Source organism: Pseudomonas sp. DSV-1, assembly GCF_035830915.1.
Lineage (GTDB): Bacteria > Pseudomonadota > Gammaproteobacteria > Pseudomonadales > Pseudomonadaceae > Aquipseudomonas.
Genome location: NZ_JAYMYG010000001.1, coordinates 1,645,645 through 1,703,315 on the forward strand (window position 1 = coordinate 1,645,645; position 57,671 = coordinate 1,703,315).

Sequence of the window (57,671 nt, forward strand, 5' to 3'; positions counted from 1 at the left end):
GTTATCCGATGTATATATGCAGTTTGTGGGTGTTGTCCTTGCAAACTATGCGTTACCTCGCTGTGCTGCCGCGAAAACGGACAGAGAGTCGGGGAAAGAAGTAGCAAGTATTGTATTTTGGCTTGTTATCGCCTTGATGGCCGGGTTTTTTGTACTTTATTTCATAAAGGACATTGTTATTAGGTTGGTTTTTTCTGGCGAGTTTTTGGGTATGTCGGATTATTTCATTCCGCAAATGGCAGGCGATATATTCAGGACCGTTGCTGCGGGGATTTCCTATGCTCTCATGGCGCGGGGAATAATAAAAATTTCGATACTTTTTGAGTTGCTTCAGGGGCTTCTTTTAGTCGTTATTTTTTATTGTTTTATCGGTCAGTTTGCGGCTATGGCGCCTGCTTATGCTCATGTGGCCACCTATGGTTTACTTGCAGTGATTATGTCTGTGATTTTTTGGTTTGAACTCAGAAGAGAGGCCCAGTGAATATTTTATTGTTGTGCACGAAATTTTCCATGGATGAAAATGATCCTTGGCTGACTAACGAGCTAGCCGGATCATTGCAGCGTGCTGGCAATAAAGTATCAGTGGTTTGTCTGGACTGGTCGGGGAGTCTTGGTAGCAAAAAAAGCACGTTTTATATCACGTCGTCGGGCACTGAAGTATTTATCGAGAAACCGGTGGCTGTATTTTCTCGATTTCCTCTACTGTCCAAGCTGTTTAAGTGGGGGGGGTCATCTTGCGTAGCCTCCTTACTGGTTTCTAAGTTAGAAAAGAAAAATAGCTATGATTTAGTTATATGCTTCTCACCATTAGTAACTATGTCGCTTCCTGCCATTTGGTTGGCAGGGCTGATGAAGAAAAAGTCCTTGCTTATTCAGTGGGACTTTTTTCCTTATCATCAACGCCAGATTGGCATGATGCCGTCCGGTTTGATATTTAATGTGGCAAGGAAAGTGGAAGGTTTCCTTGTTAGTCGCTTCAAATATATAGGATGTATGTCTCCCGCTAACATTTCCTATTTGCGATCACACTATCCTATTCGTCAAGAACAGACGGTTTTTACGCTGCCTATTTGGGGCGCTGCTAGTCAATTACCTAAAAGTGATCGTTCTTTGGTGCGAGAGAAATACGGGCTTCCCAATGACCAACCGATTATTGTTTTTGGTGGACAGTTAGTGCAAGGAAGAGGTATCGAAGATATTTTGGAAACTGCCAGGCTGGCAAAAATTCAATCCTGCCCAGCTACTTTCTTGATTATAGGCAGTGGGTTATTAGAGTGCCTGGTGGATGATTATATTTCCCAAGAAAATTCCAACGTGGTAAGACTCGCACATGTGCCACGCCAAGAATATCTAGAAATTATTGCGACTTGCGACTTGTCCCTGGTGTGTACCGTGCGGGATGTCGATGTGCCGAGCTACCCATCAAAAACTATCGATTACTTGAGAGTTGGACTTCCAATAGTCGCTTCAGTGGAAAAAACAACAGACTATGGCGAACATATTGCCGCACTGGGTGTAGGTGTTTACACCGAGGCGGGTAAACCTGAAGAACTTTTGCGTGTAATTGATGAGTTGCTGAAAGATCCAGCACGTATGGCGGCGATGAAGGCCCAAGGTCCAATCTGCTTTAGGGAGAATTTTGAAGTCGATAGTGTTGTATCAAATGCTTTAAAAGTTATTTCTGCAAAATAATTGGCATAGTGGGTGTTGAATGCAGATTAACTTTGAAAGGATTCAGTATTTGCCTTTGATTTGCGGATTAGGGTATTTGTTCTTGACCGTAGCTCTTTTTTTTGAAGGCGTATTTGACTGGCCAGTGGACAACGGAAGTGTGCTGTTAGTTTTTTTGATTGTTAGTTTTTTTGCTATTGGTCTTGGTTTTTTTATCGGTGTAGTAAAGAAAGGTTCAGGCAGAGAATTGAGTTCCTGGAGGACTTTTTATCGAGTTGGTGCTATTGCCAGTATTGTATTGGTTTTCCCGGCAACATGGGTATACACGGGGAAATGGCCTTGGGAAATCTTCAGTGTTTTGAAAAATCAAGGGCTTGCTTATGAAGATATGTTGGTGGCACTTGAAGCTGATGAATCAGGTATTAGAGGCTATCTGGCGATAGTGAAGGCTATTTTTGCCCCTTTTGTGTTTTGCGTAATTCCCTTTGCAATTTTGAAATGGAAAGAACTCCAAAAGCTAGATGTTCTGTTACTGATTACTCATATTGGTGCCATTCTCGTTTTTTCGCTTATGCGTGGAACAGACCGCGAGACGGGGGACTTGTTGGTTTATGTGATGATGGCGTCGATTGTTGTTGTCGCTCGACTAGCCGTTAAATATGGCCGATTTCCATTCAAGATTTCTCGCGTTGTCGCTATCTTGTTCTTATTAAGTGCAGTTTTTATCTTTACGCTTACGCTCTTTATCGAGCGTAAGGAGTCAAGGATGGGAGGGGCAGAAAGCTTTTGTATTGCGAAAGGTGTTGTTTGTTCAGAACGCGACGCGAGAGAAACAGAGCTTTTTAAAGGAAGTGCATTCGCTTTCGAAATGCTTACAGCTTATGTTTCTCAGGGTTACTATGGTCTTTCCCTAGCGCTTAAGGAAGATTTTACTTCAACGTATGGCTTGGGGCACTCATCTTTTATTATGAGTGCGTACACAAAATACTTTGATGACTCGATATATAAGAGAAGTTATCTTTACAAGGTTAGTCAGGCTGGTTGGAATGACAAAGCTCAGTGGTCGAGCATGTTTCCATGGATTGCCAACGATGTTGGCTTTCCTTCGATTCCTGTATTAATGGTTGTCTTCGGGTTTTTCTGGGGTAGTTCTTGGAAGAGTGCTGTTGTATACAACAGCGATGTCGGTACTTTGGTTTTTTTATTTCTGTCCTTGGCTGTTTTTTATATGCCGGCAAATAACCAATTAACACAAGCGCTGGATTCATATTATGCGTTTTTGTTTTGGTTCTTTATCTGGTTGTTTACGTCCAAGAATAAAGGCATAGAAAATTAACAATTTTTGCAAGTGAGGTCATTATGTTTAAAGGTAGAACGCTTCTAATTACAGGCGGTACGGGATCTTTTGGAAATGCGGTACTTAAAAAGTTTTTATCTACCGATATTAGAGAAATCCGGATTTTCAGCCGTGATGAAAAAAAACAAGATGATATGCGCAAGCATTATAATAATGCCAAGTTAAAATTTTATATTGGCGATGTTCGCGATTATCAAAGTGTGCTTAATGCTACCCGGGGAGTTGATTATATATTCCATGCTGCGGCACTGAAACAAGTACCATCATGCGAGTTTCATCCGATGGAGGCAGTCAAGACAAACGTCATAGGCACTGACAATGTGCTGGAAGCTGCCATCCAGAATGAAGTTAAGCGTGTAGTTTGTCTTAGCACGGATAAAGCGGTGTATCCCATCAATGCCATGGGTATTTCCAAGGCTATGATGGAAAAAGTGATGGTTGCCAAGTCACGAAATGTCGATGAAAGCAAAACGGTCATTTGTGGTACGCGCTACGGGAATGTCATGGCCTCCCGAGGTTCAGTCATTCCGCTCTTTATTGAACAAGTTCGAGCGGGAAAGCCACTGTCAATTACCGATCCGAACATGACCCGCTTCATGATGACTTTGGCGGATGCAGTTGATCTTGTTTTGTACGCATTCGAGCACGGTAACAACGGTGACTTGTTTGTTCAGAAGGCACCGGCAGCAACGGTAGAAATCTTGGCTCGTGCTTTGGTTACTATGATGGGCTTGCCAGAGCATCCTATACAGGTCATTGGCACTCGCCATGGTGAAAAATTATTTGAAGCGCTTCTGAGTCGAGAGGAAATGGCGTGCGCTGAAGACCGTGGACAGTACTTCCGAGTGCCGCCAGATTTGCGTGACCTGAACTACAGCAAATATGTTGAGCAAGGCGAAGAAAAAATATCCAGAATGGAAGATTACAACTCTCACAATACCGAACGACTTGATGTGGATGGCATGCAGCGGTTGCTTTTAAAGCTATCATTCATGCAGGCCATCCAGCGTGGCGAACACGTCACGCCTGAGGAGTAAGCCGTGAAAGTTCTTATCACAGGGGCGAATGGTTTTGTTGCACAAAATTTATATGTCCAGCTGCGCGAACGCAAGGATATAGAGATTTTGCGATTCTCTCGTGAGGACAGTTTGTTGTCACTGCAGGAAATGCTCTTGCAAGCGGATTTTGTGTTTCATCTTGCAGGTGTTAACCGACCTGAAAATCCAAAAGATTATACATCTGGCAATGTGGACCTTACACAGGCCGTGTGTGATGGAATCGTTGCAAGCGGCAGGAAGATACCCGTTCTATATACTTCTTCAAGTCAGGCCGTATTACAGAATGACTACGGCATAAGTAAGTTGGCGGCTGAAAAAGCGCTTATGGATTTTTCCGCTAAGCGGAATATACCAGTGTATCTATTTCGCTTGCCTAATGTGTTCGGCAAGTGGGCTCGACCGAATTACAATTCTGCGGTAGCCACTTTTTGCCATAATATAGCGCGCAATCAACCCATTCAGATCAATAATCCTGATGCGGTTATTACACTGGTCTATATTGATGATGTCATTGCTCATTTCATTTCCGTTATGGATGGGGCAGTGCAGGTCACTCCGTTTGTCGCGGTCGAACCTACTTATTCGGTAACGGTCGGGCAGTTGGCAGAGCAGCTCGCTGCATTTCGCGATAGCCGCCATAACTTGATAACGGAGGCGGTAGGGACAGGGCTGACACGCGCACTTTATTCCACGTATCTCAGCTATATACCTCCTGAACGATTTACCTATGAGGTTCCAAAATATGGGGATGCTCGTGGCGTATTCGTTGAAATGCTGAAGACCCGTGACGCGGGTCAATTTTCTTATTTTACGGCTCACCCAGGGATCACGCGAGGCGGACATTACCATCACTCAAAGACTGAGAAGTTTTTGGTCATCAAGGGTAATGCCTGTTTTCGTTTTCGGCATGTTGTATCAGGCGAGTTTTACGAGTTGTTCACTTCGGGTGAGAAGCCAGAAATTGTTGAAACTGTTCCTGGCTGGACCCACGATATCACCAATATTGGCAGCGATGAAATGATGGTCATGCTTTGGGCTAATGAAATATTTGATCGTGAGCACCCTGATACCTACACAATGCCTGTTGGTATCAAAGCCTAATTTATATTTTAATCAGAGTCTGTCATGAAAAAATTGAAAGTAGTTACTGTTGTCGGTACACGTCCTGAAATTATACGCTTGTCAAGGGTGATGGCTGCATTGGACGCGAGCTGTGAACACATACTGGTTCATACAGGTCAAAACTACGATTATGAACTCAATCAGATTTTTTTTGATGACCTCGGCATCCGTAAGCCAGATTATTTTTTAAACGCAGCAGGTAGTACAGGTGCCGAAACTATCGGGAATGTCATCATTGCCGTTGATCGTGTTCTTGCTGAAGTAGAGCCTGAAGCATTACTCGTTTTGGGCGATACCAATAGTTGTATGGCTGTGATTCCAGCAAAGCGTCGCAAAATTCCTACGTTCCATATGGAAGCGGGTAATCGTTGTTTCGATATGCGCGTCCCTGAAGAAATCAATCGCCGCATAGTCGATCACACGGCAGATATCAACCTGACCTACAGCACGATTGCACGTGACTATTTGCTCCGTGAAGGTCTGTCGCCAGATATGGTAATAAAGACCGGAAGTCCAATGTTCGAAGTGCTCAACTACTATCGTTCAGGTATCGATGCCTCTGACGTACTTAAACGATTGGGACTTGAGGCAGGCAAATTTTTTGTTGTCAGTGCGCACCGCGAAGAAAATATCGACTCCGATAAAAATTTTTTGAAGCTGGTTGATGTCTTGAACACAGTTGCCGAGCATTATGGGTATCCGGTGATTGTGTCAACTCATCCACGGACGCAAAAACGTGTTGATGCCATGGGCGTTACATTTCACGAAAATGTGCGTTTGCTTAAACCGTTGGGTTTCAAAGACTACAACAAACTGCAACTTGACTCGAAAGCGGCTTTGTCCGACAGCGGCACTATTAATGAAGAGTCATCAATTCTCAATTTTCCGGCGCTGAACTTGCGTGAAGCTCATGAGCGCCCAGAGGGTATGGAAGAAGCCGCAGTCATGATGGTGGGCTTGGAGGTTGAGCGAGTGATGCAAGCACTGGAGTTGCTGGACAGCCAGCAGCGTGGCGCGGATCGGTCGTTTCGCCTGGTAGAGGATTACAGCATGCCAAATGTCGCCGACAAAATTGTTCGTATCATTCACAGCTATCGCGACTATGTCATGCGTGTGGTCTGGAAAAGGTATTAAGTTAATGGGAGTCCGTGTTTTACTGTTGACTCAATGGTTTGATCCCGAACCCACATTCAAAGGGCTTGTGTTTGCAAGGGCGTTGGTCAAACAAGGGTTTGAAGTCGAGGTGGTAACGGGATTTCCTAATTACCCAGGTGGCAAAATATACCCAGGATTTAAGCTTAAATTGTTTCAAAAGGAAATTATTGACGGCGTTAAAGTAACCAGGCTTCCTTTATATCCCAGCCATGGGCAAAGCGGGGTAGGTCGAGTTGCTAATTATGTGAGTTTCGCGGCAGCCAGTCTTTTTTATGGTGTTTTCTTCGCGAAACGGCCTAGTGTTATTTATGCGTACCATCCACCGTTGACAGTGGGTATCGCGGCCTCGATTATCCGTTTCTTTAGACGTGTGCCTGTACTGTACGATATTCAGGACATGTGGCCGGATACACTCAAGGCCACCGGCATGTTTTCCAATGAGAAACTGCTAGGTGTTGTGTCTCGAGTTTGTGATTGGGTGTATGGGCATGTCGATAAGCTGGTTGTGCTTTCTCCAGGGTTTAAAAAAACATTAATTCAACGGGGAGTTCCGGAAGAGAAGATTGAAGTTATTTATAATTGGTGTGCTGAAGAACAAATCACCACGAGTGCCGAGCCCAATTATTCTTTTTCTGATCACTCAAATTTCCGCATCCTCTTTGCTGGGAATATGGGCAAAGCTCAAGCATTGGATGTTGTTTTGGATGCGGCGTACACCTTGCAATCACGTAACAGGCCAGTTGAATTCATATTTCTCGGTGGGGGGATTGAAGTTGACGCACTAAAACGAATGGCTGTTGAAAAGTCACTCAAAAACGTTACCTTCTTACCTGCTGTTCCCATGGCTGAAGTCGGAGGGTATCTGAAAGCTGCAGATGCCCTCTTGGTGCACCTTAAAAAAGATCCGTTGTTCAAAATCACGATCCCTTCCAAAACGCAAGCTTACATGGCGGTTGGCAGACCATTATTAATGGCTGTCGATGGTGATGCTGCTGATCTTGTGAGGGAGAGTGGCTGTGGAGTGGTTGTCGAGTCCGAAAATGTAGACTCACTTGTCTCGGGTGTGGAAAAGCTGTTGGATTCCACTGCTGAAGAACTCGCGCTGATGTCTAAACAAGGGCGTGATTTTTATCGCAAACACTTATCGCTTGATCAAGGGATCTTGAAATTTTCGAGGGCTTTTAACCTTCTTGCGAAAAAATAGAACATTGTTCTTGATCGTCATATTGATGGCTGAGAGTTGGACAGGGTGCAGGTGAGGTTTATGGTTAAGCGTTTATTTGACGTTGTTGTTTCTTTGGTTGCATTGATTTTATTGTCCCCCGTCCTGCTGTTGGTTACCTGGTTAGTCAGGCGGAATCTTGGATCCCCGGTTCTTTTTCGTCAGGTACGTCCAGGTATGCATGGCAAACTGTTCGAAATGATTAAGTTCAGAACCATGCGGGATGCATTTGATCATTCAGGAAACCCGCTGCCTGATAGCGATCGAATGACAAGGTTGGGCAGTTTTTTACGTTCCAGCAGTCTTGATGAGTTGCCAGGGCTCTGGAACGTATTGAAAGGTGATATGAGTCTGGTGGGGCCCAGGCCTTTATTGGTTGAGTACCTCCCGCTTTATAGTCCTGAACAGGCACGACGTCATGATGTGAAGCCGGGTATTACTGGCTGGGCACAAGTTAATGGCCGTAATGCCATAAGCTGGGAGCAGAAGTTCCAATACGACATCTGGTATGTTGAAAACCGGTCATTTTGGTTGGATTGCAAGATCATTGCCTTGACTCTCAAAAAAGTGTTTGTGCGTGAAGGTATTAGCGCTGAGGGGGAGGTAACCATGTCAAAATTTTTGGGTGAAAAGCCTCCAGTAAAATTCGCAATTCTAGGGGCTGGAGGTCACTCGAGAGTGGTTGCCGATACAGCCGAATGCTGCGGCTGGACAGATATAGAGTTTTTTGATGACTGCTGGCCTTCGACTAAATTTTCGGGCCATTGGCCGGTTGTCGGCGATACTCAAACGCTCTTGGCACGCTTCAAGGAATTTGACGGCGTCATCGTTGCTATCGGTAATAATCAAGTTCGACGTTTAAAAATGGATGAACTCAGCAAGAGCGGTATTGTTTGTAACTCTTTGGTCCATCCATCGGCAACGATCAGTCGATACGCTACTCTTGGGGAGGGGGTCGTGGCTTTTGCAGGGGTTGTTGTTAATGCCGGTGTTAAGATTGGCGATGGAGTCATTCTGAGCACGGCCTGCAGTATTGATCATGATTGTGTTTTGGATGACTGTGTTCATGTAAGCCCTGGCGCGAGAATTGCGGGGGCTGTCCAGGTTGGACATATGAGCTGGATTGGAATTGGTGCCTGCGTCAGACAAGAAATCAGGATCGGTGCCAAGGTCACGGTGGGTGCCGGCGCCGTAGTGATTAATAATATTGCCGATGGTCTGACCGTTGTTGGTGTTCCTGCCAAAGCTTTGTCTAAACAATAATCGCCTGGATGTGTTCTTTTTTATCAGGCTTATGTCATCCCGGACGTGCTCGGGCTGACTTTCGCAATATTCAAATTATGGGAACTGAATTGTGTTGAATACCCCATTTTCTCCTTGGCCTTCTTTCACGGAAGAAGAAGCCGATGCCGCACGTGATGTCATCTTGTCAAACAAGGTCAACTACTGGACAGGTCAGGAAACGCGATCTTTTGAAAAAGAGTTCGCCGAGTGGTCGGGCACTGACTATGCCGTTGCCCTGGCTAATGGCACCGTGGCCCTTGATCTGGCGTTGAAAGCACTCGGAATTGGCGCCGGGGATGAGGTTATCGTAACGTCACGTACTTTCCTGGCGTCGGTTTCGAGCATTGTCAATGCTGGAGCGATCCCTGTTTTTGCTGACGTTGATCTGGACTCGCAGAACTTTTCAGCGCAAACCATCCAGGCGGTTTTGACTCCTCGCACTAAAGCTTTGATCTGTGTTCATTTGGCGGGATGGCCATGTGATATGGATCCGATCATGGCCTTGGCTAACGAGTATGGCCTGAAAGTGATCGAGGATTGTGCCCAGGCTCACGGTGCTCACTATAAAGGTCGTCCGGTCGGTTCTATTGGCCATATTGGTGCCTGGTCATTCTGTCAGGACAAGATTATGACCACTGGAGGCGAGGGCGGCATGGTCACCACCAATGATCGTCAGCTTTGGGCTGACATGTGGGCTTATAAAGACCATGGCAAGAGCTGGGAAGCCGTCTACGAGCGTGAGCACGCTCCAGGATTTCGCTGGCTGCATGAAAGTTTCGGTACCAATTGGCGGATGCTTGAAGTTCAGGCTGTCATCGGACGGATTCAGTTGCGTCGCATGCAGGACTGGCACCGCGCTCGCCTGAATAATGCCCAGTCCATCTGGAAAGCTGCCCGGCAGCTCCCGGCACTTCGCGTTCCCGTGTTGCCTGACGATGCGGTGCACGCAGCCTATAAATGTTATGTATTTGTTCGTCCTGATTGCCTCAAGTCTGATTGGTCCCGAGACCGGATTCTCAATGAAATTTCCGCGCGGGGAGTACCAGCTTTTGCTGGCTCATGCTCAGAGGTTTATCTGGAAAAAGCTTTCGACAATACTGACTGGCGTCCCGTGCAGCGTCTGGTTAATGCGAGAGAACTGGGTGAGACGAGTATGATGTTCATGGTTCATCCAACATTGACCGCGCAAGAAATCGCGTTGACCTGCAAAGTGATCAGCGAGGTTGTTCAGCTAGCTTCGTTGGTGTGAGGTGTAACCTTGCGGTGTTGGTTCGGAGTACCGGGCCGCAAAGTGCTGATGGTTTTTTAGAGCAGCAAAGGTGTCATGGGATTTATGGATAAAGTTCGAGCTTACTTACTCAGCCTTTCGCGGCGACAGAAACGCATTATTCAAGTCACAGCAGATGTGGTCCTCGTTTGGCTTGCTTTGTGGCTTGCGTTCGTTGTGCGTCTTGGCATCGACGAGATGATCAATCCGGTCAAATTGCACTTTTGGGTATTTGTAGTTGCACCAATAGTTTCCATCCCCTTTTTTATTCGCTTCGGCATGTATCGCGCCGTGATGCGATATTTTGGCAACGATGCCTTGATCGCAATTATCAAGGCCGTCAGCCTTTCTTCGTTGGTCTTGGCTGTTGTGATGTACTGGTACAGCACTCCCGCCAATGCCGTCCCGCGCTCGATCATATTTAATTATTGGTGGCTGAGCCTGGTAATGCTCGGTGGTTTGCGCCTGGCTATGCGTCAGTACTTTTTGGGTGACTGGTTCTCGGCTGCTCAACATGTGCCTTTCGCCAGTCGTGATGATGGCCTGACGCGCGTAGCCATTTACGGTGCCGGTGCAGCAGGTAATCAGCTGGTTGCTGCCTTGAGAATGGGGCGGGCCATGCGGCCTGTGGCGTTCATAGATGATGATGAGGGGATTGCTGATCGCATCATCTCCGGCTTGCAGGTATTCAAACCCAAGCACATTCAGCTGATGATTGATCGTACGGGAGCCCAGGAAGTGCTGTTGGCGGTTCCTTCATCGTCCCGCGGTCGGCGTCGTGAGATCCTGAGTTTGCTTGAGGGCTTTCCGCTCCATGTTCGCAGTGTTCCTGGCTTTATGGATCTGGCCAGTGGCCGGGTCAAGGTTGATGACATTCAGGAAGTCGACATAGCCGATTTGCTGGGGCGTGATCCGGTTCCGGCCCAGGGTGAGCTGCTGGAACACTGCATTAAAGGTCAGTGTGTCCTGGTGACGGGGGCAGGTGGTTCCATCGGCTCGGAGTTATGTCGCCAGATTCTGGCTCTTAGACCGACTACTTTGTTGCTGTACGAGCATAGCGAATTTAATCTTTACAGTATTTATGGCGAGCTGGAGCAGCGGGTTGGTCGCGAGTCCCTTTCGGTGAAGGTGCTACCGATTTTGGGTTCGGTGCGTAACCCCCATAAATTACTGGATGTGATGAAGACCTGGCATGTCGATACGGTCTATCACGCAGCGGCTTATAAGCATGTGCCCATGGTTGAGCACAATATCGCCGAAGGTGTACTCAATAATGTCATGGGTACGCTCAATACCGCCCAGGCGGCTCTGCAGTCTGGTGTCGCGAACTTTGTACTGATTTCAACTGACAAGGCTGTGCGACCGACGAATGTGATGGGTAGCACCAAGCGCTTGGCCGAAATGACGTTGCAGGCACTCAGTCGCGAGATTGCGCCTGTGCTATTTGACGATGCCGCTAATGTGTCACGGGTTAACAAGACCCGGTTCACTATGGTTCGTTTCGGTAATGTACTTGGCTCTTCCGGGTCTGTGATTCCGCTTTTCCATAAGCAGATAAAGGCCGGTGGTCCGCTGACAGTGACCCACCCCAAGATTACCCGCTATTTCATGACTATCCCTGAGGCCGCGCAGTTGGTCATTCAGGCCGGCTCGATGGGGCAAGGTGGCGATGTCTTTGTCCTGGACATGGGCGAGCCTGTGCGCATTGTCGAGTTGGCCGAAAAGATGATTCACCTCTCCGGTTTGAGTGTTCGCTCTGATAAAAACCTGCATGGCGACATAGAAATTGAGTTCACTGGCTTGCGGCCTGGCGAAAAGCTTTACGAAGAGTTGCTGATTGGTGACAACGTAGTCGCAACTCGTCATCCAATGATCATGTGCGCGAACGAGGACATGTTGCCTTGGGATGAGTTGAAAGAGCGTTTGTCTCAACTGCTTGATGCTGTTGATATGGATGACTATGTCCGGGTACGCCAGTTGTTGCGTGAGACCGTCAGTGGTTATGCGCCCGAGGGTGAAATCGTGGACTGGATCCATCAGCAGCGTCGCAGCGAGTTTTCCTGACTACATACTCTGCAATGCACTGATTTTTGACACTCGACCTCCATCGCCTACGTTTGGAATACAGCTCAGGAGAGCTGTATTCCACTTAACGATGTAATGGAGTGTCACTTATGCGTATCGCTTTTATCTCTTCGATTTTTTTGGCTTTGATGGTGGGTTTTTCGAGCGTGATTCATGCTGCCCCGTCGGTAGAGGCAACTGAGCCGGTTGTCGCTGCGCAAGTTGCATCAGATGCGCAAGTGGTGACGATCAATCTCAACACCGCGGATGAGGCGACGCTTCAACGTGAACTCTCTGGTGTTGGTGCTGTTAAAGCCAAGGCGATCGTGGCTTACCGCGAGGCTAACGGTGACTTCACGTCAGCCGATGAGTTGCTTGAGGTCAAAGGGATAGGCAAAGCCATCTTTGAAAAGAATCGGGATAAGGTTGCGGTCAAGTAACCCGGGCAGTTAAGCGAAGAAAGCCAGTCATTGACTGGCTTTTTTTATTTGTGGCGCACGTATTCAGGTGTGTGGCGTTGATTGCTTCAAGGCGCTACGCGTTATGTCGAGGATCTTGTCCTTTAACGCCGTGCTCTCAGCCCCGCGTGCTAGAACCAGTGCTCCGACCAGAGTCGCGAAAATGACAATGCTTTGGTCCTCTGCATCTGGCCCTTGCAGTGTGGCCTGGATCTGTTTGAGCCTTGCATCGATCACGTAGTCTGTGGTCGAGCTAGCCTGCCCCTGTTGTGCCATTTCTGCTGACATGGTTGGTAACGGGCAACCCTCGTGGGGGGAGGTCAGGTGCCACTCGGACAAATATGCATCAATGAATGCGTGCAGAGGTTGTGGCTGGCTGAACAGTTCGGCGCAAATTCCGTCAACCTGTCCAGCGGCGTGCTGCAATGCTTTTTCTACCAGGTCGTTTTTGGATGAGAAGTGAGCATAAAAACCGCCGTGGGTGAGGCCCAGGGATTTCATCAGTGGCTGCAGGCCCGTCGCACCAATGCCGTCTCGACGGAACAGGCCTGATGCTTCCTTAACGATGCGCTGATGGGTTTGGGCTTTATGATCTTGTGAGTAGCGCATGACACATGTCTCTTTATGCAATGGACCATCATAGCGTTGAGCTCAAAGGCGATGCATTGGATGTTCATGTAAGGGTGTGTAGCTTTTTGCCTTTGGAACCCGTTCCTTGTGATTCAGCTCCTGACCAAATCAGGTGTTTACCGGTCCTTGGATTCTTTGGCGTCCATTTCTGCGTTGCGTTCGGCTACGCGCTTACGTTGCTCATCGGTGAGTTCCACTTTGTTGGCAGTGTCACGCAGGGTCATCAGACCACCCACGATGGCACCGATGGCGACAATAAGTATTAACCAGGCATACCACGGCATCGCGTTCTCCTTGGTTCGAACTTCACTGGGCAGGGATTGCGCAGTGCATTACTGTTTATGTCTGTAGGAGTGTACTAGTTCCATTGTAGGTCGCTTATACGGTAGCGCGCGTTATTACCCCGGTAATGACTAAAATCATGAATTTACGATCATCGGGTGCCGGTTGGCGGCTGGTTCCGCTACAATGCGCGCCGATTTCGACCAGCCTGAGAACCCGCTAATGTCCGACTGCCAGACTCCTATTATCGTCGCCCTGGATTTCCCAACGCGTGACGCCGCACTGAAGCTGGCTGATCAGTTGGACCCCAAGTTGTGCCGCGTCAAGGTAGGCAAAGAGCTGTTCACCAGCTGCGCTTCGGAAATTGTCGGCACTCTGCGTGACAAGGGTTTCGAGGTATTCCTTGACCTCAAGTTTCACGACATTCCCAACACCACGGCAATGGCGGTCAAAGCTGCTGCTGAAATGGGCGTATGGATGGTTAACGTGCACTGTTCTGGCGGTTTGCGCATGATGGCTGCTTGTCGTGAAGTGCTCGACAAACGTACCGGTCCACAGCCGTTGCTGATTGGCGTAACTGTACTGACCAGCATGGAGCGCGAAGACCTCGCCGGTATAGGCCTGGATATTGAACCTCAAGAGCAGGTGTTGCGACTTGCAGCCCTGGCCGAGAAGGCCGGTATGGATGGCCTGGTATGTTCTGCCCTTGAGGCGCAAGCGCTGAAGGCCGCGCACCCGACTCTGCAGCTGGTGACCCCGGGGATCCGTCCTGCCGGCAGTGCTCAGGATGATCAGCGCCGTATTCTGACCCCGCGCCAGGCACTGGATGCCGGCTCTGATTACCTGGTGATCGGCCGTCCAATCAGCCAGGCGGCAGATCCAGCCAAAGCGCTGGCTGCAGTGGTCGCGGAACTGGCTTAAAGCAGTGTGCGGGAGTTGGCAAGCCAACTCCCGCAGCAACATGTCGCTTCAGAGCTTCAAAACCAGCTTGCCGAAGTTCTCCCCGCTAAACAGTTTCATCAGGCTTTCCGGAAAGCTTTCCAGCCCTTCGACAATATGTTCTTTGCTTGTTAGTTGGCCTTTGGCCAGCCACCCCGCCATTTCCTGTCCGGCAGCTACGTAGCGATCGGCATAGTCCATCACTACAAAGCCTTCCATGCGTGCACGATTGACCAGCAGTGACAAGTAGTTGGAAGGGCCTTTCACGGCCTCCTTGTTGTTGTACTGGCTAATTGCACCGCAAATGATGACACGAGCCTTGAAGTTCAGGCGGCTAAGCACTGCGTCGAGAATATCGCCGCCGACGTTGTCGAAAAATACATCAACGCCCTTAGGGCATTCTCGTTTAAGCCCCGCGACAACATCCTCATTTTTGTAGTCGATCGCGCCGTCAAAGCCCAATTCCTGGGTCAGCAACGCGCACTTTTCTTTCCCGCCAGCAATGCCCACTACGCGGCAGCCTTTAAGCTTGGCGATTTGACCGGCAATGCTGCCCACTGCGCCTGCTGCGCCAGAAATCACCACTGTGTCGCCCGCCTTGGGGGTACCTACTTCGAGCAGGGCGAAGTAGGCGGTCATGCCGGTCATGCCCAAGGCGGACAAGTACACAGGCAGTGGCGCAAGTGCGGGGTCTACTTTGTAGAACCCGCGCGGCTCACCCACGAAGTAATCCTGAACCCCCAAGGCGCCATTGACGTAATCACCGACGGCAAAGCCGGGGTGGGCGGAGGCGATGACTTTACCTACACCCAGTGCGCGCATGACTTCACCCAGAGCCACTGGCGGGATATAGGACTTGCCTTCGTTCATCCAGCCGCGCATGGCCGGGTCGAGGGACAGATACTCGTTCCTGACAAGGATCTGTCCTTCTTTAGGTTGTACGACCGCAACTTCCTGAAAAGTGAATGTATCGCGGGTCGCTGCACCGACTGGACGTTTGGCGAGCAGGAATTGGCGATTTGTCTGGTCAGTCATTGCAATAACCCCTTGGAAAATGATGTCTGTTGATAGACCTTCTTGAGCCTCAGGGCAAGTGAATCCCGGACCACGAATAGGTTTTTATCAGTTGTGGTGATGGTTATATGCAGGCCTGTATCACTCGGATAAATAAGTCGATGACTACACCAGAACCGTTCACAGTGCAGGCGTACCCCTCAGAGGACAACAACAATGGGCATGACGTTTGCCGGGCAAGTGGCAGTGGTTACGGGCGCTGGAGCAGGTATCGGCCGAGCCGCGGCCCTGGCATTTGCGGGCGAAGGCTTGAAAGTGGTGGTGGCCGATCTGGATGTGGCAGGGGGCGAATACACGGTCGAGCAGATAGAGGCGGCGGGTGGCAGTGCTGTTTTCGTAAGGTGTGATGTCACCGTGGAGGCGCAAGTCAGGCAGTTGATGGAGCAGGTCATCAGCGCCTACGGTCGGCTGGATTATGCCTTCAACAATGCGGGGATCGAGATCGAGCATGGTCGCCTGGCGGATGGCACGCTGGACGAATTCGACGCGATCATGGGAGTGAACGTCAAAGGTGTCTGGTTATGCATGAAATATCAGCTGCCATTGATGCTGGCTCAGGGCGGAGGGGCAATCGTCAACACGGCATCGGTAGCGGGGTTGGGGGCTGCGCCGAAGATGAGCATCTACTCGGCGTCCAAACATGCTGTGATCGGGCTGACGAAATCAGCGGCCATCGAATATGCGAAAAAGCATATTCGGGTGAACGCGGTGTGCCCGGCAGTGATTGATACCGATATGTTCCGGCGAGCCTATGAAGCCGATCCGCGCAAGGCCGAGTTTGCTGCCGCGATTCACCCGGTGGGGCGCATCGGCAAGGTTGAGGAGGTCGCCAGCGCCGTCTTGTACCTGTGCTCGGACGGCGCGGCGTTTACCACCGGCCATGCGTTGGCTGTCGATGGTGGGGCACTGGCGATCTGATCAGTCAGCGTGATTTAACGTTCAGGATTATCAGGGTCAGTACACCCGCGACGATTCCCCAAAAGGCCGAGCCGATCGAGAACAGGCTCATGCCCGATGCTGTGACCATGAAGGTCACCAGGGCCGCCTCGCGCTCTCTGGATTCACTCATGGCAATGGTCAAGCCATTGATGATCGAGCCGAACAGGGCCAGTGCAGCAATGGACAACACCAACTCCTTGGGCAAGGCTGCAAACAGCGCGGCAAGGGTGGCGCCAAAAACGCCGGCAATGCCATAGAAAATTCCGCACCACATGGCCGCGGTGTAGCGCTTTTTAGGGTCTTCGTGGGCATGGGGGCCGGTGCAGATAGCGGCACTGATCGCAGCCAGGTTGATCCCGTGGGAGCCAAAAGGGGCAAGCAGCAGTGAAGCCACGCCGGTGGTGGTGATCAGCGGCGAAGCGGGCACGCTGTAACCGTCGGCCCGCAGCACGGCGATGCCCGGCATGTTTTGCGACGTCATGGCGACGACAAACAGGGGAATACCGATGCTGATGGTTGCGGCCAGCGAGAATGAAGGTGTGGTCCATACCGGCACCGCCACTTCGAGGGCGAAACCGCTGAAGTCCAGTAGCCCGAGCAAACCCGAGATCAGAGTGCCAATCACCAGAGCCGCCAGTACCGCATAGCGGGGCGACAGGCGTTTGACGATCAGGTAAGTGAAAAACATGCCAATGACCAGGCCGGTACGGTGCTGGGCAGCGACGAAAATTTCGCTGCCGATCTTGAATAGGATTCCTGCCAGCAAGGCCGCAGCCAGAGACGAGGGGATACGTTTGACCAGGCGTTCAAAGCTGCCGGTCATGCCGCAGATGATCACCAGCACCGCACAAGTGATGTAGGCGCCGATGGCTTCGTGGTAGCTGACACCGCCCAGGCTGGTGATCAGCAGCGCAGCCCCCGGCGTTGACCAGGCGATGGTAATCGGTGTGCGGTAGCGCAAAGACAAGCCTATGCTGCAAATGGCCATGCCGATCGACAGCGCCCAAATCCATGACGAGATCTGCCCGCTGGTGAGTCCCGCTGCCTGACCTGCTTGAAACATGAGGACCAGGGAACTGGTGTAGCCAGTCATCATGGCGATAAACCCTGCGACTACAGCCGAGGGAGAGGTGTCTGCCAGAGGGTGCAAGCGTGGCTGAGTGGCGTCCGTCATGGAGCGGCATTCCTTGTTCTTGATAAGAGTTGGAGCAAGGCGCAAGCCTAAACGCAAATGTCACATTTCATTGCGATACAGACGGGGTCGTATATGACCGTACAGTCGTACTGGCACTCTGGCTTGTGTACAATGAGTCTTGCTTTTTGCATTAATTACCAGTCAGCGACGCCCGTTTACGTATTAGCGTAACTTCATCCGCCGCCGCTTCCCCACACGAGTAACCATGAACGAACAGTTGCAGCCTCTCAAGAAACAATCCCGCGCTGGCAAGGCCGGCCGCAGTGGAACCCAGGACGATATCGTCTATGCGCATATTTTTGAGGCGATCCTCGAACAGCGTCTGGCGCCTGGCACAAAGTTGAGTGAAGAGGCATTGGGCGAAATCTTCGGGGTGAGCCGCACCATTATTCGTCGTGCATTGTCGCGCCTGGCCCATGAAGGGGTTGTGCTGCTGCGTCCCAATCGTGGTGCGGTGGTAGCGAGCCCCAGCGTAGAAGAAGCGCGGCAGGTGTTTCTGGCGCGTCGACTGGTTGAAAAGGCCATTACCGAATTGGCGGTGGTCCACGCTACTGCCGAAGACTTGTCGCAACTGCGCAAAATGGTGCAGGACGAGCGCGACAGCTTTTCGCGAGGCGATCGTGGCGCGGGTATCCGGCTGTCAGGCGAGTTCCACTTGAAGTTGGCAGAAGCGGCTAAAAATGCGCCGCTGATCAGCTTTCAGCGCAGCCTCGTATCGCAAACCTCGTTGATCATTGCCCAGTACGAGAGTGGCAACCGCTCACATTGCTCCTACGACGAACACATGCAGTTGATCGATGCCATTGAAGCCCGTGATGCTTCCCAGGCCGTGCACCTGATGATGCACCACATGGATCACATCGACAGCAAGCTCAACCTTGACGAAGAAAGCGCCTCGGATGACCTGCACGCGGTGTTTTCGCACTTGCTGCAAACCAAGAGCAAAGGCCCCCGGCCTGCTGCCAAGCTCTAAGATTCGTTGCAATCGTGTGGCTACTTGTCTGCAAGGCGAGTCAAATCCCGTAGCAGCTGCTACAGGGGTTTGACTCTCTATGACCTGCAACCGTGTGCAGGCCAAGGTAGCCATTCATTCAGCGCTGATGCACCAGATTGCCCGCTGCATAGGTCTGTTGCACCGTGCGGTCGTCGCCCAGGGTCATCAATACAAACAACGTTTCAGCGATGTTTTTTGATTGCTTCAGGCGATAGCTCATCAGCGGCGTTGAGTTGTAGTCCAGTACCACGAAGTCGGCATCGCTACCCGGTTGCAGGTTGCCGATCCGGTCTTCCAGGCGCAGTGCCCGCGCGCCGCCCAGAGTGGCCAGATACAACGATTTGAACGGATCCAGACGAGCGCCTTGCAACTGCATGACCTTGTAGGCTTCGTTCAATGTGTTGAGCAACGAGAAGCTGGTACCCGCGCCAACATCCGTTCCCAGGCCCACATTGAGTTTGTGTTTCTCGGCCATCGGCAGGTTGAACAGGCCGCTGCCCAGAAACAGATTGGAAGTCGGGCAGAAAGCCACCGCAGAGCCTGTTTCGGCCAGGCGAGCACATTCCTCATCACATAGATGCACGCCGTGGGCAAACACCGAACGCTCCCCCAGCAGTTGGTAGTGGTCATACACATCCAGATAGCCTTTGCGCTCAGGGAAGAGCGACTTGACCCACTCGATTTCCTGAAGGTTCTCGCTGATATGGGTATGCAGATACACATCCGGGTATTCCCCCAGCAACTGGCCGGCCAGGGTTAATTGCTCCGGGGTGCTGGTCGGTGCAAAACGCGGGGTGACGGCGTAATGCAGGCGGCCTTTCCCATGCCAGCGTTCGATCAGCGCCTTGCTTTCGATGTAGCTGGTTTCGGCGGTGTCGGTCAGGTATTCGGGGGCGTTGCGGTCCATCATCACTTTGCCGGCGATCAGGCGCAGGTCCAGTCGCTGTGCCGCTTCAAACAAGGCGTCGACCGATTGCGGATGCACACTGCCAAACACCAGCGCCGTGGTGGTGCCATTGCGCAGCAGTTCCTTGAGGAAAATATCGGCAACTTCGTCAGCATGTGCCTTGTCGGCGAACTGGTTTTCGCACGGGAAGGTGTAGGTGTTGAGCCAGTCGAGCAATTGCTCGCCGTAGGCACCAATCATCCCGGTCTGCGGAAAGTGGATGTGCGTATCGATAAAGCCCGGTGTGATCAGGGCATCCTTGTACTCGGTGACTTCAATGTCGCCAGCCAGAGCCGTGAGCAGTTCGCTGGCAGGCCCGACCGCTTTGATCTGCCCGTTTTCCACCACCAGCAGACCGTCTTCGAAGTATTCATAGGAGGCCTCGATCCCGACGTCGGCGGGGTCGGCAATGCTGTGCAAAATGGCGGCGCGGTAGGCTTTACAGGTCATGATAATTCTCAGTGTGTGGCATGGCTGCGTCGTGAAGACGGCAGCAATTGTTTAATGGATTCGGATGACGCGCTGTCGGCACAGGCGGTGTGCTGGCCGAAGTGGGTGTTGTAGGTGGCGATGATTTCGCCTGCGATGGAAATTGCGATTTCGACAGGCAGTTTGCCTTTGACTTCGCTCAATCCCATCGGGCAGCGCATGCGCTGCAAATGTGATGCGCTGATACCCCGGTCACGAAGGCGGTGTTCGAACTTCACGCGTTTGGTTTTAGAGCCAATCAAGCCGAAGTAGGTAAAGTCGTTGCGTTTGAGCAGGGCGGCGCTGAGTTCCAGATCCAGGGCGTGATTATGCGTCATGACGATGCAGTAGCAACCCGCTGGCAGTGCTTGAATCTCGTCGACGGGCTCGTCGGTGACGATTTTTTCTACGCCTTGGGGGATGAGCGCCGGGAACTCCTGCTCCCGAGAGTCAATCCAGCGCACCCGGCAGGGCAGGCTGGCGAGCAGGGGCACCAGTGCCCGGGCCACATGACCTGCGCCAAATACGGCGATGTGTGCCTGTACCTGGCCCATGGGTTCGAACAGCAACACGGTCACTCCTCCGCAACACTGGCCCAGGCTGGCGCCCAGGCTGAAGCGTTGCAGATGGGTGTCTTGCTTGCCGCTGCCAAGCATCTGGCGGGCAATCTCCATCGCCTTGTATTCCAGATGACCGCCGCCAATGGTGTCGAATGTCTGGTGCGCGCAGATCACCATCTTTGAACCGGCATTGCGGGGTGTCGAGCCTTGCTCCTCAATGATGGTGACCAGCACGCAGGGCTCTCCCTGCTGCTGCAACTCGGCCAGGGCGCTGATCCAGTTATTCATGCTGATCTCCCGACAAAACCTTGCGCATTTGCTCACAGCCCCACAGGACCCGTTCCGGGGTAGCCGGGGCGTCAATGGCAGGTTGTACGCGATAGTCGGCCAAGCTCGCCACGGCGTCCTTGATTGCACACCAGGCCGCGATACCGAGCATGAACGGCGGCTCGCCGACTGCTTTGGAGTGGAATACGGTGTCTTCCGGGTTTTTTCGGTTTTCTACCAGCGTGACGCGCAGGTCCAGTGGCATATCCGCCACGGCAGGTATCTTGTAGCTGGCCGGGCCATTGGTCATCAATTTGCCTTTGGCGTTCCACACCAGTTCCTCCATGGTCAGCCACCCGGCGCCCTGAATATAGCCACCTTCCACCTGGCCGATGTCGATGGCCGGGTTCAGCGAAGCGCCAACGTCGTGCAGGATGTCCGTGCGCAACATTTTGTATTCGCCGGTGAGGGTGTCAACGATCACTTCGGCGCAGGCGGCACCAAAGGCAAAGTAGTAAAACGGCCGTCCCCGTGCCTGAGTGCGGTCATAGAAGATCTTTGGCGTTTTGTAGAAGCCTGTACTCGACAGCGACACCTGGCCGAAATAGGCCTGCTGAATCAAGGTTTCAAAGCTGATGACCTGTTCGCCAACGCGCACCTGGCCATTGTGGAAAATCACCTCCTGTTGCTCGACCTGATACTTGCCGGCGGCAAACTCCACCAGCCTTAGCTTGATGGTCTCGGCTGCATTTTGTGCGGCCTTGCCATTGAGGTCAGCCCCGCTTGAAGCCGCTGTAGGCGAGGTATTCGGGACCTTGTCCGTGTTGGTGGCAGTGATCTGCACCCGGCTGATATCCACCTGAAACACTTCGGCCACCACTTGCGCGACCTTGGTGTTCAACCCCTGGCCCATCTCGGTGCCGCCGTGGTTGAGATGGATGCTGCCATCGGTGTAGATGTGAACCAGTGCTCCTGCCTGATTGAGAAAGCTTGCGGTAAAGGATATGCCGAACTTGACCGGAGTCAGTGCCAAACCTTTCTTAAGGATGGGGCTATTGGCGTTGAACGCCTTGATTAACTCCCGGCGTTCGGCGTAGTGGCTGCTGGCTTCCAGGTCGGCGGTCATTTCTTCCAGCAGGTTGTGCTCCACGGTCTGGTAGTAGTGAGTCACATTGCGCTCGGTTTTGCCGTAGTAGTTGGCCTTGCGCACGGCCAGGGGATCCAGGCCCAAATGGCGGGCAATGCGGTCCATGACTTCTTCGATCGCGACCATGCCTTGCGGGCCGCCAAACCCGCGGTAGGCGGTGTTTGACGCGGTATTGGTCTTGCAGCGATAGCCATTGATCGTGGCATCGCCCAGGTAGTAAGCGTTATCGGCGTGGAACATGGCGCGGTCGACGATGGAGTTGGACAGGTCCGGTGAGCAGCCGCAGTTGCCCGCCAGATCCAGCTTGATGCCCTGCAGCCGACCACGGGCGTCAAAGCCGACGTCGTACTCGATATAAAACGGGTGGCGCTTGCCGGTCATCAGCATGTCCTCGACCCGTGGCAGGCGCATTTTGGTCGGCTGCCCGGTCAGGCGCGCCACCACTGCACACATGCACGCAGGGCCTGCAGCCTGCGTCTCCTTGCCGCCAAAGCCGCCGCCCATGCGCCGCATGTCGACGACGATTTTGTTCATCGAAACATCCAGTACTTCAGCCACCAGCTTTTGCACTTCGGTGGGGTTTTGCGTTGAGCAGTACACGATCATCCCGCCGTCTTCGGTGGGCATTACCGATGAGATCTGTGTTTCGAGATAGAAGTGTTCCTGTCCGCCGATATGCAAACTGCCCTGCAGGCGATTGTCGGCCCCCGCCAGCGCGCCGCTTGAGTCGCCGCGTTCATGGGTGTGGGTGTCGAGCACAAAGTGCTTGTTGCGTAGCGCCTGAACCACATCAAGCACTGGCTCCAGGTCTTGGTATTCGATAATGGCGGCCATTGCCGCTTTGCGTGCGGTGTCCAGGTCATGGGCGGCCACCGCCAGGACTGCCTGGCCTACATATTCCACCTTGTCGATGGCCAGCAACGGGTCGCCAGGCAGCAGCGGGCCGATGTCCTTGAGGCCGGGAATGTCCTCGTGGGTAATGACCAGACGCACACCTTCAAAGGCGTAGCAGGGCGCAGTGTCGACGCGGATGATTTTGGCGTGAGCCCGGTCTGACAGGCGTGCGTAGAGATGCAGCTGGTTGGGGAATTCGAGCCGGTCATCGATGTACTGCGCCTCACCCGAGACGTGCTTTTCGGCGCTGTCATGTTTGACGCTGCGACCTGCACCCGTTTTCAGGTCCTGTTGGAACAGGGCCGTCAATTCGGCCTGGGTTGGCTCGATCTTGTGATGGTTAGACATAAGCTGTTACCCGCGTCTCAAGCTGTGGTGCCTGCAGTTCGATGAAGTACTTGCGCAGCAGGTTTTGGGCACTCAGCAGGCGGTATTCCTTGCTGGCGCGAAAGTCTGACAACGGGGTGAAATCTGTTGCCAATGCCGTGCAGGCGCGTTCAATGGTGATCGAGTTCCAGTCTGCGCCGAGCAGTGCAGCTTCGCAGGCGCTGGCGCGTTTGGAGGTGGCGGCCATGCCTCCGAAAGCCACGCGAGCCCCGCTCACCACGCCGTTGTCGATACGCAGGTTGAATGCCGCACATACGGCGCTGATGTCATCGTCCAGACGCTTAGAGATCTTGTAGGCACGAAATGAATGGCTGGCGTCAGCACGGGGAATAATGATTTTTTCGATAAATTCCCCTTCCTGGCGCGCGGTTACCCGGTAGTCGATGAAGTAGTCCTCGATCGCCAGGGTGCGTCGGCTTTGGCCCTTGCGCAGTACCAGCTGCGCGCCCAGAGCGATCAGCAGCGGCGGTGAGTCACCAATCGGCGAGGCATTGCCGATATTGCCTCCCAGGGTTCCCTGGTTGCGGATTTGCAGCGAGGCGAAGCGCTGCAGCAGTTCGCCGAAGTCCGGGTACTCGGCCTTGAGCGTGCCGTAAGCGTCTGTCAGCGAAACGGCCGCGCCTATTTCAAGGCGATCATCGAAGCGCTCGATGAGCTTCATTTCGGCCACGTTGCCGACGTAAATCATGACCGGCAGCGGACGATGGAACTGCGTGACTTCCAGGGCCAGATCGGTGCCTCCAGCCAGCAGGCGTGCCTGGGGTTGGGACTCATACAGCTCGGCCAGATCACTGATGGTCAAGGGCAGCAGGCAGCGTTTGTCACCGCTGTTCAGTTCCCCGGTCTGTGTAGGGGAAATGGACTTGAGAAGGGTGATGGTTTCGTCTTGATACGCATCAAACTGGTCATGCTGTTGTGCGCCGCAGGCTTGTTCGGCGGCGGCCAGGATCGGCCGGTAACCGGTGCAGCGGCACAGGTTGCCCGCCAGTGCTTCGTGGGCCTGATGGCTATCAGGCTGGCCCGTGCTGTTTTTTTGCAGGGCGAACAGGGACATCACAAAACCCGGCGTGCAGAAACCGCACTGTGAACCGTGGCAGTCGACCATTACCCGCTGCACGCTGTGCAGTTGGCCTTTGTGCTTCAAGTCTTCGATGCTGATCAGTTGCTTGCCGTGCAACGCCGACACAAAGGTCAGGCACGAATTGAGACTGCGATAGCGCACACGCTCAAGGCCCTGGTCATTCGTGTGCAGTTCGCCTACCACCACTGTACAGGCGCCACAGTCGCCGCTCGCGCAACCTTCCTTGGTGCCGGATTTGTGCAGGTGTTCACGCAAATAATTGAGCACGGTTAAATTCGGGTCCAGCGTGTGCTCGGTGCGCAGCGTCTGGTTAAGTAGGAACTGGATCACGGAAGGCCTCGCATAATCATTATTGTTGTAACGCGGGATGTACTGAATTTAGCTAAAGCTGACCTGCGGGTCAAGAAATAGAGATCGGTCATCCCTGTGATTTGAATCCACGGGATTTATTTGCTTATTTCGTGCCATATTCGGCCCCTGATGCTCTGCGCGAGCACGCACCAAGTGCGTTACACTGCGCCGCCTGCACTGATCAAAGATTTTGAAGGTAAAACATGACGTTCAAGGCGCCGGACAGCCTCGCCGAGCAAATCGCTCACCACCTCGCCGAACGCATCATTCGCGGCGAGCTAAAGCCTGGGGAACGCATTCAAGAACAGAAAGTGACGCTGGCGCTCAATGTCAGCCGCGGCTCTGTGCGCGAAGCGTTGTTGATCCTTGAGCGCCGACATCTCATCGCCATCCTTCCGAGACGTGGCGCCCATGTGACCGAGCTCACCGCACACAATGTGCAGAGCCTGTGCACCTTGATGAGCGAGATGTACATCCTGCTCGGCAATGCCGTTGCCCAGCGCTGGGCCGTGCAGGCCGATCTGGGGCCGTTTCTGCAAATCCAGCAACGCCTGATTGCCAGCTACGAGCGTCAGGACATCAGCAGCTTCGTTGAAGACAGCTTCAATGTGATGCGTGCGGCGTACCCGTTTGCCGACAATCCCTACTTGCAGGAAACCGTCGAGAACCTGCACCCGGCCATGAGCCGCGCCTATTACCTGGCGCTGGATCAACGCAAGGCTGAGATGAGTGAGTATCTGGCGTTGTTTGCGCAGTTGCTCGAAGCCGTACTGGCTCGCGACCTTGTGCAAATTCGCGTGGTGCTGAGCAACTATGCCCAGCGCAGTTGTGCCCTGGTGCTGTCTGCCTTGACGGATGCCTGAGCGTGCGCCTGACGTGTATCAAGCTGGCGGGCTTCAAGTCTTTCGTTGATCCGACAACGGTGACCTTTCCCAGCAACATGGCTGCGGTTGTAGGTCCCAACGGCTGCGGAAAGTCGAACATCATCGATGCCGTACGCTGGGTCATGGGCGAAAGTTCGGCCAAGAACCTGCGTGGCGAGTCGATGACGGATGTCATCTTCAACGGTTCCACCACTCGCAAACCGGTGAGTCAGGCCAGCATCGAGCTGGTTTTTGACAACTCCGACGGCACGCTGCTGGGTGAGTATGCGGCCTACGCCGAAATTTCCATTCGGCGCAAAGTCACCCGTGACAGCCAGACGACCTATTACCTCAACGGCACCAAGTGCCGTCGTCGTGACATCACCGACATTTTCCTCGGAACGGGCCTGGGGCCGCGCAGCTACTCGATTATCGAGCAGGGCATGATCTCCAAGCTGATCGAGTCCAAGCCTGAAGATCTGCGCAACTTCATCGAGGAAGCGGCCGGCATCTCCAAGTACAAGGAGCGTCGCCGCGAGACCGAAAACCGTATTCGCCGCACCCACGAAAACCTCGCCCGTCTGACCGACCTGCGAGACGAGTTGGGTCGTCAGCTTGAGCGCCTGCATCGTCAGGCCCAGGCGGCTGAAAAGTATCAGGAGTACAAAGCCGAGGAGCGTCAGCTCAAGGCACAGCTGTCGGCCTTGCGTTGGCAGGCGCTGAACGAGCAGGTGGGGCAGCGCGAAGCGATCATCGGCAATCAGGAAGTCAGCTTTGAAGCCCTGGTGGCCGAGCAGCGCAATGCGGATGCCAGCATCGAACGCCTGCGTGACGGGCACCACGATCTGTCAGAGCGCTTCAATCTGGTGCAAGGGCGCTTCTATTCGGTAGGGGGGGACATTGCCCGTGTCGAGCAGAGCATTCAGCATGGTCAGCAGCGTTTGCGCCAATTGCAGGATGACCTGCGCGAAGCCGAGCGCTCGCGCCTGGAAACCGAATCCCATTTGGGTCACGACCGCACGATGCTTGCGACCCTGGGTGAAGAGCTGCACATGCTGGAGCCCGAGCAAGAGCTGACCAGCGCTGCCGCCGAAGAGGCCGCTGCTGCGCTGGAGGTGTCCGAGCACACCATGCACGGTTGGCAGGAGCAGTGGGACAGCTTCAATCAGCGCTCAGCCGAGCCCCAGCGCCAGTCCGAAGTCTTGCAGGCTCGCATCCAGCAGCTGGAAACCAGCATGGAGCGTGTGGCCGAGCGTCAGCGTCGGTTGGCTGAAGAGCGCGCCTTGCTGGCGGCAGACCCTGAAGATGCGGCGATCCTTGAGTTAAGTGAGCAACTGGCCATCAGCGAGTTGTCCCAGGAAACATTACACGCCAGCGAAGAACAACTGGTCGAGCGTCTGGAGCAAGTGCGCCACGACTTGCACCAGGCGACACAGAATCAACAGCAGGCTCAGGGCGAGTTGCAGCGACTCAACGGTCGCCTGGCTTCCCTTGAAGCCCTGCAACAGGCAGCGCTCGATCCGGGCACTGGCGCAGGTGAATGGCTGCGTCAGCAACAACTGGCTGAACAGCCGCGCCTGGCCGAGGGCTTGCGGGTTGAAGCAGGGTGGGAGCTGGCGGTCGAAACCGTGCTGGGTGCCGATTTGCAGGCCGTGTTGGTCGACGACTTCGCACGGCTGGATCTGGCCGGTTTTGCCCAGGGTGATTTGCGCTTGTTCAGTGGCGGGGCCCAGGCCTCTCATTTGGCGGGCAGTTTGCTGGAAAAGGTCGAGGCCGACTTTGATCTGGCGCCCTGGTTGGGTCAGGTAAAACCGGTCGAGACCCTTGAGCAGGCCTTGGCATTGCGTGCGCAATTGGTTGACGGCCAAAGCCTGATCAGCCGTGACGGCTATTGGGTTGGACGCAACTTTTTGCGGGTGCGCCGTGCCAGTGAGGCCGAAAGTGGCGTCTTGGCGCGTGGGCAGGAAATCCAGCGTCTGGGGCTTGAGCGCGAAGAGCGCGAAGCGACGCTTGCGACTCTGGAAGAACAGCTCCAGCGTCTGAGAGAGCAGCAACTCACCCAGGAAGACGCGCGCGAGCAGGTTCGTCGTCGCATGCAGGACGAGGCGCGTCAGCAGGGCGAGATCAAGGCCAGGCTGTCCGCCAGCAAAGCCAAGGTCGAACAATTGACCCTGCGCCGTCGTCGTCTGGATGAAGAGCTGGCCGAGCTGGGTGAGCAGCGCGCACTTGAGCATGAGCAGGTGGGCGAGGCGCGCCTGCTCTTGCAGGATGCACTGGATGCGATGGCCACCGACACTGAGCAGCGCGAGCTGCTGCTGGCCCAGCGCGACAGCCTGCGCGAGCGTCTTGATCGGGTGCGGCAGGATGCCCGGCAGCACAAGGATCACGCGCATCAGTTGGCGGTTCGTCTGGGCTCGCTGAAAGCGCAGCACGATTCGACTCGCCAGGCCCTTGAGCGACTGGAGCTGCAGGCCGAGCGCCTGGCTGAAAAGCGCGAGCAGCTCAGTCTCAATCTGGAGGAGGGCGAAGCGCCGCTTGAAGAGTTGCGTCTGAAACTCGAAGAGTTGCTCGACAAGCGCTTGAGCGTGGATGAAGAACTCAAGATTGCCCAGACCGCACTTGAAGATGCAGATCGCGAATTACGGGATGCTGAAAAGCGCCGAAATCAGGCTGAGCAACAATCGCAGCTGATTCGTGGCCAGCTGGAGCAGCAGCGCATGGAGTGGCAAGCCCTGAGTGTGCGGCGTACGGCGTTGCAGGATCAGTTACTGGCAGACGGCTATGATTTGCATGGGGTGCTTGCCACCCTGAACAGCGAGGTCAATGAGCAGCAGGCCGAAGAAGAGTTGGAGCGCATTGCGGCGCGAATCCAGCGCTTGGGCGCGATCAACCTGGCGGCCATCGATGAGTACCAGCAGCAATCGGAGCGCAAGCGCTATCTGGATGCCCAGGATGCCGATCTGGTCGAGGCGCTCGATACGCTGGAAAACGTAATCCGCAAAATCGACAAAGAGACCCGGAGCCGCTTTAAAGACACCTTTGATCAGATAAATGGTGGATTGCAGGCGCTTTTCCCAAAAGTTTTCGGTGGTGGCAGCGCTTATTTGGAACTGACGGGCGAAGATTTACTCGATACAGGGGTGACCATCATGGCGCGCCCGCCGGGCAAGAAGAACAGCACCATTCATTTGCTGTCCGGTGGCGAGAAGGCCCTGACGGCATTGGCATTGGTGTTTGCCATTTTCAAGCTCAATCCGGCGCCGTTTTGCATGCTCGACGAGGTCGATGCACCGCTTGATGACGCCAACGTAGGCCGCTATGCACGGTTGGTGAAAGAGATGTCGCAGACAGTGCAATTCATCTACATCACCCACAACAAAATCGCCATGGAGATGGCGGATCAGCTGATGGGTGTGACGATGCATGAGCCTGGTTGCTCACGTCTTGTAGCGGTAGATGTCGAGGAGGCGATGGCAATGGTCGACGCTTGAGCTATAAGCATGTAGGACGATTTTTTTCTTCTTGTAAGAGAAATATCAACTATTTGACCGATATGACTTACAAGTCGGGGGCTATATGGGCCTAGCTCAGTACGACAGACGGTGTAAAGTTATCTTTGGTCGTGTTAATTTAACGTCTAATTATTTTGTACGTGGGTAAAACGCCAGTCAGAACATAGAGTTGGCGCCACGTTTTAAAGGGCTTTAGGCTCTTCTTCATAGAATCATTTTTTAGGGGCACGGGATTACATGGAAATCGGTCTGCGCGAGTGGCTGATAGTCATCGGCATAGTGGTTATCGCCGGTATTCTTTTTGATGGCTGGCGCCGTATGCGTGGCGGCAAGGGAAAGCTCAAATTTCGTCTTGACCGCAGCTTTTCAAACGCCCCTGACGACGAAAGCAGCCCCGAGCTCCTGGGTCCTTCACGGGTTCTGGATACCCCCAATCATAAAGAGCCGCTGCTTGACGAGCACGACCTGCCATCCGTAAGCATGCCGGCGCGAGATAAAGGCACCAAGCGTGGCAAGCGTGGCGGCGAGCCGAGTCAGGGTGACCTGAACCTCAATCTTGACCTGGATGACGGTCCGAGCATCAGCGCCCGCGATGATGACTTTGCGCAAGAAACCAAGCCCCGTGGTCGTTCGGCTCCAGGCGTGTCGGCTGTTGAAGTCAAAGAGCAGCAACCGCAGCAGGCGGCTGAAGAAGTCCTGGTGATCAGCGTGATCAGCCGTGACCCTGCCGGGTTCAAGGGTCCTGCACTGTTGCAGAACATTCTTGAAAGCGGTTTGCGGTTTGGCGAAATGGATATCTTCCACCGTCACGAAAGCATGGCCGGCAATGGCGAAGTCCTGTTCTCCATGGCCAACGCGGTAAAGCCGGGCGTATTCGATCTGGATGATATTGATCTGTTCAGCACGCCTGCGGTGAGTTTCTTCCTTGGCTTGCCGGGTCCGCGTCATCCCAAGCAGGCTTTCGACGTGATGGTTGCGGCAGCACGCAAGCTGTCCCAGGAGCTCAATGGCGAGCTCAAAGACGATCAGCGCAGTGTGTTGACGGCTCAAACCATTGAGCACTACCGCCAACGCATCGTTGAATTCGAGCGTCGCGCCCTGACTCAAAAACGCTAAACATGTGGGGGCGGCTTGGCTGCTCCCGCACACATGCAGAATGAATACTACAAGGAGCAGCCAAGGCTGCTCTTTTGCTTTGTGAGAGAACACCCCATGACCGCCGCCAATACCCGCATTCTCGAGCTGCGCGCTGAACTGGATCAGCATAACTACCGTTACCACGTACTGGACGAGCCGAGCATTCCGGACGCCGAGTACGATCGCCTGTTTCGTGAGTTGAAAGCCCTGGAGGCCGAACATCCAGAGCTGGTCACCGCCGACTCGCCGACCCAGCGCGTGGGGAGTGCGGCGCTGTCCGCCTTTACTCAGGTGCGTCACGAAGTGCCCATGCTGAGTTTGGGTAACGCCTTCGATGAAACCGACATGCGCGAGTTTGATCGTCGTGTCAGTGAAGGTCTGGATTTGCCCGCCGGGGATCTGTTTGGCGGTGGCGCCGAAGTTGAATACAGCTGCGAGCCGAAGCTCGACGGGCTGGCGGTGAGCTTGCTGTACCAGGATGGCAATCTGGTGCGCGGCGCTACCCGAGGTGATGGCACCACGGGTGAAGATATCAGTGTCAATGTGCGCACCGTGCGCAATATTCCTTTAAAGCTGCATGGCAGCGGCTGGCCCGCAGTGTTGGAAGTGCGCGGCGAAGTGTTTATGTCCAAGGCCGGCTTTGAGCGTCTCAATGAGACTCAGCTCGCCGCTGGTGGCAAGACCTTCGCCAATCCGCGCAATGCGGCGGCGGGCAGCTTGCGTCAGCTGGATTCCAAGATCACCGCCAGCCGGCCGCTGGAATTTTGCTGCTACGGCCTGGGGCAGGTATCCGAGGAGTTCTCTGACACCCATATCGGCAATCTCAAGCAGTTGCAGCAATGGGGCATGCCCATCAGTCATGAGTTGAAACTGGCCCGCGGGATTGCCGAGTGCCTGGATTACTACCGTGATATTGGCGAGCGTCGAGCTGCGCTGCCTTACGAGATCGACGGGGTGGTGTTCAAGGTCAACAACCTGGCGTCACAACGTGAGTTGGGCTTCAGGGCGCGCGAGCCGCGTTGGGCCATCGCCCACAAGTTCCCGGCTATGGAGGAACTGACCGAGTTGCTGGATGTGGAGTTTCAGGTCGGGCGCACCGGTGCGGTAACGCCCGTGGCGCGCCTCAAGCCGGTCAAGGTGGCCGGTGTGACCGTATCCAATGCAACCCTGCACAACATGGATGAAGTGGCCCGTCTGGGGCTGATGATTGGCGACACGGTAATTATTCGCCGTGCAGGGGATGTGATTCCCCAAGTGGTGCAAGTTGTGCTGGAGCGTCGTCCTGAAGATGCCCGTGCGGTGCATATTCCTGAAAGCTGCCCGGTGTGTGGCTCCCATGTTGAACGCACGCAACTGATCAAGCGCAGCAAAGGCCGTGAAACCATCACCGAAGGCGCGGTGTATCGTTGTGTGGGACGTCTGGCCTGCGGTGCTCAGCTCAAGCAGGCGATCATTCATTTTGTCTCGCGCCGCGCAATGGACATAGAAGGCCTGGGCGAAAAAAGCGTCGAGCAGTTGGTGGACGAGGGGCTGGTGAGTTCGCCTGCCGATCTTTACACCCTGGCTTTCGAGCAGATAGTCGATCTTGAAGGCTTTGCCGAGTTGTCGAGCAAGAACCTGCTGCAGGCCATCGCCGACAGCAAGCGTCCGACATTGGCTCGCTTTATCTACGCGCTGGGTATTCCTGATGTGGGTGAAGAAACTGCCAAGGTGCTGGCGCGCTCCCTGGCCTCTCTGGAGCGGGTACAGCGTGCCCTGCCGCAAGTGCTCACCTATTTGCCTGATGTCGGGCTGGAAGTGGCGCACGAAATCCACAGCTTCTTCAGCGATGCGCATAACCAGCAGGTGATTGCTCAATTGCTGGAGCGTGGTCTGGAATTGCAGGATCAGGGCGACCTGGGTGCCGAGTTCGCGGCCAGTGCGACGCTGGGTGGTCTGATCGACAAGCTGCACATTCCTTCGGTAGGGCCGGGCGGGGCGCAAAAGCTGGCCGAGAAATTTGGCTCGCTCGAAGGCGTGATCAATGCGGACTGGCTCGATATGCGTCAGGCATTACCTGAAAAGCAAGCCAAGGCCGTGCGTGAGTTTTTCGATCACCCTGAAAATGCCCGTCTGGCCCTCGAAGTCGAAGCGCAGCTGCGGGATTTCGGCATGCACTGGCAAAGCGAGAAAAAGGCCGTGGAAGGCTTGCCGCTGGCGGGTCAGACCTGGGTGCTGACCGGCTCGCTGGAATTGATGAGCCGGGACATTGCCAAGGACAAGCTGGAAAGCCTTGGGGCCAAGGTCTCGGGTTCGGTTTCCGGCAAGACCCATTGCGTGGTTGCGGGTCCGGGAGCGGGCTCCAAGCTGGTCAAGGCCAATGAACTTGGGCTCAAGGTGCTGGATGAAGAAGCCTTTGTGGCGTTTCTGGCCGGGAAGGGGATTTCGATCCAGTAGTTGGGTATGGGGTGTTGTGGGAGCGAGCAAGCCCGCTCCCGCAAAACGATCGGCCCCGGGGGAGAGGCTGTGTTTCAACCCGAATCCAAGTACTTGAACCCATTCATTTTTTTATTATTGCAGCAGCGGTTGTAAGTTTTTCTCAGACAGGTACAATGGCGCCGTTCGCTGCTAGGCGGATGTTGTTATGGTGACCCTATCGGTCCCCCCGCAACGATTACCCGTGAACCTGGTCAGATCCGGAAGGAAGCAGCCACAGCGGGAACATTGTGTGCCGGGGTGTGGCTGGTGGGGTTGCCTCCATTTTAAAAATCCTCAGTTCTGCAGGGTTTTAGTCAAAATCCCAATCGTGTGATCCTGTCTTCAGGCCTTCTGCTGAATTGTCGGCGCGTTGCCGTGTGTGGGTAAACCTGTTGCGCAGAGACTGCGAGCAGTTAAAAGTGCTCATCGGATGCAATTTTGCCCTTGCTCCGCTAGCATTAGCCCCTTCCGCTTTTCAGACGCGACGGTTATCAATGAGTTATCAGGTTCTTGCACGTAAATGGCGTCCGCGCTCGTTCCGCGAAATGGTCGGCCAGACCCATGTGCTCAAGGCTCTGATCAATGCCCTGGACAGTCAGCGCCTGCACCATGCCTACCTGTTTACCGGTACCCGTGGCGTCGGCAAGACCACCATCGCGCGGATCATCGCCAAATGCCTGAACTGTGAAACAGGTATTACGTCGACTCCCTGCGGCGAGTGCTCGGTGTGTCGCGAAATCGATGAAGGGCGTTTTGTCGACCTGATCGAAATCGACGCCGCCAGCCGTACCAAGGTGGAGGACACCCGTGAACTGCTCGACAACGTGCAGTACGCACCAAGCCGTGGGCGCTTCAAGGTCTACCTGATCGACGAAGTGCACATGCTTTCCAGCCATTCGTTCAATGCGCTGCTCAAGACCCTCGAAGAACCGCCGCCCTACGTAAAATTCATTCTGGCGACCACTGATCCGCAAAAATTGCCGGCCACGATCCTGTCGCGCTGCCTGCAGTTTTCCCTTAAAAACATGACGCCCGAGCGTGTGGTCGAGCATTTGACCCACGTGCTCAGTGCTGAAAACGTGCCATTTGAAGACGACGCGCTGTGGCTGTTGGGTCGTGCAGCCGATGGTTCGATGCGCGATGCCATGAGCCTGACCGATCAGGCCATTGCATTTGGTGAAGGCAAGGTCCTGGCTGGCGATGTGCGCGCCATGCTCGGTACCCTCGACCACGGCCAGGTTTTTGACTTGCTGCACGCCTTGATCCAAGGCGATGCCCGGGCGCTGCTTGAGGCTGTGCGTCATCTGGCCGAGCAGGGTCCGGACTGGAATGGCGTGCTGTCCGAAATTCTTAACGTATTTCACCGGGTTGCCATTGCCCAGGCGTTGCCCGATGGCGTCGACAATGGTCACGGCGACCGCGATCGCGTGCTGGCCCTGGCCAAGGCGCTGCCGGCCGAAGACGTCCAGTTTTATTACCAGATGGGCCTGATTGGCCGGCGTGATTTGCCGCTGGCGCCAGACCCGCGTGGTGGCTTTGAAATGGTCATACTGCGAATGCTGGCCTTCCGCCCGGCAGATACCGGCAATGCGCCGAGTCAGCCGCTAAAGCCAGTGGGGATCAGCCAGGCCACAGTTGATTCCGCCCAAACCCTGGCGGCTGCAACACCTGTTGCGCCAGTAGTCATTGCGCCTGCTGTTGCGCCCACGCCGGTTGTCGAGGTTGCAGAGCCCGTGATCGCTCCTGCGGCTGTGGAGCCTCCCAAGGCGCCTGCCGTGCCAGAAAAGGACTTGCCCTGGAACGAGCCGTCAGTACCGGTGATCGAGGTCGAGGCTGCGCCTGAGTCGGTGCTGGACACCGTCGGTGAGCCGCCCGAGTTGCCGCCGATGCCCCTGCCTACGCCAGACAGCGTTGTGCCGGATGCGCCGCAGTGGAGCGAGGAGTCCATCCCCGAGCCGACTCCGGAACAGGTTGATGCGGCACTGTCGGGTATGGATCGCGACGATGAGCCGCCGCTGGACGAAGACTATATCGAGCCGGACATGGATTCGGCGGCCTACAGCTACCTTGACGAACTGGCCAGCGAGCATGCGGCCGAGCCATCTCCGGAGCCCGAGCCGTTACCTGCGGCCATGCCTGCCACCGGGCTGGCCCTTGAATGGCTGAACATGTTCCCCAAATTACCGGTATCGGGCATGACCGCCAGCATTGGCGCCAATTGCACCTTGATCGCCGTTGACGGGGATGACTGGTTGTTGCATCTGGATCCGGCTCACAGTGCGCTGTTTAACTTGACCCAGCAGCGCCGACTCAACGAGGCGTTGAACCAGTACACTCAACGCACGCTCAAAGTGACTATCGAACTGGTCAAGCCGGAACAGGAAACCCCGGCCCAGGCTGCTTCGCGTTTTCGTGCAGAGCGTCAGCGACTGGCAGAGGAGTCGATCTATGCGGATCCGCTGATCCAGCAAATGATCGAACAGTTCGGTGCGGCAGTGAGGGAAGATACGATTCAACCTGTCGATGTTGCGCAGGCCCAGGCTTAGTAACGCCAGGGTAAAAACTCACAGCCCGCAGTCGTTTTGATTGCGGGAGCATTGTCCAAATAACGTTTGAGGTGATTCCCATGATGAAAGGTGGCATGGCCGGCCTGATGAAGCAGGCGCAGCAGATGCAGGAAAAAATGGCCAAGATGCAGGAAGAACTGGCCAATGCAGAAGTCACCGGCAAGGCCGGCGGCGATATGGTGACTGTGGTCATGACCGGTCGTCACGACATCAAGCGTGTCAGCATTGATCCGGCCCTGCTTGAAGGCGTCAGCGAAGACGACCGTGAAGTGCTGGAGGATCTGTTCGCCGCTGCGGTCAACGACGCCGTGCGCAAGATCGAAGCCAACAGCCAGGACAAAATGTCTGGCGTGACCGCTGGCATGCAACTGCCGCCGGGCATGAAGCTGCCGTTCTAAAGCGCTCCTGAATGCCAGGCCCTGAGCCTGGCATTTTTTTGCCTTTTTTACGGGCATTTGACGTCATCCCGCACCGCGGGTATAAACCGCGTCTCGTTGTTTTGTCGGACCTTTCCCTATGAGCTTCAGCCCCCTGATTCGCCAACTGATCGATGCCTTGCGTACCTTGCCGGGTGTAGGTCAAAAGACCGCGCAGCGCATGGCTCTGCAATTGCTTGAGCGTGATCGCAGCGGCGGCTCGCGTCTGGCGCTGGCCTTGACCCAGGCGATGGAAGGCGTGGGGCATTGCCGTCTGTGCAGAACCCTCACCGAAGACGATCTGTGCCCCCAGTGTGCCGACGTGCGCCGTGATGACACCTTGCTGTGTGTGGTCGAGGGCCCGATGGACGTGTATGCCGTGGAGCAGACCGGCTATCGCGGACGTTACTTCGTGCTCAAGGGCCACTTGTCACCGCTGGATGGCCTGGGGCCAGAGGCCATTGGCATTCCGCAATTAATGACCCGCATTGCTGAGCAGGGCACCTTTGCAGAAGTGATCCTGGCGACCAATCCCACGGTCGAAGGCGAAGCTACTGCACATTACATTGCTCAACTGCTCAGCAATAAAGGCCTGATCGCTTCGCGTATCGCTCATGGTGTGCCGTTGGGAGGCGAGCTTGAGCTGGTCGATGGCGGCACCCTGGCTCATTCGTTCTCGGGGCGTCGACCGATTACGCTCTGACTGGGATTGCCGGGGGGTGACGCCCGTGGGAGCCAGCCTGCTCCCGCGGGTGAAGTGTCGGTATTACTCGGTCAACGAAAATTCGGTCAGGCAGAATGTCGGTATACCCAGATCCTGCAGGCGCTGCGAGCCACCCAGCTCAGGCAGGTCAATGATCGCTGCCGCTTCGAATACCTGGGCGCCCATGCGGCGAACCAGGTTGGCCGCGGCGATCAGGGTGCCGCCAGTGGCGATCAAGTCATCGACGATCAGCAACGAGTCGCCTTCGCACAAGCTGTCGGCGTGAACCTCCAGAAACGCTTCGCCATATTCCGTCTGATAGCCTTCGGCCAATACGTCAGCGGGCAATTTGCCTTGTTTGCGAAACAGGATCAGCGGTTTGTTGAGCTGGTGAGCCAGTACCGAGCCAATCAGAAAGCCGCGGGCATCCATGGCGCCGATGTGGCTGAAGTCAGCCTCGACGTAGCGCTCGATAAAGCGGTCGGCGATTTCGCGCATGGCGCGGGGCGATTGGTAGAGCGGGGTGATGTCACGAAAGATGACGCCCGGTTTGGGGAAATCAATTACCGGGCGGATCAGGGATTTGAGGCAAAAGTCGTCGAAGACCATATCAGGTGTCCTGGCGTGCGTTAAGCGCGCCAGTATAACCTTTCAAGCCGTTTTAGACTTCCAGTGAACCACCCGCCAGGGCGCACAACTTGATCGGATCAAGGATATGCACTTCTTTACCTTCGGCCGTGATCAGCTGATTTTCCTGCAGGCGTGTGAATACGCGGGACACGGTCTCTACAGCCAGGCCCAGGTAGTTGCCGATTTCGTTGCGCGACATGCTCAGGCGGTATTGATTGGCCGAGAAACCACGGGCGCGGAAGCGGGCTGACAGGTTGACCAGAAAGGTGGCGATACGTTCGTCGGCCGTCTTTTTCGACAGCAACAGCATCATTTGCTGATCGTCGCGAATTTCGCGGCTCATCACACGCATCAGCTGGCGGCGAAGCTGGGGCAGTTGCACGGAAAGTTCGTCCAGGCGCTCGAACGGGATTTCGCACACGGGAGTGGTTTCCAGCGCTTGAGCCGATACAGGGTAGGTTTCCGTGTCCATCCCGGAAAGGCCGACCAGTTCGCTTGGCAGGTGGAAGCCGGTAATTTGCTCCTCACCGTTGTCGCTCAGGCTGAATGTTTTCAATGCGCCAGAACGGACGGCGTAGACCGAGCCAAACGTGTCGCCTTGGCGAAACAAAAACTCGCCTTTTTTCAGTGGACGCCCGCGCTTGACGATTTCTTCCAGCGCGTCCATGTCTTCCAGGTCCAACGAAAGTGGCAGGCAGAGAGGTGCCAGGCTGCAGTCCTTGCAGTGGGCCTGGTTATGAGCGCGCACTTTTACTGGCTCGGGCATTTCTTAAATCCTTGTAGGAAAACACACATAAGATGCAAGGGTACCCCAGTGCGGGAGGCTAGGCCAGCCGCACCACACCGGTGCATTCATCTCATGCTGTAGAGGTCGTGTTCGCGACCTTAAATCACCCGCGAATATCGCTGGCGGGTTTGCTGTTCCAGGTAGGCATCGAACACCATGCACACTGAGCGCACCAGTAACCGTCCGGCAGGCAATACGGTCAATTGCCGCTCGTCCAGAGCAATCAGCCCGTCAGCCGCCATGGTTTTGAGCGTCGGCCATTGAGGTGCGAAATATCCACGGAAGTCGATATTGAACGCCTGCTCGATGTCTGCGAATGGCAGGTGCAAATTGCAGATGATCTGCTGGATGACTGCCCGGCGGATGCGATCGTCCTGATTGCACAGCAGGCCACGGTGGGTGGCGAGCTGGTCGCTGGCCAGGGTGTGCTGATAGCTCGCCAGGTCGCTGTCGTTCTGGCAATAAAGATCACCAATCTGGCTGATGGCCGAGACGCCAAGCCCGATCAGGTCGCAATGACCGTGGGTGGTGTAGCCCTGAAAGTTGCGCTGCAGAGTTGACTCTTCCTGGGCAATTGCCAGTTCATCGTCCGGCAGCGCGAAGTGATCCATGCCGATGTAGCGATATCCGGCGCCCGTCAGTTGCTCGATGGTGCGCTCCAGCATCTGCAGTTTCGCGGCAGGCGAGGGCAGGTCGTTAGTATTGATCCGGCGCTGAGGCATGAAACGTTCAGGCAAGTGGGCATAGTTGAACACTGACAGGCGATCCGGCTGCAAGCTGATCACTTCGTCAACGGTTCGCGCAAAGGCCTCGGGGGTTTGCTTGGGCAAACCGTAGATCAGGTCGATATTGATCGAGCGAAACTGCAGGGTGCGTGCTGCATCGATCACTGCCCGTGTTTCTTCCAGGCTTTGCAGGCGATTGACGGCACGCTGTACGTCTGGATCGAGGTCTTGCAGGCCGATACTGACCCGGTTGAAGCCCAGTTCACGCAACAGGCCCATGGTCGACCAGTCGGCTTCCCGCGGGTCGATTTCAATGCCGTAATCACCTGAGTCGTCGTCCAGCAGATTGAAGTGCTGACGCAGCGTGGCCATCAAATGGCGTAATTCGTCGTGACTGAGGAAAGTAGGCGTGCCGCCACCAAAGTGCAGTTGCTCGACCTTTTGTTTTGGGTCGAGGTGACAGGCAATCATCTGGATTTCTTGCTCAAGCCTTTGCAGGTAGGGCTGTGCCCGGCCACGGTCTTTGGTGATGACCTTGTTGCAGGCGCAGTAATAGCAAATGTTGGCGCAGAACGGCACGTGTACATACAGCGACAGCGGGCGCAGTGCCTTGCGGCTTTCGCGCAGGGCGTGCAGCAGGTCGAACGGGCTGACCTGATTGTTGAACTGCATCGCTGTCGGATACGAGGTGTAGCGCGGACCCGCCAGATCGTAGCGGCGGATCAAATCTGGGTCCCAACGAATGGCGTCGAGCATGCGGGCATTCCCCTGGGATGGCTGGCAATGCACAGGAGTCTAGGCGGTGAGTCGATGTTGCATCTTGATTTGCATCAAGGGCTGTGATTTGGCTTATTCCCTGTAGTCGCTGCCGCAGGCTGCGATAAGGACAGCAGGGCCTTCAAAAACCAGGCCTGCTACGCAGTCCATCGCAGCCTGCGGCAGCGACTACAAGGTGCTTGATTTAATGCCCCATCAACCAATGCTGATGCGGGCCGGGCAGGGTCCAGATGCCGAACAGGATGACCAGCAGCCCTCCGGTCATGCGCACGCTGCGTTTACGCAGCAATGCAGTCACCCGCTCGGCAGCCAGGCCGGTGGCCAGCAGTACGGGCCAGGTGCCCAGGCCAAACGCAAGCATCAGCAATGCACTGTCGATCGCGCTGCCCTGGCTGGCTGACCAGATCAATGTGCTGTACACCAATCCGCAGGGTAGCCAGCCCCAGAGCGCACCCAGCAGCAATGCCCGCGGCAGGCTCGAGACGGGTAACAAGCGGGTGGCCACGGGCTGGATATGCCGCCACAGGCCGCGCCCCAGGCTCTCAATCCGGGTCAGTCCGCTCCACCAGCCAGCCAGGTACAGGCCCATGCAAATCAGCAGTAGCCCGGCCAGGATGCGCATGAACATGGCTGCGGGGCTGTTGGCCACTGCCCAGCCTGCCATCCCCAGCAGCAGTCCAGCCGTGGCATAGCTGAGAATTCGCCCAAGGTTGTAGGCCAGCAACAACCTGAAGCGTCGGCTGCGCTGCTCTTTGGGGATGGCAAGGGTCAGCGCACCCATCAGGCCGCCACACATGCCCAGGCAATGCCCGCCGCCGAGCAGGCCCAAAATGACGGCCGAGACCAGCAGTGGCGCCAACTCAAGCATGGGGGGGCGTTTTTTTGTCGGTGTCGGTGATCGACTCCGGATGCTGGTTCCTGGCTTCTTCGACCGCTGCGGTGTGTTGCGGGTCCTGGTCGTCGAACAGGATGCTGTGGGCCGGGCTGTCCAGATCGTCGTACTGGCCGCTGTCCACGGCCCAGAAAAAGATGTAGATGGCGATGGCGACAATCAGCAAGGCCGCAGGAATCATGACGTATAGCGCTGGCATATAGGCTCCAGGCAACCGGTCAGGCCGGAAGCGGGCGGGTGTGTGGCGTGGCACAGGCAGGTGCGACGCCAGGCGTGCGCGTCAGACGCAAGGCATTGAGCACCACGGTCAACGAGCTGACCGACATGCCGATGGCGGCCCAGATCGGCGTGATCCAGCCCAGTGCGGCAAATGGCAGCATAAGCCCATTGTACAGGCCAGCCCACAACAGGTTCTCGATGATCACGCGGCGAGTGCGTCCTGCCAGGCTGAAGGCTTGTACCAGGGCGCCCAGGCGATTGGAGAGCAGTACTGCATCGGCACTGGTCTTGGCCAGGTCCGTGGCCGACCCCATTGCCACGCTGATATCGGCAGCGGCGAGTACCGGGACATCGTTGACCCCGTCACCCAGCATCAGCACCTTGCGCCCCTTCGCATGCAGCTGTTGCAATATTTGCAGCTTGTCGTCCGGGCGCAATCCGCCCCGGGCTTCGTCGATACCCAGTTCGGCGGCTACGCTGGCGACCATCGGCGAGCTGTCTCCCGAGAGCAGCAGCGTCCGCCAGCCTCGTGCCTTGCACGCGGCCAGCAACGCGGGGGCATCCTCGCGCAGGCGGTCATCCAGAACAAACCAGGCCAGAGCGCCCTCGGCATTACCCAGCAATAGCCATTGCCCGGGTTCATCCGGCATGGTCGGGACCTGGCACTGGCTCAGCTCGCAGACAAAACCCGGCTGACCGATGCGTAAATGCTGTTCCCCAACCCGTCCTTCAAGGCCCAGGCCCGGAGTGCTGTGGACTTCCTCTGCGGCTTGCGGGGCACGGCCAAAAGCGCGGGCAATGGGGTGTTCGGAGCGGTTTTCGAGGGCTGCCGCGAGGGCCAGGCACTGATCGCTGTCCAGGTCGCTCAAGGGGCGAATGGCCCGCAGCGCCAGGCGACCTTCCGTCAGTGTGCCGGTCTTGTCGAAAATCACGGTGTCGATCTGGTTGAGTCCCTCGATCACATGGCCGCGGGTCAGCAGTAGACCCAGTTTGTGCAGCGTGCCGGTTGCGGCAGTGAGTGCAGTGGGGGTTGCGAGGGACAGAGCGCAAGGGCAGGTAGCCACCAACATCGCCAGGACAATCCAGAAGGCCCGCGATGGATCCAGTTGCCACCACAGCAAGCCGATCCCGGCCGCTGCGATCAACGAGAACAGCAAGAACCATTGCGCGGCCCTGTCGGCAATTTCGGCCAGGCGCGGTTTTTCGCTTTGAGCGCGATCCAGCAACCGCACGATGGCGGACAGGCGGGTGTCCTGGCCGAGGGCCATGACTTCAATGGTCAGGGCGCCTTCGACATTCAGGGTGCCCGCCGTCACGGCGTCGCCGATACAGCGAGGCTGCGGCAGATACTCGCCGGTCAGCAGGGATTCATCGATGCTTGATTGGCCATCAAGAATTTTGCCGTCTGCCGGAAGGATCGCGCCGGGGTGGACCAGTACCTTGTCACCGACTTTAAGCTCGGTCAGCAGGATGCGCTCGCTTTGGCCGTCGTCAGTCAGGCGCAGGCAGGAGGCGGGTAGCAGGTTGACCAGTTGTGCAGTGGCGGCAGCAGTGCGCTCGCGTGCACGGCGCTCGAGGTAGCGCCCGGCCAGCAAGAACAGTGCAAACATGCCGACCGCGTCGAAATACAGCTCGCCGACGCCGGTGATGGCGGTCCAGATTCCGGCGATGTAGGCCCCGCCGATGGCCAGGGATACCGACACATCCATGGTCAGATGGCGGGTGCGCAGGTCGCGCATGGCACCTTTGAAGAAGGGGGCACAGCTGTAGAACACAATGGGGGTGGTCAGAAACAGCGCAACCCAGCGCAGGATGGTGTGCATCTCGGGGCTGAGGTCGATATTGAATTCGGGCCAGGTGGCCATCGTTGCCATCATTGCCTGAAACCACAGCAGCCCGGCGACACCCAGTTGGCGCAGGGCCAGGCGGTTTTCGCGGGCCAGTTGTTCAGTGGCGCGATCGGCCTGGTAAGGGTGTGCGGCATAACCGATATGACGCAGTTCGCTCAGGATGGCGCTCAGCTCCAGTTGGTCCGTGTCCCAGCTTACATGCAGTCGATGGTTGGACAGATTGAGCCGGGCTTCGCTCACGGCAGGCAGGCTTCGCAGGTGTTTCTCAATCAGCCAGCCACAGGCAGCGCAGCTGATGCCTTCGATCAGCAGGGTGGTTTGGGCCTGCTCACCCTCGTGCCGCACAAAGGGTTCTTGCACGTCGGGGCGGTCATACAGTGCCAGTTCTTCTACCAGTTGCACGGGCAGGGCGTCAGGGTTGGCTGACGCTTCGCTGCGGTGCTGATAGTAGCTTTCGAGGCCGCCCGCCACGATGGCCTCAGCCACCGCCTGGCAGCCCGGGCAGCAGAACTCGCGAACTTCGCCCAGGACAACGGCGGTAAACCGGCTGCCCGGCGGAACGGGCAGGGCGCAGTGATAGCAGGGTACGGGAGAGGTCATGGCGGTCTATCGCGATATGGTGTCGCCGGGAAATACGTCGTCGCGATCAAGTCCACTGCCATAGCGGTGGCGGCGGGCTTGATCGCGAAGAGGTTACTTCTTGTTGTGGTCTTCAGCGCCTTGCAGCGGCTCGTCGCCCAGCAGCAGGTCCTTGTCGTGGCCGACAAGTTCTTCTTCAAACAGGCGCCACGTATGGCCGTCTTCAACGCCCATCAACTCGACGAAGCGGCGACCTTCGATCTTGTCATCCAGTTGGCCGATGTAGCGCCCTGGCTCCGAAGCGCTCTGGCTCAGGCTGATTTTGCGGTCTTTTTCGGGCTGGGTCGGGGAGATCAGGTTCAGTTCCAGAACCTGGGGCTTGCTGTTGCCTTCCAGCAGCACCACCACTTCGCCGGTCATCTCGTCCAGACGCAGCCTGGCTTTGAGTTGCAGGGTCTGGCCCAGCAATTCACGGTCAAGGGAGCGGTTGATGCCTTTGCCGGCCTCGTAGTAATTGTCGTTAACCAGGTGGTCCGGGTTGTTCACGGCAATGGTGACCATCGACAGGGTCAGGGTCACCGAACAGGCGAGGATGGCAATGATGATCCAGGGCCAAATATGCTTGTACCAGGGGCTGGAGGCTTTTGCTGCGGGCATGTCGAATTCTCTTATCTGATTTGTGGGCCGATGAATCGGCTCTTGGCTTTAACGTTGATGTCGTTGTTGTCGGCATCCTTGAGGATGAAGAACACCTCGTTGGTACTGGATGGCAGCTTCTCGGGGGCAATCGACAGCTCGACCGGCAGGCTGACGATATCGCCGGCCGCGACCTTGATTTCGCGTTTGCCTTGCAGCTTGAGGTCGGGCAGGCCGGTGGCGTCCAGCACGTAGGTATGGTCTTGCTGATCCTTGTTCATGATCTTGAGGCTGTAGACGTTTTCGATGCGGCCTTCAGCGTTTTCGCGGTAGAGCACGCGGTCTTTGCTGACGTCGAAACCGACCAGTGTGCGGGTAAAGAAGGCGGCTGCCAGCAACCCCATCATGGTCAGCAATACCAGGGCGTAACCAATCAGACGCGGGCGCAGTTTCTGGGTTTTCTGGCCTGAAAGGTTGTGTTCGGTGGTGTAGCTGATCAGGCCGCGGGGGTAGTTCATTTTGTCCATGATGCTGTCGCAGGCGTCGATACACGCGGCGCAGCCGATGCACTCGATCTGCAGGCCGTCCCGTATATCAATCCCGGTGGGGCATACCTGCACGCACATGGTGCAGTCAATGCAATCGCCCAGGCCTTGAGCCTTGTAGTCCGCATCTTTTTTGCGTGGCCCGCGGAGTTCGCCGCGACGGGGGTCGTATGAAACGATCAGGGTGTCTTTATCAAACATCACGCTCTGGAAGCGAGCGTACGGGCACATGTAAATGCACACCTGCTCACGCAACCAGCCCGCGTTTCCGTAGGTCGCGAGGGTGAAGAAGCCGACCCAGAAGTACGCCCAGCCATCGGCCTGGCCGGTAAAGAAGTCGATGACCAATTCACGAATCGGCGAGAAGTAACCGACAAAGGTCATGCCGGTGACAAAGCCGATCAACAGCCACAGGCTGTGCTTGCTCAGCTTGCGCAGGAACTTGTTGGCGCTCATCGGCGCCTTGTCGAGCTTGATGCGTTGGTTGCGGTCGCCTTCGGTGACCTTTTCGCACCACATGAATACCCAGGTCCAGACGCTTTGCGGGCAGGTGTAGCCGCACCACACACGCCCGGCGTAAACGGTAATAAAAAACAGGCCAAAGGCGGCGACGATCAGCAGTCCGGACAGGAGGATGAAATCCTGTGGCCAGAAAGTGGCACCAAAAATAAAGAATTTACGCTCGGGAAGGTTCCACCAGACAGCCTGGTGGCCGCCCCAGTTGAGCCACACAGTGCCGAAATACAGCAGAAACAGGAGGGCGCCGCCACCAATGCGCAGGTTGCGGAAAAGGCCGGTGAAGGCACGGGTGTAGATTTTTTCCCGGGCTGCGTACAGATCGGTGCTTTCAGTGGTTTTTTTGCCAGGCGGAGTGACGTCGTGTACAGGAATCTGATTGCTCATTAGTGCGTCCCACGGCAGTGGAAAATGCCTCGGTCAGTACATGCCGACCGCGGTCAGAAGGTGTTGCAGTAACGTAATGATACGCCTGTGACTCTAGCTCAAGGGTGCGACCTTTGGTCGCGTTCCGGAAAAGAAGAAGTTGGTATAGGAGTTGTAACAAGTCATGACATGGATCAATTGACTTAATGCAGCGGGTGAGTTGCGCGCAGCCTTGAATCAGGGTTCCCAAGGGTTGAGCAGGGAGGCACCGCTGAAAGCGAAATCCTTCGTGTTGCGGGTGACGACGGTCATGTCGTGAACCAATGCCGTGGCAGCGATCAGGGCATCACTCTCATTGCTGCGGTCAGGGACGTGGAGGCGGGCGCATCGTCGGGCAACGCTGCCATCCACTGACAGAACGCGTCCGGCAAAGGCAGGGATGACATGGTTGTCCAGCCAGTTGCGCAACGGTACGGCTTGCGCAGGGTCGCGCCGCTCCAGGCGCAGGATGCCGGTTTCGATTTCAAGCAGGCTAATCGCCGAGATGTACAGCCTGTAGGCCGGGACAGTGCTGGCCCAGGCCACCACGGCGGGATTGGCCTGGGGTTTGCGCAGTTCAGAGATGACGTTGGTATCGAGCAGGAACATTAGAAGTCCACTGGGCGCGGCGTGATGATTGCGCGTTCGGGTTCGAATTCAACCGCTGGCTCCGGCATGACGAGCAGGTCGACAATGCTGGCGTTCAGTCCGGTCAGTCGTTGGTACTCTTCCATGCATAGCAGTACATGGGCGGGACGACCACGATCGGTGATGTAAACCGGCCCATTCTGGGCTGCTTTTTTGGCACCACTTGTGTCCTGGTTGAAATCGCGGCTTGAAATGGTCGTGACGGACATGGGCTGTTCCTCCCTTGAAAATACAATGTAGAAACGTTACTACCTTTTGGGCGGGGGCTGCAACAGCTTGCCGGATCCTGAAACAAAATGGCCCCGCCAACTCTCGTTGGCGGGGCCATTTTTTGCTGCATTCAGACGTCTGCGTTATTCGTCTGTCTTGGCTTCATCGCCATGGGACAGGCTGTAAACGTAGGCGGCCAGCAAGTGAACCTTGTCGTTCCCTTGCAGATCAGCCTGTGCAGGCATCTGGCCCTGACGGCCGTAACGGATGGTCTGCTGCAGTTGAGCGAAGCTCGAACCGTAGATGAACGCCCCGGGGTGAGTCAGGTTCGGTGCACCCATCAGCGGGTTACCTTTACCTTCCGGACCGTGGCACACCGCACAGTTGGTAGCGAAAAGCTCCTTGCCCTTGGCAGGGTCGGCTTTCGCACCTTCCGGCAATTTACGGCCATCCAGACTGGTCAGTACGTAGGCAGCTACGTCGCTGACGCCTTGCTCGCCAATCACTTCGGACCATCCCGGCATGACGGCGTGACGGCCGGCCATGATGGTGGTCTTGATGTCGGCAGGCGTACCGCCCCAGCGCCAGTCGGCGTCGGTCAGGTTCGGGAAGCCGTAGGCGCCCTTGGCGTCGGAGCCGTGGCACACCGAGCAGTTGGACGCGAACAGACGGCCGCCCATTTTCAGTGCTTGCGGATCCTTGGCGACTTCTTCAATGGGCATGGCAGCGAACTTGGCGAAGATCGGGCCAAACTTGGCGTCCGATTTGGCCATTTCCTTTTCCCACTCGTGAACGCCGGTCCAGCCGGTCTGACCATTGGCAAACTGGGTTTGCTCTTTGGTGTCCAGGTACTGGTAGCCCGGCAGCAGGCCTTTCCAGTTACCCAGGCCCGGGTACAGAACGAGGTATCCGAGGGCGAAAATGACGGTGCCGACAAACAGCATGAACCACCATTTAGGCATTGGGTTGTCGTACTCTTCGATCCCGTCGTAAGCGTGCCCGACTTTCTCGTCGGTCTGCTCGCTGCGCTGGCCCTTGCGGGTGGCCAGCAACAGCCAGGTCAAGGCGAAGATGGTACCCAGAGTGAGGACTGTAACGTACAGACTCCAGAACGTAGTCATTCTTTGTTACTCCTAGAAGCTTGCTCTTGCTCGACGTGCTTGATGGCTTCGGGATCATCCTTGAACGGCAGCAAGGTAGCGTCGTCAAATTCTGACTTGCGTCGCGGGCTGAATACCCACAAGGCCAAACCGATAAAAGCCACCATCACAACGACAGTGCCCAGGCCACGAATCATCCCGATATCCATTCAGATCACCGTTTGCTTTTGATGATGGTGCCCAAGCCCTGGAGGTAAGCCACCAGTGCGTCCATTTCAGTTTTGCCCTTCACAGCATCCTTGGCACCGGCGATGTCTTCGTCGGTGTAAGGAACGCCGAGCTCGCGCAAGACTTCCATTTTTTTCGCGGTGTCCTTGCCGTCCAGCTTGCGCTCTACGAGGAACGGGTACGCCGGCATGATCGACTCGGGCACAACGTTGCGCGGGTTGTACAAATGCGCACGCTGCCAGTCATCGGAGTAGCGGCCGCCAACGCGGGCCAGGTCCGGACCGGTACGCTTGGAGCCCCACAGGAACGGGTGGTCCCAGACGCTTTCACCGGCAACCGAGTAGTGACCGTAACGTTCGGTTTCGGCACGGAACGGACGGATCATCTGCGAGTGGCAGCCGACACAGCCGTTGGCGATATAGATATCACGGCCTTCCAGTTCCAGCGCGGTGCGTGGCTTCATGCCCTCGACCGGAGTGTTGGTCACGTCCTGGAAGAACAGCGGAACGATTTGGGTCAGGCCGCCAATGCTCACGGCGATGACCATGAAGAAAGCCATCAGGCCAATATTCTTCTCGATTGTATCGTGCTTGATCATCAGTGAGCTCCAACTACAGCAATCTTGCTCGCCGCTTCAGCTTCTGCCGGGTTCGAGGCACGCACGGTGCGGAACACGTTGTAGGCCATGAACAGCATGCCGCTGGCGAAAATGGCACCGCCCAGGGCGCGAACGATAAAGCCGGGGTGACTGGCTTGCAGTGCTTCCACGAACGAGTAGGTCAGCGTCCCGTCGTCGTTGATTGCACGCCACATCAGGCCCTGTGTGATGCCGTTGACCCACATCGAAGCGATGTAAAGCACGGTACCGATTGTTGCCAGCCAGAAGTGCACGTTGATCAGGCCGGTGCTGTACATCTGCTTTTGGCCATAGACTTTCGGGATCATGTGGTACATGGCGCCGATCGAAATCATCGCAACCCAGCCCAGTGCACCGGCATGTACGTGGCCGATGGTCCAGTCGGTGTAGTGCGACAGCGCGTTGACGGTCTTGATTGCCATCATCGGGCCTTCGAAGGTCGACATGCCGTAGAAGGCCAGGGACACAACGAGGAAGCGCAGGATCGGGTCCGTGCGCAACTTATGCCATGCGCCAGAGAGGGTCATCATGCCGTTGATCATGCCGCCCCAGCTTGGAGCCAGCAGGATGATCGACATTGCCATGCCCAGCGACTGGGCCCAGTCCGGCAGAGCGGTGTAGTGCAAGTGGTGCGGACCTGCCCAGATATAGAGGGTGATCAGCGCCCAGAAGTGCACGATGGACAGGCGATACGAGTAGATCGGGCGCTCGGCCTGTTTCGGCACGAAGTAGTACATCATGCCCAGGAAGCCAGTCGTCAGGAAGAAACCTACCGCGTTGTGGCCATACCACCACTGGATCATGGCGTCTGTCGCACCGGCGTATGCCGAGTAAGACTTGAAGAAGCTCACTGGCAGGGAGGCGTGGTTGACGATGTGCAGCATTGCCGTCACGAGAATGAAGGCGCCGTAGAACCAGTTGCCGACATAGATATGCTTGGTTTTACGCTTGGTAATGGTTCCGAAGAACACAATGGCGTAGACCACCCAGACGATCGCCAGCAGGACTGCCAAAGGCAATTCCAGCTCTGCGTATTCTTTGCTCGTGGTGTAACCCATCGGCAACGTGATGATCGCGCCGATGATCACTGCCTGCCAACCCCAGAAGGTAAACGAGGCGAGCGTGTCGGAGATCAGTCGCGTTTGGCAGGTGCGCTGCACGACGTAGTAAGAGGTGCCAAACAATGCACAGCCACCAAAGGCAAAGATCACAAGGTTGGTATGCAGGGGGCGAAGACGGCCGAAGGTCGTCCATTCAAGGCCAAGGTTCAATTCAGGCCACACAAGCTGTGACGCGATGAAAACCCCGAGCCCCATGCCAAGGATCCCCCAGACCACCGTCATGATGGCGAACTGGCGGACTACCTTATAGTTATAAGCAGTCGGACTGATTGCTGTGCTCATTCTAAGGTTCCACGGTTTAGGTGTTTTATTAGGATAAAAATCGGTCGCAAGTATGTATAAAGCGTAGGGGTATTGCAACGAAGCATGACCCCGGTCAATGCTTTCCAAGGCTTATTCTGCGGCCTTTCCATGCGGGGAGTAAGGTCAAACGGACCTCTCTAAAATGCCGCGCGGAGGGCAAAACCGAAGGGGGAGAAGCGGGCAGGTTCAAGTGGGGGTAAGGCATGGCGAGAGCATGGCGAACTTCGCAATGGACGACAGCCGTTGTAAACCCACTAGTGTGGCCCGTAACAGTGCCCTTCAACTTACCGATTAATTTCACTTGACGTAGAGCCGGGAAAATCCCGATCACGCAAGACAAGAGCTTAGTCCTGAATGGCGGGAGAGCAATAACGGACTAGAAAGAGGTGCGACACTTGGTCGCGCTTTGAGGCGGGAACTGCCGCACCAAAATGATGCGGCAGGAAATGTCTGGTAATTATTCGGCTGTTTTTTCCTCTTGATTACCATGTGACAAGCTGAACACGTATGCCGCCAGTAACTGCACCTTGTCGTTGCCCAGCAACTCGTTTTGCGCAGGCATGTGACCCTGGCGACCGTGGCGAATGGTTTGCTGCAATTGCGCCAGGCTGGTGCCGTAGATAAAGCCCGCAGGTTGGGTCAGGTCCGGCGCCCCCATCAGCTGCATGCCCTTGCCGTTTGCCCCGTGGCAAGCCACGCAAGTGGTGTCATAGGCTTGCTTGCCCGCCGCCAGATCCACCGAAGTGTCTTGCGGCAAAGGCAGGCCCGCCAGGTCGTGACGCACGTAGGCGGCAACGTTCTTGACCCCGGCTTCGCCCAATACTTCACCCCAGGCCGGCATCGCGGCAATACGTCCGCCCATGATGGTGGCCTTGATGGTGTCGGCATCGCCGCCCCAGCGCCAGGTGTTGTCGGCCAGATTCGGGAAGCCGAAAGCGCCTTTGGCGTCCGAGCCGTGACACACCGAGCAGTTGGAGGCAAACAGGCGTCCCCCCATTTTCAGTGCGGCCGGATCCTGCGCGACTTGCTCCACCGGCATGGCAGCGTATTTGGCGAAGATCGGGCCGAACCTGGCATCCGCCTTGTCCATTTCCTTTTGCCATTCATTGGCGCCGGTCCAGCCATTTTCATAACCGGGCAGCAGGCCTTTCCAGTTGCCCAGGCCCGGGTAAAGGATCAAGTACCCCACCGCAAACACCAGCGTGCCGACGAACAACATGAACCACCATTGCGGCAGCGGGTTGTCATACTCCTCGATGCCGTCGAAGCTGTGGCCCATGGTCTCGACGGTATCGCTCTTGGTTTCACCCTTGCGCGTACTGACCAGCAGCCAGGTCAGGCCGATCAACGTGCCAATGGTCAGCACGCATATATAAAGACTCCAGAAGGTGGTCATGCTTTGTTACTCCTAGACGCTTGTTCTTGCTCGACGTGTTGAATCGCCTCTGGATCGTCCTTGAATGGCAGTAAGGTCGCGTCTTCAAACTCCGATTTGCGTCGCGGGCTGAACACCCACAACGCCAGACCGATAAACGCCACGGCCACCACCACGGTGCCCAAGCCGCGAATCATTCCACTACTCATCTCGAAGACCATGACTTACCTCTTGCTCTTGATGGCAGTGCCGAGCACTTGCAGATAGGCCACCAACGCGTCCATTTCGGTTTTGCCTTGCACCGACTGCTTGGCGTTGGCGATGTCTTCGTCGGTGTACGGCACGCCCAGGGTGCGCATCACTTCAAGTTTCTTTTCTGTGTGGCTGCTGTCTACCGGGGCCTCCACCAGCCACGGGTACGCTGGCATCTTCGACTCGGGCACTACGTTGCGCGGGTTGTACAAATGCGCGCGGTGCCAGTCATCGGAGTAACGGCCGCCGACACGGGCCAGGTCCGGCCCGGTGCGCTTGGAGCCCCACAGGAACGGGTGATCCCACACGCTTTCACCGGCGACCGAGTAGTGACCGTAACGCTCGGTCTCGGCGCGGAACGGGCGGATCATCTGCGAGTGACACTGCACGCAGCCTTCGCGGATATAAATGTCGCGACCTTCCAGTTGCAGCGCGGTGTAAGGCTTCATGCCCTCCACCGGGGTGTTGGTCACGTCCTCAAAGAACAAAGGGACGATTTGCGTCAGGCCACCCACGCTCACGCACAGGATCATCAGCAACAGCATCAGGCCGATATTTTTTTCAATGACTTCGTGTTTCATTGCCAACTCCTCAGGCCATCTGCGCGGCGGCTACGACTTCAGCGGGCTCGGCGTTACGCACGGTGCGCCAAGTGTTGTAAGCCATCAGCAACATGCCGCTGAAGAAGATCGCACCACCGACCAGTCGTACGACATAGCCCGGATGGCTGGCCACCAGGGTTTCGACGAAGGAGTAGGTCAGCGTTCCGTCTTCGTTGACTGCGCGCCACATCAGGCCTTGAGCAATGCCGTTGACCCACATCGAAGCGATGTAGAGCACGGTGCCGATAGTGGCCAGCCAGAAGTGCGCGTTGATCAGGCCCATGCTGTACATCTGCGGGCGACCGAAGATTTTCGGGATCATGTGATACAGCGCGCCGATCGAGATCATCGCTACCCAGCCCAACGCACCGGCGTGTACGTGGCCGATGGTCCAGTCGGTGTAGTGGGAGAGGGCGTTGACGGTCTTGATCGCCATCATCGGGCCTTCAAAGGTCGACATGCCGTAGAACGCCAGTGACACAACGAGGAAGCGCAGGATCGGGTCGCTGCGCAACTTATGCCAGGCGCCCGAGAGGGTCATCATGCCGTTGATCATGCCGCCCCAGCTCGGTGCCAGCAGAATCAGCGACATCACCATGCCCAGCGACTGGGCCCAGTCCGGCAGCGCGGTGTAGTGCAAGTGGTGAGGGCCGGCCCAGATGTACAGGGTGATCAGCGCCCAGAAGTGCACGATGGACAGGCGATAGGAGTAGATCGGACGTTCGGCCTGTTTAGGCACGAAGTAGTACATCATCCCCAAAAAGCCCGCGGTCAGGAAAAAGCCCACAGCGTTATGCCCGTACCACCACTGCACCATGGCGTCAGTGGCGCCACCGTAGAGCGAGTAGGACTTGGTGAAGCTGACCGGGATTTCCAGGTTATTGACGATGTGCAAAATGGCCACGGTCACGATGAAGGCGCCGAAGAACCAGTTGCCCACGTAAATGTGCTTGGTCTTGCGCTTCATGATCGTGCCGAAGAACACGATGGCGTATGCGACCCAGACGATGGTGATCAAAATGTCGATCGGCCATTCCAGCTCGGCGTATTCCTTGGAACTGGTGTAGCCCAGCGGCAGGCTGATGGCCGCGAGCACAATCACCAGTTGCCAGCCCCAGAAGGTAAACGCCGCAATCTTGGGCGAGAACAGCGTGGCCTGGCAGGTGCGTTGCACCGAGTAGAACGAGGCGGCGAACAAGGCGCAGCCGCCGAAGGCAAAAATGACGGCGTTCGTGTGCAAAGGGCGCAGACGTCCGAAACTGGTCCAAGGCAAATTGAAGTTGAGTTCTGGCCAGACCAACTGCGCGGCGAGAAAAACGCCGAGCCCCATACCGACGATGCCCCAAACCACCGTCATAATGGCAAATTGGCGGACCACCTTGTAGTTGTAGGCGGTACTTGTAGAAGTGTTCATGGTTCCCCATCCACGGTTCAGGCGAATACAAAGGCACGCCTGGAGTTATAGGCAGACTAAAAGCGAGGCAAGCATGGGTGTAGCAGGCAAGGTCGGTATTGACGGGGATCAATGGCTGCAGTGCGTGGAACAGCGGGGCTGGTTGTGGAATGGCGCCTGTGGAGCCTCATCCGCAACACTGATCCTGGCTCACGGTGCGGGTGCGCCGATGGACAGCATCTGGATGGACGGAATGGCTGAACGCCTTGCTGCACGCGGGGTGAGCGTGTTGCGCTTCGAGTTCCCATACATGGCACAACGGCGTCTCGATGGTGGCAAAAGGCCTCCAAATCAGCAGGCCAAATTGCTCGAATGCTGGCGTGAAGTGTTTAGTGAGGTGCGACGGCATGTCGCTGGGCCATTGGTCATTGGCGGCAAGTCAATGGGCGGGCGTATGGCCAGTATGCTGGCGGATGAATTGCAAGCGGATGGGCTGGTGTGCCTGGGTTATCCGTTCTACGCGAGCGGCAAACCGGAAAAACCCCGTGTGGCACACCTGGCTGAGCTCAAGACGCCCGCCTTGATCGTGCAAGGTGAGCGTGATGCCTTGGGCAATCGAGAGGCGGTGGAGGCCTACACGCTGGCGCCTGGCATTGAAGTGCTGTGGCTGGTGTCGGGAGATCACGACCTCAAGCCGTTAAAGGCCTCGGGGTTTACCCATGAGCAGCATCTGGATGGGGCGGCAGACAAGATTGCGCATTGGTTGAGTGCCCATTGACGCCAATGCCTTGCAGGCGCTCGGACTGTAAGGTGTCAACGGTGGTTAAAAACATGGCGTTAATTCCTACAGGCTTTAAAGATAAGACTTATATGTCGGATTGCTGATTATTTTCATGCTGTGGAGCCATTGCGTAAGGTGGCTCGGCATTGTTGTTGGGCTGCGTACAAGGCTCAACAACAAGAGAATTCAATCAGATGCCTCAGTTTCCTCTAACCCGTCAATCCCTTCTTATGCTGGCTGTCAGTCAGCCACTGTTGTTCTCAAGTGTGCAGCTACAGGCAGCCGATGATGATCGTGTCGTTGCTCAGAATGGCACCCACGTCAGTGTCAGTGATATGGACATTGAAACGACAGGCGATGCCGTGTATGGCCTTGTGGCCGAGAGCGGCGCAACAGTTAACGCGCACAACATGAGTCTAGGGACCTCCGGGGGGTTCTCGTTCGGTGCCTTTATTAACGGTTACGACAGCAAACTCAACGCCACGGGTGATCTGGCAATTACCACGTCGGGTGAAAACTCTGCCGGACTGTTGGTCGGTAATTACGCCAAGGCTGATGTAGAAAAAATCGATGTGGTAACTGTCGGCGAAAGTGCCTTTGGGCTCTTTGTCGCCAGTAACGCCCAACTCAACCTTGGCTCGGGCTCCATTACGACCAGGGGGGATGACAGTATCGGGATCAGGGGCTGGCAGAGAGGCGAGTTCAAGGGTGCCAACCTGGTCATTAACACAGAGGGTAATCGTGCTTTTGGGGTCAGGGCACTGACCGAAGCCTCTGTAAACTTGCGCGGTAGTTCAATCAGCACTTTCGGGGACCAATCCGCTGGGGTTTTCGCGGGCGGTGGCTCCTCGATTGATCTAAACACAGGCTCTTCGATCACCACGTATGGAGCCGAGTCCCATGGTGCGTTCGCCAGCGGTGCCAATAGTCTGGTGAAGCTGAGCGACAGTCATGTCGAAACCTTTGGTGAAGGTTCGGCGGGTATCCAGGTTGAAGACGGCGGCCGGGTCGAACTCAATAATGCTCATGTCAAGGCCAATGGCGCCGGGGCTGTCGGGGCGCAACTCAGTGGCGGTAGCCTGGCAGTCAATGGCGGTTCAATCCAGTCGCAAAATGGGGCGGTGATTAACATCAGAGGCCAAGGCATTACGGTCGATGTTGCAGGTGCGTACCTGAGCAGCACCGATGGCCTTGTGATACAGGTTGAAGGGGCATCAGAGGCCCTGGTGACGGTGAGGAATGGCTCCACCTTGTCGGCCAACAATGGCACGGGTGAGTTGCTCGGCGTGAAGCTTGGCAGTGTGCTGGATCTCGTAGTGGATGGCAGTTTTTTACACGGCAACATGACCATTCCTGAAGGCTCTCTGGTCAATGTCCGCTTGCAGAACGGGACGCGCTTAACCGGTCAAATGGCCGATGTCCGGAGCCTGCAACTTGATGCGGGCGTCAGCTGGAACATTACGGGTGACAGCAACGTCGAGTCGCTGGTGCTTGGCGGCGGGGCGGTTAATTTCGCAGGGTTCGAAGGCTTTCACCAGTTAACCGTCGGCGAGTTGTCGGGCAATGGTGACTTTGGGCTGAAGCTGGATATAAACAACCGCCGAGCTGACTTTCTTGCGGTGGACGGTCAAGCCAGCGGCCGCCATCGGTTGAATATTCATAACAGCGGCATCGAGCCACCCGCCGGCTTTGATCCTGTGCAAGTCGTCCACACCGAAGGCGGTGACGCCGTGTTCAATGTGGTCGGCGAGCGTGTTGACCTTGGTGCTTACTCCTACGGTATAGAGCGCCTGGGCGACGACTGGTTTCTGGTCAGCGGCGGTCGTGAGGTGAGCCCTGCAACCCGAAGCGTCCAGGCATTGTTCAATAGTGCCCCAACTGTCTGGTATGGCGAGATGAGCGCCTTGCGCAGTCGTATGAATGAGGTGCGAAGCAGTGGGCAGGGGGGTGGCTGGATGCTCGGCTACGGCAACAAGCATCAGGTCGCTGGCAGCGATGGGCTGAGATACAAGCAAAACCAGGCCGGGTTTTCCCTGGGTGCTGACACTCCGCTGGACAGTAGCGACGGGGTACTGATGGTCGGCCTGCTGGCGGGGCACAGCAAGTCCGGCCTGTCGCAGGCTCGCGGTTCTGCGGGTACTGTCCAGAGCTTCTATGTGGGTGGATACGGCACCTGGATGGGCAGTGATGGTTACTACGTCGACGGATTGCTCAAGCTCAATCAGTTTCAGAACCGCGCTGACGTCGTGATGAGTAACTCAACCAAAGCCAAAGGAACGTATCGCAATTATGGTGTCGGGGCTTCGCTGGAGGCCGGTCGCGAGGTTCAACTGACAGAGCGCCTGTTCGTCGAGCCCTTTGTTCAGGTTTCAGCGGTCGCCGTGCAGGGCAAGTCTCTCAACCTGGATAGCGGATTGCAGGCGCGCAGTGCCACGACCCGTTCACTGCTCGGTAAAGTGGGGGCTACGGTCGAGCATCGTAATCAATGGGTGAGCCCTTACGTCAAGGTGGCACTGGCTCACGAGTTTGCCCGTGACAATGAAGTCAAGGTCAATGGCAACAGCTTCAGGAATGACCTGCAGGGCACTCGGGCTGAGTTGGGTGCAGGCTTGTCTCTGTCAGTGGCCAAGGATCTGCAATTGCATGCGGATTTCGAATACATGAACGGTACGAAAATCAAGCAGCCCTGGGGTGGGAGCGTCGGTCTTCGATACGCGTTTTGATGCAGGGTGAAAGGAAAAGCCAGCGAGTGATTCGCTGGCTTTTTTGTGTCAGCGGTTAAACCGTTCCACCAGCGAGTACTGGCTGTTTACGGTCTGGCTCAGTTCTTCGCTCAACAGCGCTGAATGCTGCGCCTGTTCAGAGGTCTGGTCTGCCAGGTCGGCAATGGTGCTGATGTTACGGCTGACTTCTTCAGCTACCGCACTTTGCTCCTCGGTAGCCGCTGCGATCTGGGCAGTCATGTCGGTGATATTGGCCACCGCTTCGCTGATGCCCACCAGCGCCTTGTCGGCTTCCAGCACCCGAGCCACGCCTTCTTCAGCCTGACGGTGACCGGCGTCCATGGTTTGGACGGCAGTGGCTGCGGTCTGTTGCAGCTTTGCAATCAGGCTGTGAATTTGCCCGGTGGAAGCGCTGGTGCGTTGCGCCAGTTGGCGCACTTCGTCCGCCACCACGGCAAAGCCACGGCCCATTTCACCGGCTCGCGCCGCTTCGATGGCTGCGTTCAGGGCCAGCAGGTTGGTCTGGTCGGCAATGCCTTTGATCACGTCAACCACGCCGCCGATTTCGTCACTGTCCTTGGCCAGTTGCGTGACGGTGGCACCGGTTTCGCCTACCACCACTGACAGGCGCTGAATGGCTTCGCGGGTTTCACCGGCAATATCGCGGCCGCGACTGGTCAGGCGGTTGGCTTCTTGCGTGGCGTCAGCCGTGCGTTGTACGTGGCTGGCCACTTCTTGTGTGGTCGCGGCCATCTGATTGACCGCCGTTGCCACTTGTTCAGTCTCGACCCGCTGGCGCTCCAGCCCGACAGAGCTCTTGTGGGCCAGAATGTCGGATTGACGGGCTTGCCCGCTCAGATGCTCGGCGGTGTCCTGCAGGCGTGTCAGGCAGGTTTTCAGGCGTGCTTCCTGGCTCAGGATGGACATCTCCAGGCGTGCTTGCGGGCCGCGGCTGTCGGTGTACATCTGTGCAATCAGCGGGTCAGACGTGGTTTGTTCTGCCAGGCGTAGCAGTCGCTTGATCCCGCGCTGTTGCCAGGTCAGGCCCAGCAGTCCCAGCGGAATCGACAGCAGGGCTGCCAGGGCAAAACCCCAGCTGGAGTTGAGCAGGGCACCAATCGTGAAGCTCAATTGACTGACCAGAATAAAGGGCAGCCAGTCCTGCAGCACCGGTAGCCACTTGTCACGCTGCGGCACTGCCGATTTGCCCCGGTTGAGGCGAGAGTACAGGCCTTCGGCACGGCGGATCTGTTCGGCGGTCGGTTTGATC

General features: G+C 56.0%; 49 protein-coding genes, 1 other RNA gene and 2 pseudogenes (2 of these 52 only partly in view). 25 read left to right on the forward strand and 27 right to left on the reverse strand.

What is annotated here, in order from left to right; genetic code table 11:
* From VSQ83_RS07790 to VSQ83_RS07845, 12 genes and pseudogenes are all read left to right on the forward strand, one after another.
* Positions 1–481: the end of an O-antigen translocase gene (locus VSQ83_RS07790; protein WP_326425930.1), read on the forward strand. Its footprint begins 776 nt before the window's first position; the window shows 481 of its 1,257 coding nt (coding positions 777–1,257); the start codon falls outside the window, past its left edge; the stop codon is at positions 479–481.
* Between the two features lie 29 nt (positions 482–510).
* Positions 511–1,692, forward strand: coding sequence for a glycosyltransferase family 4 protein (locus VSQ83_RS07795; protein WP_326425932.1), 1,182 nt, complete (start codon positions 511–513; stop codon positions 1,690–1,692).
* 19 nt (positions 1,693–1,711) lie between these two features.
* Positions 1,712–3,007, forward strand: a complete 1,296-nt coding sequence (locus tag VSQ83_RS07800) for a hypothetical protein (RefSeq protein ID WP_326425934.1) — start codon at positions 1,712–1,714, stop codon at positions 3,005–3,007.
* A 23-nt stretch (positions 3,008–3,030) separates the two neighbouring features.
* Complete coding sequence (locus VSQ83_RS07805) at positions 3,031–4,065, forward strand: polysaccharide biosynthesis protein (RefSeq protein WP_133077113.1); 1,035 nt, start codon at positions 3,031–3,033, stop codon at positions 4,063–4,065.
* A gap of 3 nt (positions 4,066–4,068) precedes the next feature.
* On the forward strand, positions 4,069–5,187 hold the full coding sequence (gene wbjC / locus VSQ83_RS07810) for a UDP-2-acetamido-2,6-beta-L-arabino-hexul-4-ose reductase (RefSeq protein WP_133077114.1): 1,119 nt from the start codon (positions 4,069–4,071) through the stop codon (positions 5,185–5,187).
* Between the two features lie 24 nt (positions 5,188–5,211).
* Positions 5,212–6,342: a non-hydrolyzing UDP-N-acetylglucosamine 2-epimerase gene (wecB, locus tag VSQ83_RS07815; RefSeq protein WP_326398245.1), complete on the forward strand. Its 1,131-nt coding sequence runs from the start codon at positions 5,212–5,214 to the stop codon at positions 6,340–6,342.
* A 4-nt stretch (positions 6,343–6,346) separates the two neighbouring features.
* Positions 6,347–7,567 (forward strand): glycosyltransferase family 4 protein, encoded by a 1,221-nt coding sequence (locus tag VSQ83_RS07820; RefSeq protein ID WP_133077116.1) that lies wholly within the window; start codon positions 6,347–6,349, stop codon positions 7,565–7,567.
* 60 nt (positions 7,568–7,627) lie between these two features.
* Positions 7,628–8,218 (forward strand): annotated as a pseudogene (locus VSQ83_RS07825) (sugar transferase); the annotation flags it as partial.
* A gap of 21 nt (positions 8,219–8,239) precedes the next feature.
* A pseudogene (locus VSQ83_RS07830) lies at positions 8,240–8,848 on the forward strand (acetyltransferase); the annotation flags it as partial.
* A gap of 91 nt (positions 8,849–8,939) precedes the next feature.
* A complete protein-coding gene (locus VSQ83_RS07835) occupies positions 8,940–10,118 on the forward strand; it encodes a DegT/DnrJ/EryC1/StrS family aminotransferase (protein WP_133077118.1) in 1,179 nt (392 codons plus the stop codon).
* Positions 10,119–10,202: 84 nt separating this feature from the next.
* The gene (locus tag VSQ83_RS07840; protein WP_326425936.1) at positions 10,203–12,200 is read left to right on the forward strand and encodes a polysaccharide biosynthesis protein; all 1,998 of its coding nucleotides are present in this window, start codon (positions 10,203–10,205) and stop codon (positions 12,198–12,200) included.
* A 110-nt stretch (positions 12,201–12,310) separates the two neighbouring features.
* The gene (locus VSQ83_RS07845; protein WP_133077120.1) at positions 12,311–12,640 is read left to right on the forward strand and encodes a ComEA family DNA-binding protein; all 330 of its coding nucleotides are present in this window, start codon (positions 12,311–12,313) and stop codon (positions 12,638–12,640) included.
* A gap of 63 nt (positions 12,641–12,703) precedes the next feature.
* On the opposite strand, the gene VSQ83_RS07850 is transcribed toward VSQ83_RS07845, so the two are convergent.
* Both VSQ83_RS07850 and VSQ83_RS07855 read right to left on the reverse strand, forming a co-directional pair.
* A complete protein-coding gene (locus VSQ83_RS07850; protein ID WP_133077121.1) occupies positions 12,704–13,267 on the reverse strand; it encodes a TetR/AcrR family transcriptional regulator in 564 nt (187 codons plus the stop codon).
* 137 nt (positions 13,268–13,404) lie between these two features.
* Positions 13,405–13,572, reverse strand: coding sequence for a DUF2897 family protein (locus VSQ83_RS07855; protein ID WP_019826736.1), 168 nt, complete (start codon positions 13,570–13,572; stop codon positions 13,405–13,407).
* A 220-nt stretch (positions 13,573–13,792) separates the two neighbouring features.
* On the opposite strand from VSQ83_RS07855, the gene pyrF reads away from it, so the two are divergent.
* Positions 13,793–14,491, forward strand: coding sequence for an orotidine-5'-phosphate decarboxylase (pyrF, locus tag VSQ83_RS07860; RefSeq protein ID WP_326399106.1), 699 nt, complete (start codon positions 13,793–13,795; stop codon positions 14,489–14,491).
* Between the two features lie 48 nt (positions 14,492–14,539).
* On the opposite strand, the gene VSQ83_RS07865 is transcribed toward pyrF, so the two are convergent.
* Positions 14,540–15,544, reverse strand: coding sequence for an NADP-dependent oxidoreductase (locus VSQ83_RS07865; RefSeq protein WP_326425938.1), 1,005 nt, complete (start codon positions 15,542–15,544; stop codon positions 14,540–14,542).
* Positions 15,545–15,739: 195 nt separating this feature from the next.
* Here VSQ83_RS07865 and VSQ83_RS07870 point away from each other — a divergent pair, with 195 nt between their 5' ends.
* Positions 15,740–16,501, forward strand: a complete 762-nt coding sequence (locus VSQ83_RS07870; RefSeq protein ID WP_326425940.1) for an SDR family oxidoreductase — start codon at positions 15,740–15,742, stop codon at positions 16,499–16,501.
* 4 nt (positions 16,502–16,505) lie between these two features.
* Here the strand turns inward: VSQ83_RS07870 and VSQ83_RS07875 are convergent, their stop codons facing one another.
* A complete protein-coding gene (locus tag VSQ83_RS07875) occupies positions 16,506–17,696 on the reverse strand; it encodes a benzoate/H(+) symporter BenE family transporter (RefSeq protein WP_133077125.1) in 1,191 nt (396 codons plus the stop codon).
* A 226-nt stretch (positions 17,697–17,922) separates the two neighbouring features.
* On the opposite strand from VSQ83_RS07875, the gene VSQ83_RS07880 reads away from it, so the two are divergent.
* Positions 17,923–18,690 carry a GntR family transcriptional regulator gene (locus tag VSQ83_RS07880; RefSeq protein ID WP_219261529.1) on the forward strand — a complete coding sequence of 256 codons (768 nt, stop codon included), beginning with the start codon at positions 17,923–17,925 and terminating at the stop codon, positions 18,688–18,690.
* A gap of 118 nt (positions 18,691–18,808) precedes the next feature.
* Here VSQ83_RS07880 and guaD read toward each other — a convergent pair whose 3' ends face one another.
* From guaD to xdhA, 4 genes are read right to left on the reverse strand one after another with little or no spacing between them, the layout of a single operon-like run.
* Positions 18,809–20,107 carry a guanine deaminase gene (gene guaD, locus VSQ83_RS07885; RefSeq protein WP_219261528.1) on the reverse strand — a complete coding sequence of 433 codons (1,299 nt, stop codon included), beginning with the start codon at positions 20,105–20,107 and terminating at the stop codon, positions 18,809–18,811.
* 8 nt (positions 20,108–20,115) lie between these two features.
* Positions 20,116–20,973: a xanthine dehydrogenase accessory protein XdhC gene (gene xdhC, locus VSQ83_RS07890; protein WP_219261527.1), complete on the reverse strand. Its 858-nt coding sequence runs from the start codon at positions 20,971–20,973 to the stop codon at positions 20,116–20,118.
* Positions 20,966–23,341, reverse strand: a complete 2,376-nt coding sequence (gene xdhB / locus VSQ83_RS07895) for a xanthine dehydrogenase molybdopterin binding subunit (protein WP_326425942.1) — start codon at positions 23,339–23,341, stop codon at positions 20,966–20,968. The genes xdhC and xdhB overlap by 8 nt, the downstream gene beginning before the upstream one ends.
* Positions 23,334–24,791: a xanthine dehydrogenase small subunit gene (xdhA, locus tag VSQ83_RS07900; protein ID WP_326425944.1), complete on the reverse strand. Its 1,458-nt coding sequence runs from the start codon at positions 24,789–24,791 to the stop codon at positions 23,334–23,336. Before xdhA ends, xdhB begins: the two co-directional genes overlap by 8 nt.
* A gap of 224 nt (positions 24,792–25,015) precedes the next feature.
* Between xdhA and VSQ83_RS07905 the strand changes: the two genes are divergently transcribed.
* The 8 genes from VSQ83_RS07905 (at position 25,016) to recR (ending at position 36,467) form a co-directional block, all read left to right on the forward strand.
* The gene (locus tag VSQ83_RS07905) at positions 25,016–25,675 is read left to right on the forward strand and encodes a GntR family transcriptional regulator (protein WP_133077131.1); all 660 of its coding nucleotides are present in this window, start codon (positions 25,016–25,018) and stop codon (positions 25,673–25,675) included.
* A gap of 2 nt (positions 25,676–25,677) precedes the next feature.
* Entirely contained in the window at positions 25,678–29,166 is a 3,489-nt protein-coding gene (gene smc, locus VSQ83_RS07910; RefSeq protein WP_326425946.1) for a chromosome segregation protein SMC, read from the forward strand.
* Positions 29,167–29,424: 258 nt separating this feature from the next.
* Positions 29,425–30,303: a cell division protein ZipA gene (gene zipA / locus VSQ83_RS07915; protein ID WP_133077133.1), complete on the forward strand. Its 879-nt coding sequence runs from the start codon at positions 29,425–29,427 to the stop codon at positions 30,301–30,303.
* A gap of 96 nt (positions 30,304–30,399) precedes the next feature.
* A complete protein-coding gene (gene ligA, locus VSQ83_RS07920) occupies positions 30,400–32,760 on the forward strand; it encodes an NAD-dependent DNA ligase LigA (protein ID WP_133077134.1) in 2,361 nt (786 codons plus the stop codon).
* A 197-nt stretch (positions 32,761–32,957) separates the two neighbouring features.
* Positions 32,958–33,054, forward strand: an RNA gene (ffs, locus tag VSQ83_RS07925) — signal recognition particle sRNA small type.
* Positions 33,055–33,275: 221 nt separating this feature from the next.
* Positions 33,276–35,327: a DNA polymerase III subunit gamma/tau gene (gene dnaX / locus VSQ83_RS07930; protein ID WP_326425949.1), complete on the forward strand. Its 2,052-nt coding sequence runs from the start codon at positions 33,276–33,278 to the stop codon at positions 35,325–35,327.
* Positions 35,328–35,407: 80 nt separating this feature from the next.
* Positions 35,408–35,746, forward strand: coding sequence for a YbaB/EbfC family nucleoid-associated protein (locus VSQ83_RS07935; RefSeq protein WP_019826710.1), 339 nt, complete (start codon positions 35,408–35,410; stop codon positions 35,744–35,746).
* A gap of 118 nt (positions 35,747–35,864) precedes the next feature.
* Positions 35,865–36,467 (forward strand): recombination mediator RecR, encoded by a 603-nt coding sequence (gene recR / locus VSQ83_RS07940; protein WP_133077147.1) that lies wholly within the window; start codon positions 35,865–35,867, stop codon positions 36,465–36,467.
* A gap of 63 nt (positions 36,468–36,530) precedes the next feature.
* Here the strand turns inward: recR and VSQ83_RS07945 are convergent, their stop codons facing one another.
* The 18 genes from VSQ83_RS07945 to ccoN (VSQ83_RS08030) form a co-directional block, all read right to left on the reverse strand.
* Entirely contained in the window at positions 36,531–37,076 is a 546-nt protein-coding gene (locus VSQ83_RS07945) for an adenine phosphoribosyltransferase (RefSeq protein ID WP_133077148.1), read from the reverse strand.
* A gap of 52 nt (positions 37,077–37,128) precedes the next feature.
* Positions 37,129–37,863: a fumarate/nitrate reduction transcriptional regulator Fnr gene (gene fnr, locus VSQ83_RS07950; RefSeq protein WP_133077149.1), complete on the reverse strand. Its 735-nt coding sequence runs from the start codon at positions 37,861–37,863 to the stop codon at positions 37,129–37,131.
* 119 nt (positions 37,864–37,982) lie between these two features.
* Positions 37,983–39,365 carry an oxygen-independent coproporphyrinogen III oxidase gene (gene hemN / locus VSQ83_RS07955; protein WP_133077150.1) on the reverse strand — a complete coding sequence of 461 codons (1,383 nt, stop codon included), beginning with the start codon at positions 39,363–39,365 and terminating at the stop codon, positions 37,983–37,985.
* 205 nt (positions 39,366–39,570) lie between these two features.
* Complete coding sequence (locus VSQ83_RS07960) at positions 39,571–40,254, reverse strand: sulfite exporter TauE/SafE family protein (protein WP_133077151.1); 684 nt, start codon at positions 40,252–40,254, stop codon at positions 39,571–39,573.
* On the reverse strand, positions 40,247–40,477 hold the full coding sequence (ccoS, locus tag VSQ83_RS07965) for a cbb3-type cytochrome oxidase assembly protein CcoS (RefSeq protein WP_133077152.1): 231 nt from the start codon (positions 40,475–40,477) through the stop codon (positions 40,247–40,249). Before ccoS ends, VSQ83_RS07960 begins: the two co-directional genes overlap by 8 nt.
* 19 nt (positions 40,478–40,496) lie before the next feature.
* A complete protein-coding gene (locus VSQ83_RS07970) occupies positions 40,497–42,947 on the reverse strand; it encodes a heavy metal translocating P-type ATPase (RefSeq protein WP_219261521.1) in 2,451 nt (816 codons plus the stop codon).
* Positions 42,948–43,040: 93 nt separating this feature from the next.
* Complete coding sequence (locus VSQ83_RS07975) at positions 43,041–43,583, reverse strand: FixH family protein (protein WP_326425952.1); 543 nt, start codon at positions 43,581–43,583, stop codon at positions 43,041–43,043.
* 11 nt (positions 43,584–43,594) lie between these two features.
* Positions 43,595–45,010, reverse strand: a complete 1,416-nt coding sequence (ccoG, locus tag VSQ83_RS07980; protein WP_133077155.1) for a cytochrome c oxidase accessory protein CcoG — start codon at positions 45,008–45,010, stop codon at positions 43,595–43,597.
* Between the two features lie 216 nt (positions 45,011–45,226).
* Positions 45,227–45,637, reverse strand: coding sequence for a type II toxin-antitoxin system VapC family toxin (locus tag VSQ83_RS07985; protein WP_133077156.1), 411 nt, complete (start codon positions 45,635–45,637; stop codon positions 45,227–45,229).
* A complete protein-coding gene (locus tag VSQ83_RS07990; protein ID WP_133077157.1) occupies positions 45,637–45,885 on the reverse strand; it encodes a type II toxin-antitoxin system Phd/YefM family antitoxin in 249 nt (82 codons plus the stop codon). The genes VSQ83_RS07985 and VSQ83_RS07990 overlap by 1 nt, the downstream gene beginning before the upstream one ends.
* Before the next feature lie 144 nt (positions 45,886–46,029).
* Entirely contained in the window at positions 46,030–47,007 is a 978-nt protein-coding gene (gene ccoP / locus VSQ83_RS07995) for a cytochrome-c oxidase, cbb3-type subunit III (protein WP_133077158.1), read from the reverse strand.
* On the reverse strand, positions 47,004–47,195 hold the full coding sequence (locus VSQ83_RS08000; protein ID WP_003447209.1) for a CcoQ/FixQ family Cbb3-type cytochrome c oxidase assembly chaperone: 192 nt from the start codon (positions 47,193–47,195) through the stop codon (positions 47,004–47,006). Before VSQ83_RS08000 ends, ccoP (VSQ83_RS07995) begins: the two co-directional genes overlap by 4 nt.
* Before the next feature lie 5 nt (positions 47,196–47,200).
* On the reverse strand, positions 47,201–47,809 hold the full coding sequence (gene ccoO, locus VSQ83_RS08005) for a cytochrome-c oxidase, cbb3-type subunit II (RefSeq protein WP_374105696.1): 609 nt from the start codon (positions 47,807–47,809) through the stop codon (positions 47,201–47,203).
* A 2-nt stretch (positions 47,810–47,811) separates the two neighbouring features.
* Positions 47,812–49,254: a cytochrome-c oxidase, cbb3-type subunit I gene (gene ccoN, locus VSQ83_RS08010; protein WP_133077160.1), complete on the reverse strand. Its 1,443-nt coding sequence runs from the start codon at positions 49,252–49,254 to the stop codon at positions 47,812–47,814.
* A gap of 478 nt (positions 49,255–49,732) precedes the next feature.
* Positions 49,733–50,671 (reverse strand): cytochrome-c oxidase, cbb3-type subunit III, encoded by a 939-nt coding sequence (gene ccoP, locus VSQ83_RS08015; protein WP_219261518.1) that lies wholly within the window; start codon positions 50,669–50,671, stop codon positions 49,733–49,735.
* The gene (locus VSQ83_RS08020) at positions 50,668–50,859 is read right to left on the reverse strand and encodes a cbb3-type cytochrome oxidase subunit 3 (protein ID WP_019826673.1); all 192 of its coding nucleotides are present in this window, start codon (positions 50,857–50,859) and stop codon (positions 50,668–50,670) included. Before VSQ83_RS08020 ends, ccoP (VSQ83_RS08015) begins: the two co-directional genes overlap by 4 nt.
* Before the next feature lie 15 nt (positions 50,860–50,874).
* Entirely contained in the window at positions 50,875–51,483 is a 609-nt protein-coding gene (ccoO, locus tag VSQ83_RS08025; RefSeq protein ID WP_133077162.1) for a cytochrome-c oxidase, cbb3-type subunit II, read from the reverse strand.
* A 10-nt stretch (positions 51,484–51,493) separates the two neighbouring features.
* Positions 51,494–52,918: a cytochrome-c oxidase, cbb3-type subunit I gene (gene ccoN, locus VSQ83_RS08030; RefSeq protein WP_133077163.1), complete on the reverse strand. Its 1,425-nt coding sequence runs from the start codon at positions 52,916–52,918 to the stop codon at positions 51,494–51,496.
* A gap of 73 nt (positions 52,919–52,991) precedes the next feature.
* Here ccoN (VSQ83_RS08030) and VSQ83_RS08035 point away from each other — a divergent pair, with 73 nt between their 5' ends.
* Together VSQ83_RS08035 and VSQ83_RS08040 are read left to right on the forward strand one after the other, a co-directional pair.
* Positions 52,992–53,675: an alpha/beta fold hydrolase gene (locus tag VSQ83_RS08035; protein ID WP_326425955.1), complete on the forward strand. Its 684-nt coding sequence runs from the start codon at positions 52,992–52,994 to the stop codon at positions 53,673–53,675.
* Between the two features lie 197 nt (positions 53,676–53,872).
* Complete coding sequence (locus tag VSQ83_RS08040) at positions 53,873–56,401, forward strand: autotransporter outer membrane beta-barrel domain-containing protein (protein WP_326425957.1); 2,529 nt, start codon at positions 53,873–53,875, stop codon at positions 56,399–56,401.
* A gap of 48 nt (positions 56,402–56,449) precedes the next feature.
* Here the strand turns inward: VSQ83_RS08040 and VSQ83_RS08045 are convergent, their stop codons facing one another.
* Positions 56,450–57,671 carry the 3' portion of a methyl-accepting chemotaxis protein gene (locus tag VSQ83_RS08045; protein WP_133077166.1) on the reverse strand. It continues 344 nt past the right edge of the window, so the window shows 1,222 of its 1,566 coding nt (coding positions 345–1,566); its start codon lies off the right edge, out of view; it ends in the stop codon at positions 56,450–56,452.

Coding starts and splice junctions, on each gene's coding strand:
- VSQ83_RS07800 (WP_326425934.1), top strand. CDS start 1,712: ATGCAGATTAACTTTGAAAGGATTCAGTATTTGCCTTTGATTTGCGGA.
- VSQ83_RS07985 (WP_133077156.1), bottom strand. CDS start 45,637: ATGTTCCTGCTCGATACCAACGTCATCTCTGAACTGCGCAAACCCCAG.
- ligA (WP_133077134.1), top strand. CDS start 30,400: ATGACCGCCGCCAATACCCGCATTCTCGAGCTGCGCGCTGAACTGGAT.
- VSQ83_RS07870 (WP_326425940.1), top strand. CDS start 15,740: ATGGGCATGACGTTTGCCGGGCAAGTGGCAGTGGTTACGGGCGCTGGA.
- ccoP (WP_133077158.1), bottom strand. CDS start 47,007: ATGACTACGTTCTGGAGTCTGTACGTTACAGTCCTCACTCTGGGTACC.
- VSQ83_RS07845 (WP_133077120.1), top strand. CDS start 12,311: ATGCGTATCGCTTTTATCTCTTCGATTTTTTTGGCTTTGATGGTGGGT.
- VSQ83_RS07905 (WP_133077131.1), top strand. CDS start 25,016: ATGACGTTCAAGGCGCCGGACAGCCTCGCCGAGCAAATCGCTCACCAC.
- VSQ83_RS07960 (WP_133077151.1), bottom strand. CDS start 40,254: ATGCTTGAGTTGGCGCCACTGCTGGTCTCGGCCGTCATTTTGGGCCTG.
- VSQ83_RS07865 (WP_326425938.1), bottom strand. CDS start 15,544: ATGACTGACCAGACAAATCGCCAATTCCTGCTCGCCAAACGTCCAGTC.
- fnr (WP_133077149.1), bottom strand. CDS start 37,863: ATGCCCGAGCCAGTAAAAGTGCGCGCTCATAACCAGGCCCACTGCAAG.
- recR (WP_133077147.1), top strand. CDS start 35,865: ATGAGCTTCAGCCCCCTGATTCGCCAACTGATCGATGCCTTGCGTACC.
- ccoO (WP_133077162.1), bottom strand. CDS start 51,483: ATGAAACACGAAGTCATTGAAAAAAATATCGGCCTGATGCTGTTGCTG.
- VSQ83_RS08000 (WP_003447209.1), bottom strand. CDS start 47,195: ATGGATATCGGGATGATTCGTGGCCTGGGCACTGTCGTTGTGATGGTG.
- VSQ83_RS07945 (WP_133077148.1), bottom strand. CDS start 37,076: ATGGTCTTCGACGACTTTTGCCTCAAATCCCTGATCCGCCCGGTAATT.
- ccoS (WP_133077152.1), bottom strand. CDS start 40,477: ATGCCAGCGCTATACGTCATGATTCCTGCGGCCTTGCTGATTGTCGCC.
- ccoN (WP_133077160.1), bottom strand. CDS start 49,254: ATGAGCACAGCAATCAGTCCGACTGCTTATAACTATAAGGTAGTCCGC.
- VSQ83_RS07840 (WP_326425936.1), top strand. CDS start 10,203: ATGGATAAAGTTCGAGCTTACTTACTCAGCCTTTCGCGGCGACAGAAA.
- VSQ83_RS08020 (WP_019826673.1), bottom strand. CDS start 50,859: ATGAGTAGTGGAATGATTCGCGGCTTGGGCACCGTGGTGGTGGCCGTG.
- wecB (WP_326398245.1), top strand. CDS start 5,212: ATGAAAAAATTGAAAGTAGTTACTGTTGTCGGTACACGTCCTGAAATT.
- VSQ83_RS07795 (WP_326425932.1), top strand. CDS start 511: ATGGATGAAAATGATCCTTGGCTGACTAACGAGCTAGCCGGATCATTG.
- VSQ83_RS07850 (WP_133077121.1), bottom strand. CDS start 13,267: ATGCGCTACTCACAAGATCATAAAGCCCAAACCCATCAGCGCATCGTT.
- ccoN (WP_133077163.1), bottom strand. CDS start 52,918: ATGAACACTTCTACAAGTACCGCCTACAACTACAAGGTGGTCCGCCAA.
- VSQ83_RS07975 (WP_326425952.1), bottom strand. CDS start 43,583: ATGCCCGCAGCAAAAGCCTCCAGCCCCTGGTACAAGCATATTTGGCCC.
- ccoP (WP_219261518.1), bottom strand. CDS start 50,671: ATGACCACCTTCTGGAGTCTTTATATATGCGTGCTGACCATTGGCACG.
- VSQ83_RS07855 (WP_019826736.1), bottom strand. CDS start 13,572: ATGCCGTGGTATGCCTGGTTAATACTTATTGTCGCCATCGGTGCCATC.
- VSQ83_RS08040 (WP_326425957.1), top strand. CDS start 53,873: ATGCCTCAGTTTCCTCTAACCCGTCAATCCCTTCTTATGCTGGCTGTC.
- VSQ83_RS07880 (WP_219261529.1), top strand. CDS start 17,923: ATGAACGAACAGTTGCAGCCTCTCAAGAAACAATCCCGCGCTGGCAAG.
- guaD (WP_219261528.1), bottom strand. CDS start 20,107: ATGACCTGTAAAGCCTACCGCGCCGCCATTTTGCACAGCATTGCCGAC.
- hemN (WP_133077150.1), bottom strand. CDS start 39,365: ATGCTCGACGCCATTCGTTGGGACCCAGATTTGATCCGCCGCTACGAT.
- VSQ83_RS07990 (WP_133077157.1), bottom strand. CDS start 45,885: ATGTCCGTCACGACCATTTCAAGCCGCGATTTCAACCAGGACACAAGT.
- VSQ83_RS07805 (WP_133077113.1), top strand. CDS start 3,031: ATGTTTAAAGGTAGAACGCTTCTAATTACAGGCGGTACGGGATCTTTT.
- dnaX (WP_326425949.1), top strand. CDS start 33,276: ATGAGTTATCAGGTTCTTGCACGTAAATGGCGTCCGCGCTCGTTCCGC.
- zipA (WP_133077133.1), top strand. CDS start 29,425: ATGGAAATCGGTCTGCGCGAGTGGCTGATAGTCATCGGCATAGTGGTT.
- pyrF (WP_326399106.1), top strand. CDS start 13,793: ATGTCCGACTGCCAGACTCCTATTATCGTCGCCCTGGATTTCCCAACG.
- VSQ83_RS07820 (WP_133077116.1), top strand. CDS start 6,347: ATGGGAGTCCGTGTTTTACTGTTGACTCAATGGTTTGATCCCGAACCC.
- VSQ83_RS08035 (WP_326425955.1), top strand. CDS start 52,992: ATGGGTGTAGCAGGCAAGGTCGGTATTGACGGGGATCAATGGCTGCAG.
- ccoG (WP_133077155.1), bottom strand. CDS start 45,010: ATGAGCAATCAGATTCCTGTACACGACGTCACTCCGCCTGGCAAAAAA.
- VSQ83_RS07935 (WP_019826710.1), top strand. CDS start 35,408: ATGATGAAAGGTGGCATGGCCGGCCTGATGAAGCAGGCGCAGCAGATG.
- VSQ83_RS07970 (WP_219261521.1), bottom strand. CDS start 42,947: ATGACCTCTCCCGTACCCTGCTATCACTGCGCCCTGCCCGTTCCGCCG.
- xdhC (WP_219261527.1), bottom strand. CDS start 20,973: ATGAATAACTGGATCAGCGCCCTGGCCGAGTTGCAGCAGCAGGGAGAG.
- xdhB (WP_326425942.1), bottom strand. CDS start 23,341: ATGTCTAACCATCACAAGATCGAGCCAACCCAGGCCGAATTGACGGCC.
- VSQ83_RS07875 (WP_133077125.1), bottom strand. CDS start 17,696: ATGACGGACGCCACTCAGCCACGCTTGCACCCTCTGGCAGACACCTCT.